Below are 57,671 nucleotides of genomic sequence, written 5' to 3'. Positions count from 1 at the left end.
TAATTTTGTTTTACAAATCTACAATTCTTCTTTTAGCCTACCTAAAATTTTAACAATAATTTTAGGCATAAGAAATTATGAGAAAGGACATAATGATCTAATTTAAAGTCAACAACACACTTAAATGTTCTACATTCAGGTGAAAACAACTAAAAACGTAGTGTTTTCATTTACCAAGCGTAAAGGTGTTATTTAATGCGTATTATTTTAAAAAGAAGGTGTCGGTATAACTACCTTTTTCAAAAGTTATACACTATAAATTGTAGCAATATGATTCATTATAAATTAAAAGAACAAGTAGACCCAAGAGATGTAACAGCTCCAAAAACTTTTTTACCTGTAAAACAAAAACAGGAAACCTTAACATTGCGCGACTTTGCTAGGAGAATTAGTAGAGAAAGTACCGTAAGTAGTATGGATGCCATGGCTGTTTTAGAGGGTTTATTACAAATTATTCCCGATGAAATTTCCAATGGTAAAATTATTAAGTTAGGAGATTTTGGAACTTTTAGAAGCACCATTTCTAGTGAACCTGCTGTAAGTAAAGAAGCCTTTCACGTTTCTAAAATTAAAGGTTTAAATGTACGATTTAGACCTGCAAAAGAGTTTAGCAAACAAATTTCTACTATTGATTTTCAAATGGTCTCTTAAATAATCCTGTTTTTAAATCCTATAAAAGGATTTTAGCAACATAGTGCTAAAAGCGATACGTCATAGTATCGCTTTTTTTATGCTCTCTTGGTAATTTCTTTATTTTAAACTACATCCTTAATGATGCAATAGTTGCGCAACTTTTAAAATTAGTTGTACACCTTTTTAAATTAGTTGCGCAACTTTTAAAATTAGTTGTGCAACTATTGAATTAAAGTGCCTCACTTTTTTATAATCGTCATCCTCGCACATTCGAAGATTTGTTTGTAATGACCCTCAGAATAACTTTTGAAGCAAAGAACAAGTAACGTACATTTTTTTACACACCCCTAACCCCTCTCAAGAGGGGAATATACCTCATGAATACCATTTTTTCAATTGCTTTTCAAAAAACCACTAGAAGTAACGGACACCAACACGCCAGTTCGAGTGCTGGAGTGCAATGGAAGTGTATCGAGAACTAGTAAGGAATTATTTTCTATACCATTTTGCCCCATTATCTTTCTTAACTTAGCCAAAAGTTACGTGTTAAACACACCCCTAACCCCTCTCAAGAGGGGAATTTAACTTATGGATACAATTTTTCCTATTCCATTTCAAAAAATCACTAGAAGTGACCACTATTTGTCATTCCGACAACGGAGGAATCGCATAAAAAGGCTCAAAATAATGGGATTTCTCTCTATCGTTCGAAATGACAAGCTGAATGCTTCTCGATAATTATTTACTTAGCTATACTTCGTAAATTCACTAGAAGTGTCTTTAAGGGTTAGTATGTAACCTACTTTCTAGCCTTTGATATTCTTCCAATAAGGCATTCCAAACCTGTTGCTGTTCAAAACGGCTTGTAACCATGACACGTGTATCTTTCTTTATAGCGGTCACTATTTCAAGATTTTCACAACAATACACCATCGCTTTGTACACTGCCTCTGCATCTTTTGGAGGAACAATCCAGCCATTTTCCCCTTCATGAATAATTTCATTACAACCATTAATATCGGTAACAATGCTTGGCAATTCCATTGCTCCAGCTTGCAAAACAACATTTGGAAACCCCTCTCTATAGCTTGGAAAAACCAATACATCGGCAATGGCAAAATAAGGCCGTACATCATCTTGATAGCCTACTGTAATAATTTTTGAATTGTCAGAAATTTCGTACAGCGTTTTTTGTGATAAAGGATCCAATTCCGTTTCAAAAGGACCTACCAAAAGTAGTTTCGCTTGAGGTTGTTGCCCATTGGCTGTTAGTTTTTTAAAAGCACCTATCAATTCATTAATTCCTTTATCTCCAACTAACCTACCCACAAAAATAAACACGAAATCATCCTTATGGATTCCTAATTCCTTTTTTAAATCTTCATTTTGGTTGGATGAACATAGTTGTGGGTTAAAATAGGAGGTGTCAATACCGTTTACATTGCCATTTGCCAAAACTTTTAATGGTTTTTGTGTAATTCTATAGTGTATCAAATCATTTTTCACACCTAAACCTTCCGGATAAATATGCGTGGCGCATTTGCACAATAATCTATCCATAGCAATTAATACTAATTGCATCCACCCTTTTTTACTAGGAAATATAAGTCCGGTAAAGGTATGTATCCGAATAGGAACTTTTGCAAAATAGGCAGCTACCATACTTAATAGCCCCGCTTTCGGCGTGATGGAATGTACAATGATTGGTTTCTCTTTTTTAAAACATTGGTACAGTTTCCATAAAGATATTACATCTTTAATAGGTGAAATAGAACGTTGCATTTCAATTGGAACTACTTGTATTTGTTCACGTTCTTTCACTTTTTGCAATAATTCATCTGCACCAGAAACCGCAATTACTTGGTAACAATCATTTAAAAAATGAAGTTGTCCCTTTAATAAAACATCTAAAGACAAGGAAACAGTTGCTGTTCTAATTAATTTTTTTTTCATTTAATTCAATTGATTGATACAATGCAATATGCTTTTCAACCATATTATTTATATCATATAATAATGCTCTCGATTGACAAGCCACAGCAACTTTACTATATAGTATTTCATTAGTTATCAAAGCTGTTATCTTTTCAGCTAATGCAATTTCATCTCCCTGCGGAAACAATAAACCAGCGCCATCAACAACTTCCTTTAAGCCTGGGACATTAGATGCTATAAATGGTTTTCCTGAAGCCATCCCTTCAATACTAGCTAAAGATAAGCCTTCATATTTAGATGAAAGCACTACAACATCTGAGCTTTTAAGCAATTGTGGCACATCTGTACGGATTCCTAAAAAAAAGATCCTATTTTCTAAATTCAACTTTCTAACCAAATTCTCGCATTCTTTTCTCAAAATTCCTTCCCCTACTAAAATTAATTTTACATATTCTGGTAAATGCTTCATGGCTTTAATTAAAGTGGGTTGGTCTTTTGGTTCTTGAAAACTGGATACCTGAATTACAACTTTGTGCTCCAGTTTAAAGGTTGGAATTATTTCATTTTTATTCAAGATAGTACTTTCTTTAAAAACACTAACATTCACTCCATTTTTAATAATACTAAATTTTTCTTTAGGTAAATTTGAATGCTTTTGTATAATCTTGAAAACCTCTTCTGTAATACAAATAATTCGTTTGTAAAATTTATAAATATATTTATCAATCCATTTTATCATAGAGCTTTCCAACCTCCTATTATTAGTGCTATGCTCTGTAAAAATTAATGGCACTTTTGAAAACGAAATTAGTTTCGCAAATACTACGAAATATTGCGCAGGAAATAAATGAACATGTATTATATCATATTTTTTTAAGAAAGGGATTAGCTTCAAAATTATAAAAGGATTGTAAACAGAACCTTTTCCTAAGCTATAAATATTGCAACACTCTTGTTTTTTTAATGCTATTAAAAAAGGAGTATCCGCGCCATTTAATAGTAAAATATCCATTGTCATCCTTTTTTTTGCGTATAAAGGAATACCTTCTAGTAATAACTTTTCTGCACCACCCGTATTTAAACTATTAATCACTTGCAGAATTTTCATTTTTTTATTTTAAAAAGTATATATACATGAAATAGTAACCCCATAGGTAAACATATAAAAGTCAACCATTTCCGAGGGTTGTTTTTAAAAAATTGATAGTCGCCAATAAATAAAGTTGAAGATATTAAATGTAGTACTTTTAATACACTAATTTTAAAATTTTTAATATACTTTAATTCAATAATTCTTGAATATCTAAAGCCGTTCGGATTTTTTTTATACTGTTTAAAAATATTACGAGAAGAACCATCAGGTAAATATTCAACCACACATAATGGTTTATTTAAGCAGGCCAATTGATACTGTTGATCAATCATTAAATACAAAATTCCCAAGGGAACAAAACGTTCCTCTCCAAATAGTGGATATTTAGGATACTCTTTTACAATCTCAGTTCTTAAAACCAACTTTTTATCACCACTAATCTTATATTTATAATACAAATCATATAGTGTACTAGAAGCTAATTTATCCGGAATCTCAGCACCAACAATTTTACCATCTTTAAAAATATCAACCCCAACAATCCCTGCCATGTTTTCTTTATTAGATACCTCACTCCATTTATCTAAAATTAATTGAATAGCATTATCTGGCATATAATCATCTGAATCTATACATACATTTAATTCCGTTTCAATTAATTGATATGCAGTATTATGGGCACCATGCATTCCTTGATTATCTTGATACACATATTTTATTTCAATTTCAGCTGTTATAACCCAAGATTGAACCAGCTCTTTGGTTGTATCCGTTGAACCATCATCAATAACTAGCCAACAAAAATCTTTTGATGATTGCCTTAATAAACTTTCATACAATTGATGCAGGCAATAGGCTCTGTTAAAAGTTGGCGTAAATACTGTGATTTTCTTAAGCATTTTCTAATTTAAAACTTTTGAAATAAACATTTTAAGTTTTCTAACATATCTTTCTTTAGTGACTTTTATTTGTATGATTTCAAACATTCTTTTCACATTTTTTTGAATTAATGCTTCGGCAAAATCATCACCATTAATACCGTTTTTTTTATAAAATGCTATTATTTCTTTATAATTATTATGCTCCATCAATTTTTCAATTTCTCCATATGATTGTTCTTTTGAAAAAGGCTTGTATATAAGTAACATTTCAATATAGGTTCTCAAATAATTCTTTAGTTCAATTTTAATATACTTATCTAACTCTGGCAATTTATATTTTAAAATCATTTCTTGTTTTAGAACATACATCTTAAGTGCTTCCTCTATAATTTCAGAATTAAATTTAGATGTCATTCCTCCAAATCTATAATTATAAACTACTTCCTTTGTGAAATAAATATTTTTTGCTTCAGGAAATACCTGAATATTATAATTCAAATCTTCTCCTAATTTTAAACATCTAATTGGAATTACATCTATATTATCAATAAAACTTTTTTTATATAAACGCCCCCACATCGATACCGGAAAAATATTTATGCCAAAAAAATTTTTATAATAATATTTTATAAAATCTTCTTGAATAATTAAATTATCCGATAACATAAAACCACTGCGGTTTTTAAGTTTAAGTAGACCAAATTTATCCATTACCCTCATACTATTTCCACTTACAATTTCTGCATTGGATTTAGTGGCTGCATTATATAATATTTCTAAAGCATTTTTTTTTAACCAATCATCTGAATCCAAATGTGTAACATATTCTCCTAAAGCCTTTTTTAAACCAGTTTTCCGAGCCATTTCAAGGCCTTCATTTGCCTTATCAATAATGAAAATCCTTTTATCTTTTTTTGAAAATTCTTCACAAATAGAAAGGCTATTATCGGTGGAACCATCGTTCACGACAATAATCTCAATTTCCTTAATTGTTTGATTAATTACTGAATTCAAACACTTTCTTAAATATTTTCCGGTATTATATACCGGTATTATTACAGAAATCTTGATGTTATTTTTCATAATTTCCCCCTATTCATTTATTAATATTTTTTTTCTTATTAAAACTACCTTTTCACCATTTTTATAAATTTTCCAATCAGCTACATTAATTGACTTATAAAGAGAATCCGAACAACCATCCTTAAATCTATCGTGAAGTTCTACAATTATTATATTAGTTTTCTCTAACCATTCAATAGAACCTTTTGAAAAAACTTCTATTTCGGCACCTTCAATATCAAGTTTTAATATATCTATATATTTAAATTTTGATTCTTTCAAAATTGAATCTATAGTAATTGCTTTTATATCGAAATCATCCGTTTCTAAAACTTCATGAACTTGAAAACTCCATTTTCCTTTGTTAATATTTTTAATTTTAAGAAACGATTTCTGATACCAAATACCTGCTTTAATTAGATTAATATTTTTTCTTCTAATTGTATTTAGTTTTAAAACCTCAAAATTTGAAGTTTCAGGCTCTATAGCAATGATAGTCGAATTGGGATAATATAATGAAAAATATAATGACGAAATCCCAGTATAGGCGCCAGCATCAATAATAAGTTTAGGATTAACTTTTATAGGCAATTTAAATTCCTTTAACACAAATACGCTAGAAAAAACGCTAAAATCACTTGTGTTTTTTCTAATTTTAAAATCTCCAAACCTAAATTTATATAACTGGATAGAAATGAAAGTTACAACTCTTAAACATAAATTTATAAATATTTGAGGCAAAATAATTTTAATAACCTTTTTCATAACTAAATAATTAAAAACATAAAATATGTAAATCCAAAATAAGCCAATACTAAATAAGCCAATACTTTTTGTTGTTGTTTAAAAAATTGTTGTTTAAAAAAAGGATAAAATATAATTATTGCCATTAAAAACCATGATAAATAGGCAAAACGGTTAGAAAAACTAGCACGTATTACCAAAATCCAAAAAGCATTGGCTGTTACATAAATATTAAATAATTGAATATATATTTTATCTTTAAATTTCAGCTTTATTATAAAATAATACCCTGCATATATAGCAGCAGCACTATATACTAAAAAATCCCAACGAAAACCTAAAGATGAAAACTGATCATCAAACTCACTCATTGTTAAGTAACTGACTCTTTGGTCACTAATACCAAGTGACAAGAAAATATTTTCAATAAAACTACCAAAAGCTAGAGATAAGGGAATTGCAAGTAACCAGCCTAATAAATAATACTTTGGGTTTTTATAAAAAAGCGTCAACACAAATGCTGCCAATGGAATTAACATACTTCCATGTATAAAATAAGAAATTGCTAACAAGCTAAATTGTATGTATCTCTTTTTATAATAGGTTAATGCTAAAACAAATAATGAAGTAGCTATCCCATTACGAATGCCATTTATACCATAAGCCCAAAATGAAAAGGAAGCCACAAACATTAAAAATAAAAAATAACTATCTTTTCCTAACCACTTTTTACAAGCTAAGTATAATGGTAAAATATATAAAGTAGCGCATAGTAAAAAAAATAATTTGGCACTCATTATACTACTACAAAACTTCATAAAAACATTCCACACAAAATCTCTTGATTTAAATATTTCACCTCCTTTGGCATAATGTTCAAATTCATAATTATACATTCCCATATCTCCAAAATACCTACCACTTACAGGACGTAACCCCAAATAAAAGGTAACTAATATGAGTAATAGTATTGACGCATATTCTTTTTTATTTGGATTTTGAATAACATACCCTTTTGTAAATAGCTGCAATGCAGCTAAAACAATCACCACCAACATTGTATTATAAAATACGGGTGTGTAATATGGTAAGGGAATCCAATCAAACATGATGTATTATTTAATATTTAAAAATAGTTTTTTCCACTGTTGCATTATTACTTTAGCTTCAAATTTTGAAGCTTTTTTTATGGCTTCTTTGCTCATTAAATCTCTTAAATCCTTATTTGATATTAAAAAAGCTAATTTATTTGCAAAAATATCAATATCATTGTGATCAACAAGAATACCATCTTCACTATCTGTAATTATAGTACTTGGCCCGTGAGGACAATCATACGAAACAATTGGCAAACCTTGCGACATTGCTTCCAAAAGCACCATCGGAAAACATTCCGTTGCAGAGGTCATGGCATAACAAGAAGATTTTTGAAATTCTTCTTCTAAACAATTGGTTGCTCCCATTAAATAAATATTAGGCACCTTTAATTCCTTTATTAAACCTTCCAATTTTAACGAAAGTTCGGCATCACCATCACCAAAAATTTTAACACGCCAATCTGGAAAATTAGTTGCAATTAAACTCCAAGCTTTTATTAAATGATCAAATTGTTTTACTGGTGCTATTCTACCCGCAGCAATAATTGTTTTTTCTTTAACAACTGTTGATTTTAATTTATTATTATAACTAATAAAATTAGGTATTACTTCAATGTTTTTAAAAGGATAATATTGTTTTTCACAATCATTTAAAACAACTTTAATATGGTATTTATCCAACAATAAAAACATTTGGTATTTTAGCTTATCCATTAAATTCACTGGAGTTTTTAATACATACCCCGAAGAGTGAAACTCTTTAACTTTTGCTATTTCCTTAGCTATAAAAGGTAAAAAAAACTGCTCTGGTGTATAATTTACAGAAATAATAATAGCTGGTTTTTCTTGTTGAATTAATTTTCTTAAAGCTCTATAGTGAGATATACTTTTGAGTAAATTTTTAGGATGAAAATAACTGAGCTTCCGAAAATAATTAATCCCTAAATCTAGGTGCCTTACTTTTTTAGACAGTTTATAAACAAATGCATTCTCTTTATGCTCTGAAGTGCATAAAATTACTTCATAACCAAAATTATCTGTTAGATAATTCATTTTTTCTGTGGTTATTTTTTCTATACCGCCATGTAAATATAGTTGATCCGTTACATACATTATTTTCATTGCACAACCGATTTAAATAATTCATCCCACTGCTTTAGAATCTTTTCTGGCAAATAACGCTGAACGTTTTGTTTGGCTTTTTGGCCTAGTTCTTTGCGCAATGCTTCATTTTCTATTAAAAGTAATAGTTTTGAAGCCAACGCTTCACTATTTTGTTGTGCTGCTAAATAGCCGTCAACACCATTTTTAATAATATCCGAAGGGCCATAATTACAATTAAAAGACACGCACGGAACACCACATGCCATAGCCTCTATTAGCACCATGCCAAACCCCTCATAACGAGAACTCATTACATAAATAGCTGCTTCTAAATATTTTTGTTCAATTTCTTTTACAGGTAATTTAAACGAAACTGATTTCTCTATTTCCAGTTCAATTGCAAGTGGTTCCAAATTCTCTTTAGGATTAAAAGTTCCGTAAACTTCTAATTTCCAATCTGGATGCTTTTGGGCTACAATTTTCCAAGCAGGTAACAATAAGTCGTATCCTTTTTGATAGCCTTGTTTCCCTACTGCAATTACTTTTTTATTTTCTAAAGAGCTTGATCTTGTAGGAAAGAAAGATAAAGGATTTGAAATTACTTGTAAATTTGATAGTTTTTTCCACTCTAATAAATTGCCCTTGGTTAACACCACAAATTTTTGAAATTTGTTTCCTAAGGTATTCATCAAAAACCATTTTATTTTAGTTGAAATACGTTTTACAAAACCATCTGAAGCATGTTGTTCTATTAATTTAGACACGTGTCGTTCATAAATAATGGGAATCTTTTCACCTAAAATTAGTGGTGTAAAAAAAGCCTTTAATCCATCATCGCAAACAGCAATCACATCAGGGTTGACTTCTGAAACCACATTTTGAATACCTTTTATATATAAAATAGCGTATTGCAAAGGATTTCCAATTACACGAATACTCTTCATTTTAATTTTATCTGAAAAGGTATAAAATGGATTCAAATGTGCATCATTTAATGACAGAATTGTTACCTGATAACCATATTCATCTGCTAAATAAGAAGCTTTAATAGAGAGCACGCGCTCTAAACCTCCTGCCCCATTAATACCATTTGTGATGTAGAGTAGTTTCATTGTTGCAATTTATATATTCTTAATATTTTACAAATACCTTTTCAATTATAAATTAATATTCCTACTATAAATATAAAATGGAATATTGCGAAACAAAAATACCTTTAATTTATATTTACCAACAACAAATAATTTAAAATGATACTATTAAAGTGATATAATAATTTCTTCCAATTTATTTAATGATTCTTCTTTGTCGAAATTTTTTCTTTTTAAAAGATTCTCTTTTATACTTTCTGTAAAATCTTCATCTAAAATGTAACGTTCAATATTTCTCACAATATCATCACTTTCCATCTCTGATATTAATCCTGTCATGTTATTAACAATAATATCATACGCCGTTGGGAAATTTGTTGAAACTACCAACTTCCTCAATAATAAAGCTTCAATAACGGTCAAACCCCAGCCTTCAAAAATGCTGGTTTGAACATATATATCACAAGCTTTCATATAAGGAAAAGGATTAGTTGTTTTACCTAAAAGCGTAAAGTGGTTAGAAATCTTATTTTTTCTAATTAATTTTTCTAAATTGCCTCTCTCTTCCCCTTCACCAACTACATACCAATGAATTTCATATCCTTTATTAATCAATTTTCTACAACTTTCAATAGCCAAATGCAACCCTTTTTGTTTTGATAATCTACAAGTTGTAACAATATTTATTTTATTTTTATCAAACTTAATTGGAAGGTTTTCAGATGATTTTTGCTCTAAAATTTTTTCATCAGCAAAAAGTTTAATAGTTTCTATATCAACAGTTTTATTAATTTTATTTAACTCTTCTTCAAAACCCTGTTTAACTTTATTTGAAATTGCAATAACTTTATCATATTTTGTGTAAAATGGAAAATCAAATTGAATTTTATATTTTACTTTCTGATAATCAATATTAATCCAAGCTAACTTCTTTTTTGATTTTATAAATTTAGAAGTGTAGTATGTAGAAAAACCTTGATTATAAGCATGTGCAATATCATAATCTTTTTCAAACACTTTTAATTTTGAATCGATTAGTTTCCAAAGAATTTGTGCTGAATGTGATTTTTTAAAATTAAAAATCCTTTGGCATTTGTACTTAATTCTATTAATTATATTGATTTTTGGAAAATCAATTATTATAACATTTACTTCTTTAGGAAGATAATTAATAAAAAAATTTTCCTCTGTAAATAATATTAAGTCTACTTCATATTTAGAATAATCCAGATTAATTAAAAAAGTTACCAAACTAGTTTCAGCTCCTCCTAAATTCAATGACTCAATTATATAAACTACTTTTTTCATTTATTTTTTAATTTTAAAGATTCTAATAAGAATGCCTTTGAATGAATAATATTGTCTAACACATGAGAATTAATTACACCATAATTAATTCTCTCCATTTCTTTAAACTCTGAAAAACAGGATATCAGAGAATTTTGAATATTTAATAAATATAACAAATCACGCATTCTTGTATTTATACTTTCCATTCTGTTTACAACAACAAATTGTTTTTCAAAAATTAATGAAAATGCAGCTGCATGAAACGAATTAGTAATAACAAATTGTGCACAATACATTAAACTTATAAATTGTTCAGGCCCTTCTAAATAGTAACTTTCATCTGCATAGTTTATATTTTTATTGACCGTATAAATTTTAAAGCCTTTTTCTTTTTTTAAATCTAAGGCAATCTGCTTTATCAAAGGATTGGAATCAAAATCATACACAAAAATGAATTTTTTATCAATGCTTTTTACAAATGTTTCTTTCCAATAATTGGCACTTAATAAAAAAACAGGGTCTAAAACTTGTACTACATTTTCAATTCCTAAATTATTTAATATAGTAACTCCTGAAGTTTCACGTACAGAGATATGGTCAATTCGACTTATTTTTGCTTTTACAAAGGGTTTTAAATCTTCTTTAATTTCATCAATTGCAAAACTTGCTGCATATGATATTTTAAGTTTAGTATCTGGCACAAAATCTAAATAAAAAGCAGGGTCTTTTCCATTTTCAAAAAAAGAATTCCAAATTTGGTCACTTCCACAAATAAATGCATCTGCTTCTGGAGGGTTTTCTTTTAATTCATCATTATTTGCATATCTTATCTTCCCTGTAGGAATGTATTTTGTTGCGAATAAATCAAATGCCTTTTTCCGTTTTAAATCTTTTAACCTCCCTATTAATTTTGCTAAAATATATAGTTGTTTCAAAAAAGGCTTCTCAAACCTAGGATTTGAGACTGCTTTTAAATTAAAATGTTGAGATAAATACATAGGCTTATAATGGATTGCTTCTACTGTATGTCCTAAACTTTCTAGGTAGATTAATAAGGCAAACTCCTGTAAACTTGCGCCGTAATTATAAACTTCGTGGCAGGTTATGGTTTTAATTTTCATTTTGTCAGAATCAAAGATTTTTCAAATTTATTTAAAACTACAAAATAAACTACCAAAGAATAAGCTAGTGAATAAATGAAGATTTGTAAAAATAAGTCGAACCAATTTAAAATAGGAAAATAAATGATTATAAAATAAGATATAATACCCAAAACACTTGTAATTAGAAAAATTTTGCCCAAAGTATTTATAAAAAACTGTCTAATCTTTAAACCAAATATTTTTTTATAATAAAATATCATAATTAAACTATTAAATCCCATAGCAAGAACCAGTGGCAAAATAACACCAAAAACTCCATAAATTTTACTAAAATAAAAACCTATAAAAACACCCAGAGCAACGGTAGTTAAACTCAAAACAGATTTAAATCTATTTTTCTTTTTAGCTTCTAATATTGAATTTCCGAATGCTTGTATAAGTGGCAACGACATAACAATCATAATACAAAGTGCAATATACCAGGAATTTATATAAGATTCACCTAACCATAAATTGATAAAATCTTTACCAAAAAGTATAAATCCATTTAAAATGAAAAAGAGTAAAAAAGAATTGAGACGCCCAATTTTAATCATTTCATTAGTATATTCAGTCCCTGAGCGTTTTTGTACACTCATTTGAGTGGCTTTTGGTACTAGCAAGCCATTTATAGCGCCTGCGAATGCCCCATAATATCCACCTAACATTATTCCAACCGCATAAATTGCAACTGTAACAGTGTCAGTATTCATACCCAGCACTACTTGACCAGCATTCCATTGCATTTTATAAACTAATGCATATATAAATATCCAAACAGAATATGAAAAAATTTCTTTTACTAATGGCAATTGAAATTCATACAATTTAAACGTTACTTTAAGTTTCTTAAACACATAGTATCCATTAAAGACAATCACCAATACATTCATAATAGTATCTAACACTACCAAACCAATAGCATCACCTCCATAAAGTAACAAACCTACAACTAATACCGATCTTACAATATACCTAATAATATTAATAGTTCTTGGAAATACAAAATGCTCGTAGCCAGAACAAATTGCGGTAAATGCGCCACCAGGTAATGTAATTACCAAGTTAAAAATTAGAATAATAAACATCACCTTTGCTTTGGCAATCTCATCTAAGGTTAAAGAATTAGAAAATAAGACATCTAAATTGAAATAAAGTATAATTCCAATTATTGCTATTACAACTGAAATTACAACATATATGAGCATGGTAATTGCCAAAAAATTCTCTTCTCCCTTTTTATCTTTTTCTGCTCTGTATTTGGCTACAAACCTTATAATAGTATTGTTTAAACCAAAATCTAACACACTAATATATCCTACAAAAGCACCTATTAAAGTGTATAAGCCATATTCAGCATCACCTATACTTCTAATAATAAAAGGCGTTAAAACTAACCCTATTATATTGGTTAAAAAGATAGTGAAGTAGGAAAGTAATGCTCCTTTTTTTAATTGACTCACCTTGGTTGTTTTTTCTTTTATTTAATTTGAATTTGGTTCCGTTTTTTTACTAGTTTCCCATCCAATTGGGGTTTCATTAAACCTGTAACTTCTCGATACAATTTCACTCTATTTCATTTCGTGAAACCACTCGAAGTGACGTATTTCTCCTCTGGTTGAGTTCCTCAACGCAACGGAGCTGTATTAAGATTTAATTACAATTACTTATCGATACAATTTCACTTTATTTCATTTCGTGAAACCACTCGAAGTGACGTATTTCTCCTCTGGTTGAGTTCCTCAGCGCAACGGAGCTGTACTAAGATTTAATTACAATTACTTATCAATACAATTTTACTCTATTTCATTTCTTAAAACCACTTAAAGTGACGAACTAACATCAGTTCTAGTACCGTATGCAACGTTGGTGTATCAAGCATTAGTACTGAACGCTTCTCACTACAATTTTATTTCGCCTCGCTTTATAAAATCACTTGAAGTGACGAGGCATCGTTTTAATAAATGCTTACCTATTTATTAAACGGATGTTTTGCCAATGGTTTTAATACAAATGGATGGTATTCTCCAACGGCGCCTATTGGTGATGCGTGACGTACATTGTGCACAATTTCAATAGCCTGACGTGGTGCTTCTAATCCGTAACCGTTTCCTTTTAAAATTTCCTGATAGCTAACTGTATGTAAATCTGTAAAACCTTCGCTAAATTCTAACTCTTCTCCTTCAATGGTAATAGAACGATACGTACGTTGTCCTTTTGCTTTTATTTCTTCTGGTAATACATCGTAATTTATTGATAAAAACCAACGCACTCTTGCTTTTTCAAATTCTAAATATCCTGCAGATCGATCGTGGGTATTTACGTGTACAATATTTTGGGTTACATCGCCAAAAATCCACGATAACATATCAAAAAAGTGCACGCCTATATTGCTTGCAATTCCTCCTGATTTTGATTCATCTCCTTTCCAAGAAGTATAATACCAATGTCCACGTGATGTTAAATACGTTAAATCTATATCGTATACTTTGTCTTTTGGTCCGTTGGCAATTTTTTCTTTTAAAGCTATAATTGCAGGATGTACACGTAATTGTAAAATGTTGTATATTTTTTTACCAGTTTCTTTTTGAATATCCGCCAAGGCATCCATATTCCAAGGGTTTAACACCAATGGCTTCTCACAAATAGCATCTGCTCCTTGTCGGAGTGCGAATCTGATATGTGCATCGTGTAAATAGTTCGGCGTACAAATACTTACATAATCTAAATGTTCCTTTTTCTCAAATTTCATTTTTGAAATATGACGATCAAATCGTTCAAATTCTGTAAAAAAATCAGCATTCGGAAAATAACTATCTATAATACCCACACTATCAAATTTATCGAGTGCCGCTACCAAATTATTATTGGTTTCTTTGATGGCTTTCATATGGCGTGGTGCGATATAACCACTTGCTCCTATTAATGCGAAGTTTTTCATGTTTTGTCTTTTTGTCTTGCGGTCGTGCGGTCTTGCGGTCGTGCAGTCTTTTTAATTATTTTTTATTTGTTTTTCTAAGGTATTGCATAAACTCACCTATACCATTCATTAATTGATTTGCTTGCAATCTCCTTTCATTCGCGATATCCTTATTTATATATTCTATATCTTCTGCTAAATAATACATGCTTTTTAATTCGCCACAAGAAGCTTTCGCTATATTTAAAAACTGATGAAATTCTTTATCTCCATTCCTGCAAAATCCTTCTGCAATATTATTCATTACAGAAACAGCACATCTTTGAATTTGATCTCGAAAACCGTAATCCCTATTCTCTTTAAAATCTAAATATACCTGTTTAGATAATACTCTAGAGGATTTCCACACTTCTAATTCTTCAAAATCTTTAATTGTAGCCATTTTTTTCTATATTTATCGTGCGGTCCTGCTGTCGTGGGATTGTGCAGTCTTGCAGTGCTTTTATTTATTTATATTTCTTAACTTATTTGTACCATTCTTTAGTTGATTTATTTACTTTGTGTTCTTCAACAAGAGCGAACCGAGACAAAACGACTGCAAGACCGCAAGGCAATAAATGCGAAGCGAGACTTCAAGACGCTTACAACTTCCCATCTACTTTTCCTTTCAACACACCTTTTACATCATAAATAACACCGTTTTTCTTTAAATACTTTTCTAAATCTATCTGTAAGAATTCTTTGTGCGCCACTGTTAATACAATTCCATCAAACTTATTTTGAGGCATATTTTTAACGGTTGCTACGTTGTATTCTAGCTTTACTTCTTCTGGATTTGCCCAAGGATCAAAAATAACTACTTCACTTCCAAAGTCTTGTAGGTTTTTTATAACATCAATTACCTTTGTATTTCTAACATCGGGACAATTTTCTTTAAAGGTAATGCCTAATACCAATACTTTAGATTTCTTAATTTCGATATTACTTTTCACCATTAATTTTATGACTTCAGAAGCGACAAATAAGCCCATGCTGTCATTTACTCTTCTTCCTGCTAAAATAATTTCAGGATGATAGCCCACTTCTTGTGCTTTTTGCGCCAAATAATATGGGTCTACACCAATACAATGTCCGCCAACCAAGCCTGGTTTAAAAGGTAAAAAGTTCCATTTTGTTCCTGCAGCTTCTAACACTGCTTGAGTATCAATATTTAGAATATTAAATATTTTGGCTAATTCATTTACAAAAGCAATATTAATATCTCGTTGCGAATTTTCTATTACTTTGGCAGCTTCGGCCACTTTTATAGTAGGTGCTAAATGTGTACCTGCTATAATTACAGATGCATATAATTGGTTTACTTTCTCACCAATTTCAGGTGTAGAACCTGAAGTCACTTTTAATATTTTTTCAACGGTATGTTCTTTATCTCCCGGATTAATGCGTTCTGGTGAATAGCCTACAAAAAAATCTTTGTTGAATTGTAATCCTGAAACTTCTTCTAAAATTGGCACACAAATTTCTTCTGTTGCACCAGGATATACGGTAGATTCATAAATGACTATAGCTCCCTTTTTTAAGACCTTCCCAACAGTTTCACTGGCTTTAACTAAAGGTGTTAAATCTGGCTTGTTATTTTTATCTACCGGTGTTGGAACGGTAACTACATAATACTTACAAGCTTTAATATCCGAAATTTCAGAAGAGCAAAATAAGCCATTTTCCCCTGTTGATTTGTTTACTAGTACTTTCTGAAGTAACTCTTTTTCTATTTCTAAAGTATCATCAATTCCTTGCTTCAGTTCTTCAATCCTTTTGATGTTTATATCAAATCCAACAACTGGATATTTTGTAGCAAACAATCTGGCTAATGGCAAACCAACATACCCTAAACCTATTATTGCTATTTTATTGTTTTCTTTCATGTATCCTTTTTTACGTATTCTTTGGTAATCAACTTTTTTGAAGCAGTTACTGAAACAAGTTCAGGATGTCGTTTCAAATGGGCTCCGTGCGAGCTACTTTCAACTTCTCACTCTTCACTCTTCACTCCTTATACTTTTCTAAATACCATTTAACAGTTTTCTCAATTCCAGAATCAAAATTCTCATTGGCTTTCCAACCTAATTCATTTTCAATTTTACTAGCATCAATAGCATATCTAAAATCGTGACCAGCACGATCTGCTACAAACGAAATTTGATTTTTATAACTTCCCGTTTTTAACGGATGTATTTCATCTAATAGTTCACAAATTTTAGCGGCAATGTAATTATTGTTTTGTTCATTTTTTCCTCCAATATTATACACTTCACCATTTTCTCCTTTATGAAAAGCAGTATCAATTCCGCTACAATGATCGGCTACATATAACCAATCTCTCACGTTGCTTCCATCGCCATAAATAGGAATATTTTCACCTGCCAATGCTTTTCTAATGACTGTAGGTATTAACTTCTCATCGTGTTGCTTTGGACCATAATTATTGGAGCAATTGGTAATTACGGTATTCATTCCGTAGGTATGATGGTAACTTCGCACAATAAAATCGCTACTTGCTTTAGATGCGCTGTATGGTGAATTTGGTGCATACGGAGTTTGCTCGGTAAACAAGCCTGTTTTTCCTAAAGTGCCATACACTTCATCTGTTGACACGTGTAAAAACCGACTTTCTTCAAAACCATTTTTAACAACAAAAGGTTTTTCCATCCAATATTTATAGGCTACATCTACTAAAGTAAACGTTCCTTTTACATTAGTTTCAATAAAAACTCCTGGATCTGAAATTGAATTATCTACGTGAGATTCCGCCGCTAAATGAATAACATTATTAATATAATAGTGCTGAAAAATACGCTCTACCAAGCTTCTATCGCAAATATTACCATTTACAAACGTAAAATTTTTGGCTTTTTTAACCTCATTTAAATTATGTAAATCTCCTGCGTAGGTTAATAAATCTAACACCACAAATTTATAGGTTGGATACTTTTTTAGTAACATTTCTACTAAATTTGAGCCAATAAAACCTGCGCCTCCTGTAATTAAAATTGATTTCATAAATAATTCTTTTACGTTAGTTGTTTTAAACATTCTTTTAACGATTCTTGCCAAGTAGGAATCTTTATTTGAAACGTATTTTTAATTTTTTCAGTATTTAATAAACTGAAATTTGGCCGATACGCTTTTGAATTAAATTCTTTTGATGTTGTTGGTAAAACGGTACAATTACTGTTTGTTTGCTGCACTATTTCTTGAGCAAATTGAAACCAACTACACGATCCTTGATTTGAATACTGGTAAATTTCAACATTTTTATGCTCAATTTTAGGTAAAACAGTCAAGAGTACTACTGCTAAATCTTTTGCATTTGTGGGTGAACCAATTTGATCATTAACCACCTTTATTTCACTTTGCTCTTTACTTAATTTTAAGATGGTTTTTACAAAATTATGTCCTGAAACTGCATACAACCAAGAGGTTCTGATAATTATTGTATTTTTAGGGTTCACTGCTATCAACGCTTTTTCTCCCAATGCTTTAGACTTCCCATATTGATTTTGGGGATTTGTGGTAGCCGTTTCTTTATAGGGTATTTCAGAAATACCATCAAACACATAATCGGTTGATATATGTATTAATTTTAAAGCGTGTTTTTTGGTAATTTCAGCTAGGTTTTTAACGGCTTCAAAATTTATTTTGTTAGCTACTTCAACCTCCTCTTCAGCTTTATCTACATTGGTATATGCTGCACAATTTATAATAGCTTTAATCTTATTTTTTATAATGAAATTTTCAACAGCATTAAAATTGGTAATATCTAACGCATCTTTATCTGTTAAAAACAATTTAAAATGAGGAAACTGACTATTTATAGCCGACAATTCTGTTCCAAGTTGCCCTTTTGAGCCTGTTACTAAAATATTACTCATTTATAATAGTGGCTTTTTCAAATACATCTGCCTTTGCAAAAATAGGTTGTTTGGTGTCTTTTTCAGAAATAATGAGTTCATTTTCAGGAAAATTCCAATTAATATTTAATTGTTTATCGTTGTAAATAATTCCGCGTTCACTTTCCTTATTGTAATAATTATCAACTTTATAGCTAAAAATAGCGGTATCACTCAAAACTAAATAGCCGTGTGCAAATCCCTTTGGAACTAACAATTGCCATTTATTTTCATCATTTAACTCAATAGCCACTTGTTTTCCGAAAGTTGAGGAATCCTTTCTAATATCAACAACAATATCTAACACACTTCCCTGAATTACGCGTACTAATTTTGTTTGAGCAAATGGTGGTAATTGGTAATGTAATCCTCGTAAAACTCCTTTGGTTGATTTTGCTTCGTTATCTTGAATAAAATGTAATGGATATCCTAAGGCCTTTTCAAGTGCTTCTTTTTTAAATGATTCAAAAAAATAACCTCTTTCATCATTTATAATTGTTGGTTTACAAATAACAACATCAGGTATTTCTGTTTTTATAAATTCCATAGATTTTACAAGTTTAAAGGCTAAAGTTTATAGGATATAGTGATTTACTCATTTTTTTGATGTTTTGACCTTTCTATTTTACCAATTTCATTAAATACTTCCCGTAATCATTGCCTTTATATTCTGCTGCAATAGCAAGTAATTGCTCTTTTGAAATATAGCCTTTTTCAAACGCAATTTCTTCAATACAAGCTATTTTTAAACCTTGCCTTTTTTCTATAGTTTGAATAAAATTAGATGCTTCTAATAGAGAATCTTGCGTGCCTGTATCTAGCCAAGCATACCCTCTACCCATTTTATTCAATTTTAAATTTTTACTACTCAAATACGTTTGATTTACCGTAGTTATTTCTAACTCACCGCGTGCACTTGGTTTAATATTTTTAGCAATTTCAACAACATTATTCGGATAAAAATACAGCCCCACTACCGCATAACTACTTTTGGGCGCTACCGGTTTTTCTTCAATAGAAATTACATTGCCTTTGGCATCAAATTCAGCAACACCATAACGTTCCGGATCTTGCACATAATATCCAAAAATGGCCGCTTTTTGTTCGTCTGCAACCGTTTTTAACGCATCTTCTAATAAATTTTCTATACCAGCACCATAAAAAATATTATCCCCTAATATTAAACAAACATCATCATTTCCAATAAATGCTTCACCTAAAATAAATGCTTGGGCTAAACCATCTGGTGAAGGTTGTTCTATATAAGAAAACTGCATTCCAACAGAAGATCCATCTCCAAATAATTTTTTAAAATTTGGTAAATCTTGTGGCGTTGAAATTATTAAAACCTCTGTGATTCCGGCTAACATTAAAATAGATAAAGGATAGTAAACCATTGGTTTATCGTAAATAGACAACAATTGTTTTGAGGTTCCTTTAGTGATTGGATACAATCTAGTTCCTGAGCCTCCAGCTAAAATAATTCCTTTCATATCTAATTCAATATTATATTGTGCGAAATTAACCAATTCTAACTGAATATCCTTGCAATCAATCAGCAATTTAACCATGCCAATTATTACTTACACTAATTATAATAAGCCATTTGTTTTATATATTTTATGACAGCTCTCTTATTTTTTTAAACTGTTATGATTACATTTTATTACTTTTACAAAAAGATGCCTTTATGAAATTAATAAATAACACTAATATTTATACTGCACAACAAAACATTTTAGTGGCTGTAGACTGTATTATTTTTGGCTTTGATTCTAAAAAACTAAAATTATTACTGTTTAAAAGAAAAGTTGAACCATCCAAAGGTTTATGGTCTTTAATTGGTGCGTTTATAAAAAATGACCAATCTATTGATGATGGCGCAAAACAGATTTTATTTGAATCAACTGGTTTACAAGATATTTATTTAGAGCAACTAAAAACTTATGGTGACGTATATAGAGACATTGCTGGAAGAGTAATTTCTGTTGTTTATTATAGTTTAATTAGTGTAGATAAATTTGAATTAGAAAGTGTTGAGAAATACGATGCACATTGGTTTGATTTAGATGATGTACCCGAATTAATTTTTGACCATGGTCAAATGGTATCTGATGCCATTAAACAATTAAGAACAAATGCAAAACACCAACCTATAGGTTTTAATTTATTACCAGCATATTTTACTATTCCCGAATTACAAATTTTATACGAAAGTATTTACCAACGGGAATTGGACGCTAGAAACTTCCGGAAAAAAATATTATCGTTAGATATTTTAACCAAAACCAATAAAAAAGACAAATCGGGTTCTAAAAAAGGAGCTTTTTTGTATGCATTTAATAAAGAAAAATTTGATGAACTTATTGCGGAAGGACTTAATTTTGAAATTTAACAATCTCAACTCCTAAACGTTTAATTTATCTTTAAACACTAAAACCACTTTAATAAAAGGGAATTTTTGTTCCTAAGTTTATAGACAATGACTATTTTCCCATGGTATTTTATACAGTTTTTTGACGCTTAAATCTAGCATACATCACCATTTTCTTTTTAGTATTAATAAAGTAAACGCCCGAGAGCAAAATAAAAGCAGCAATAACAGACTGCACTGTTATGGGTTCATTTAAAAAATACCAACCTAATAGCATGGCTATGATTGGATTTACATAGTTAGATGTTGCTACTTTTTCAGGTGAAACCGTTTTTAGCAAATAATTAAAAGAGGTAAAAGCAACTATACTTCCAAAAATAATTAAACCTGCCATGGATAATTGCACCTTTAAGCTCCAGTCTATTGGATTTGACCAAGATTCACCAAATGCAAGGCTTCCAATTAACAACATACTTCCACCCGTTAGCATCTGATACCCCGTGTTTACGAAAAAATTGGAGGGTAAATCCGCTTTGGTAACAAATAAGCTACCATAACCCCAACTTAACATACATACAAAAATCATCACCATTCCCATAGTCATTCCTTCTTTGGTGATCATTCCCTTTTGACTAACCAATAAAAAGATGCCAATAATCCCAAGAAAAACTCCAATAATGGACATTGCCTGAATTTTTTTACCTTCTAAAAAACGCATCATTAATAATACAATTAAAGGTTGCGCAGAAACTTGTAACGCAGCAAAACTACTGTCTACATATTTTAACGCCCAAACAACAACACCGTTACCAAAAGTTAGAAACAGAAAACCTGCAATAGTGGTGTTTTTTAATTGAACTTTTGTAATACTTAATTTAAGTCCTATTATTTTAGCAATGATAAAAATAAGCACGCTCGCCATTAAAAAACGCATACCAGCTAACATAAATGGCGGTAATTCTGTTACGGCAATTTTATTTAGCAAATAGGTAGATCCCCAAATTACATAAATTGAAAAAAAAGCAACAACAATTAAAATAGGGTTTTTAGAATTCTTCATTTGTTTAAAATAAGAAAGTTCAATATTAAGAAAACTAAATGATTACTTTAAAATACTAAACTGACTTTTTGATAATTAAAAAAAAATACTATTTTTAGCATAATAATAAAAAATATAAAAATACATGAAAAATTTAAAAACCCTTGGCTTACTAATTTGTTTAACCACATTTTTAATAAGTTGTGAAAAAGATGCTACAGAAGTTCTAGATAATGCTGCACTTCAGGAAACCGAAGCAACCCAGCCTCAAAATTCTAAAATTTCTTTTTTAGATCTGCTTAAAAACAATACACTTACAACTAAATCTGCTAAAAAATTACAAAACTTACAATCACGCATTGAAGAAGAAGAACTTGAAGCTGTTGCCGAATTTTATTTAAATGATGCCGAAAGCTTTAATTGTAGCGGCTCATTAACTACAGAAGATTTTAATAATATTGACATTGAAAGAGATATTATTGAAGTGTACAACATTAATGGGGTTCTTGATGAAAACACTTCATATGGTAATGAAGAAATGATGTATATTGAACCTGGCGATATTGTAAGTGGCATACAATTTTCAACACAAGATGAATATAACTGGATTTTTGCCAATTCTTATACAAGCGGCTTAGAAAATTTGAATATTGATAACACTTTTTTCAACATTTCTGCTGCTCCATTAGAAATTACTTTTGAAAGCTACAATATAAATGCAATTACCGCTGACCTAATTTTATTAGCTTATTCAAGCACAATGGTATATGCCGTTGATAGCGAAGATAACTATTTGGGGCATATTATAATCGACCCAACGTATAATGAATTTGAAGAGGAGGAAATGATTGAATTTACAAAAGAACTTTTATACATAAAATCTCCTGTGCCTATTAAAAAACTATACATGTATACTAATGATTATTATATGCATTATGCACCAAACTTTATAGGACTTGACGCTATTTCTTTTGGACAATGTATTTCAGATGCTGATAATGATGGCGTTTTGGATAATGAAGATCCATATCCAAATTCAAATTTAAGTGAAACACTTTTTATTGATGAAATAAATACATCAATACTAAATAAATTTACTAAAACAAACGGAGTAACAATGGCTGATGAAATGGATAACCTTATAAATTTACTAAACGCACAATATACAGGAGATAACTACAACCAACTTCACAAAAAGTTTGTATCTGAAGTTGCAAAATTAAGTTACTACTGGTATAAAAGCAGATTAATTACAAGTAGAGAGCGTTCAAAAATTTCTAGCTTTGCTTGGAGTACAAGTGTTCCTTATTTTCAAGAAATAGGATAATTAAAATACCCAAATCGTAAAAAAGCACTTCAATATTGAAGTGCTTTTTTTATTTACACAATTCACAAACAGCACTTTACCTTCATTTTACGATTTAAAAAGTCGCCTACTTTAAATTTCCGTAAATTTAAATAAGTCATTCAGTATTTTCAATTCTACATACGTAAAACCCCTAATTAATGTTAAAATTTGTTTTACTACTGTAATGTCTTTATACATCTTATTAGTAAAAAATAGTTCAATACAATTTCAATTAATCACTAAATAAACTATTATGAAACGTCTTATCTTTTTTTACGTGCTACTACTAGCGGTTATTCTTATAGGCTGCCAAAAAGAATCAGCTATTATCCCTGAATCTAAAGAAATCCAGGATTTACAAATGCAATCGAACACACCAATTACCACGTTAATTGCTGAAGGAGTTGATTTAAAAACTCATTTTAATAAACTAAATACAATTAAAACTTTTGAAAGTAGAGCAACCATTCAAGAACCAGATGATATGACTGTAATTCATTTTTATTATGATGCCGATGATTTTGATTGTAATTTTCCAACAGAAGATTTTGAAGATTTTAATTATATAAATCAATCATTCCCAAGTTATCTAGATGAATTTTCGAATAACAATATTATTTCTCCTGGAGATATTTTGTCAGGCATTTCATTTGAGACACCAAACAATTTAGAAAATGGTTTATTTATTTGTAACTGGGATGGTATGCCAAATGTATTAATGAGTAATAATTGGAATACTGATTTAGTAATTAGATTTACTACAAATACGGTTTCTGATGTAAGTATGAATTTATATAATCTAATAAATACTGACGTTTTAGTACTTGTATATAATTTCAACGATGAACAAATAGGCTCAACCAATGTTTATACTCCAGAATACACTGCACAATATTTAGCAATTAGCTCTGTACAACCAATCAAAAAAATAGTGATTACTTCGGAGAACCCTTATGGCTATGAGGGAGTTGATTTTATTGGCTTTGGTTCGTGTAGTGATGCCGATGGTGATGGTTGTCCTAATGAAGAAGATCCGTATCCAAATTCCATAATGACTGAAAACATCATTATTGATGGAATTGACACAGGAGTTGAAAATACCTTTGAAAACTGCGGTACTATGGCCGATGAAATTCAAACCATCATCAATCAAATAAACAGTCAATATACAGGAGATAATTACTACACTTTACATAAAAAACTATCTACCGAAGTTAGTAAGCTAACCTATTACTGGGTAAAAGACCGTAAAATTACCAGAATTGAAAGAAGTAAAATAGGTTCTGCAATATGGAGTGCTAACATTCCACTTTTTACAAATACATATTAAAATAACTTATCATGAAAAATTTAAAATTCATTTTCATTATTATAGCCTTATTCTTTGTTAGTTGTGAAACCGAAACAGAAGTTGTTTTTCCGCAAAATACCTTGAATAATCAACAGGCTACAAGTAATAAAAATATACAACCTCTTTTTAATAGAGTTGACAATGAAGTACTTGTTGATGAAGTATTAGCAGGTAGTTTATCAGAATGGACTGTGAATAATACGGGAGGGAACCCTTATTTTACCTATGTTGAAATAGCGTCTCCTTTAGATGGCAGCACTGCAATTAAAACAAGTGTTGTTGGAGTTACAATTTCTATGTGTCCAAGTCAGAACATTCAAAAAGTGTACAACATAAGTGGAAACACAAATGAAACAAAACTAAAAGCCTATTTAGAATTTACATCAACTATGGATTATTATAATTTTCCATATATTGTAGTTTATATTTATGATGAATTTAATAATGAAGTAGGGATGCACGTGTTCTACGGCCAAGGTGTGATTAGTGGGTTATATGAGTATTATGTAAATGATGCGCCCGAAAGTTACACAGAACTTGATACTGCTAAAGGCGATGCCATATTAGATCTTTCTACCATGGGAGAGGATATCGCGTTTTCTTCTATAAGGATTGTTTTGGCTAATTATGCTTGTGTGGGAGAAAATTCAATTGTATTTGATCACTTAAGAGTAATTAATCAAACTGTGATGGAAGATTATGATGGTGACTTAATTGCTGATTATATAGATAATTGCCCAGAAACTGCAAATGGTGATCAGGCTGATTTTGATAATGATGGTCTGGGAGATGCTTGTGATAAAGATGTTGATAATGATGGCTGTTTAAACGATGAAGATCCGTATCCACGTTCTATAATGACCGATACTATTTTAATTGAAGGAATTGACACGGGTGTTGAAAATGTATTTGAAAACTGCGGAACAATGGCTGATGAAATTCAAGATATTATTAACCTAATAAACAGTCAATATACAGGAAATAATTACTATAACTTACATAAAAAATTATCAACTGAAGTTAGTAAGTTAACCTATTACTGGGTAAAAGATCGTAAAATTACCAGAGTTGAAAGAAGTAAAATAGGTTCAGCAATTTGGAGTGCCAACATTCCTTATTTTGTTAATTATTAATTTTTGCTCACAATAAACAAAAAAAGCATCTCTAAGGAGATGCTTTTTTTTAAGAATTTCACCAAGAACAATGGCTTTAGCAAATCATCAATTTCTAATTTCATTTTAACATTAAAAAAATCACAAATATGTAATTACAAAGCAACATTAAAATTTGTTGTTTTTGCATTTTCAACATGCTTAAAAATTAATTACATAAAAACATCTTCCAATAAACTAATTGATAATCAGTAAATTTAATTTCTTACAATTTAAATTTAATTGTATATTTAAGTTATAATTCACAAATTAATTTAATGCTTATTTGTTTTGAACAATTACAATTTTGTAATCAATAGCAATGTTTTTACTATTTAGTTTAGGAAAAATAATATACCATCAATTAAATAAAAGTAACATTTTACAAAATATATATTTATGGAGAGATTTTTTAACTTATTAACCCCAATTATTTATTGGTGTATTGCTATTATTTGGGGAGTTATATTTGTCTTTTACATTAATAAAATTAATAATTTAAAATCCTTTAAATTATTGAAATTACTATTGGTTATTTTGGCGTTAGACGCCTTTAGATCTTTTTTTGAAAGTGTTTATTTCGGTGCTTGGTTTACATCGCTCTCAGGCTACATTCCAATTGGTGTCTACAACTATTTGTCACAACCTCAAATGGTTATATTTCCAAAGTTTTTAAACTTAATAACTGCCTTGATCATTTTAATATTACTAATTAAAAAGTGGCTACCCTTAGAAATAGATGAAAATAATAAAATTGCACAAATTGTTAAAAAACAAACTTCCGAAATTAAGGAAGCCTATAATGAACTTAAAAAAACAGAAATAGTTCTAAAAGAAAAATCAAAAACTTTAACCAACACACTTAATTTAAATGCTTCTTTACTTGAAAATGCCGGTAAAGGTATTTACGGTATAGATCTGCAAGGAAATACTACTTTTATAAATCAAAAAGGAGCAGATTTACTCGGATATACAAAAGATGAGTTAATTGGAAAAGAAATGCATAGCACTCACCATCATCACAAAGTAGACGGAACAGTGTATCATTCTTCAGAATGTTTTATCCTCTCTACTATTAAAGATTCCGTGAGTCACAATATAACAGATGAAGTATTTTGGAAAAAGGATGGATCTCCATTCCAGGTAGAATACACATCAACACCCATTTTACAGGAAGGAAAAACTGTTGGGGCCGTAGTTGTTTTTGATGACATTACCGAACGAAAAAAGATATTGAGAGAATTAGAATCTTTAAACACAAATTTAGAAGCACTTGTAAATGAACGAACTAAAACATTAAAAGAAAAAAACGAAAAACTAAATAGTTTAAACAAATTATTTGTGGGTCGTGAATTACGAATGGCTGAATTGAAAGAAGAAATAGAAAAATTAAAAGAAAAAAAATAATAATACTATGAACTATAAATTACAAGATTTTATTGATTCTGAGCGGATTAATGTATTATTAGATTTATTTCATAAAACAACTGGATTTCTTACAGCAATCCTAGATCTTGAAGGGAATGTGCTTTCAAAATCTGGCTGGCGGGAAATCTGTACCGATTTTCACCGAGTGAACTCCAAAACATGCGAAAAATGTTTTGTAAGTGATACCATGCTATCTAAACAAATGGCTGAAGGTGAAAAGTATCATGCCTACGAATGTTTGAACGGCTTGGTAGATGTGGCAGTTCCCATCATCATTGACGGAGAACATTTAGGAAACCTTTTTACAGGTCAATTTCTTTTTAAAGAACCCAACTTAGATTTTTTTAGAAATCAGGCTAAACAATATGGATACAATGAGGAAACGTATATGAATGCCCTCAAAAAAGTACCTATCGTATCTAAAGATGATGCAAAAACCGCCATGGATTTTTTATTGAATATGACGTTGCTATTTTGCGATATTACTAAACAAAAAATGGTGAGAAAACAATCTGAGCAAGCTTTATTGAAAGAAAAACAATATCTTGAAGCCGTTTTCAACAGTCTTTCAGAAGGGATCGTTTCATGTGATGAACATGGGATTTTAAACCGATTTAATAATGCAACCATGGAGTTTCACGGATTGCCAAAAGAACCAATTCCTGCAAATGAATGGGCAAACCATTATAATTTGTATCATCCTGATGGAATAACTCCCATGCAAAAAGAAGACATCCCATTATTTAAAGCATTAAAAGATGGGATTATAAAAGACACTGAAATAACCATTATTCCAAAAAATGGAGAAGCTAAAACATTTATCACTAATGGGCAAAGAGTTATTGACAGTGAAGGAAATTCACTTGGTGCAGTGGTTGCAATGCATGACATTACCCAACATAAAGAAGCAGAGAAAGAACTTAAAAACTACCAAGAACACTTAGAAGAAATTATAAAAGAAAGAACATCAGAATTAGAAGAAAAAAATAAAAAATTAGATAAACTAAATAAAGTTTTTGTAGGCCGTGAATTAAGAATGGCAGAATTGAAAAATAATAAATAAACTAAAGAAGGCTAATAAATTTAAGCTAATATTCTTAAAAAATGTAATCCTACTTTATTCATATAAAATATGAAAAAAAAATATACGTTAGTTCCCGTTTTATTTGTTTTAATAATTGGTATTGTTATTTCAGTTTCAATTCATCTTAAAACTAAAGGGGACTTTATAAACGCAAAAAACAGCCTATTAACCAATATCATAACAACTAAAAAAAATACTATAAATCAAGAATTAAAAAAAACTTTTCAATCTATAGAAGTTCTTAAGTATTTTTTTGAGATGAATAGTGTTATTTCAAGAGAAGAATTTAAAAATTACACCTCACCAATTCTAACAATTAATTCTGGAATTAAAGCTATTTCGTGGGTTCCTAAAATTGAAGATAATAGACGATTTGAATTTGAATCAAAAGGTCGTGATGAACATATAATTAAAGACTTTTTTATTAAAGAGCTCAATACTGAAAATAAATTTACCAAAGCAAAAAAAAGAAACTTTTACTTTTCGGTAAACTTCATAGAGCCTATACAAGGCAATAAAAATGCAATAGGCTATGATATTTTTTCAAATATTGATCGACAATCAACCATAATAAAGGCCGTTGAAACTAGAACATTTCAATTAACCCCTGTAATAAATTTGGTGCAAGACTCTACTGAAAATAGTGTTTTAGGTATTTTGCCAGTATATGATTATACGAAACCCACTAAAGATTCAATAAGTTTTACTAATGTAAAAGGATTAATATCTGTTGTATGTAAAATAAATAATTTAATAAATACGGCATTTTATAAAACATCTGAAGAAGATATTGATTTATATATTTATGATATTACAAATGGTTTAAATGAAAATATTTACAAAAACGGAGATAGCATCGATGAAATTCATACTCAAAAAAGGATTATTGAAATTGGAGGAAGAATATGGGAATTACACTTTACTCCAAAACCAGTTTTCTATAAATTTAAGGGAGCTTATAATTCATTATTAACAGGCTTACTAATTACACTAATATTGGCGTTATTACTTATCTTTTTACAAATCAAAGGCGAAAAAAGTAAAGAAATATTATTTCGTTTCCAAAAAGAACAAAAAAACAGAAAAAAGGCAGAACAATCATTACAAGAATCTGAAGAAAAATTTAAAATATTATATCACGAATCTCCAGATATGCTTGTTTCCATATCTCCAACTGACGCTCTAATTTTACAATGCAATGAAACACTTCTTCAAAAAACTGGCTATTTAAGAGAAGAGATTATTGGAACTTCAATATTCAAAATGTACCACAAAAGTTGTATAGACGAAGTAAAAAAAGCATTCCAACAATTTATGGAAACTGGTGAAGTTTTAAGTAAGGAATTACTTCTTAAAACAAAAAATGGAAGTAAAATTGAGGTATTACTTAATGTAAAATCTGTAAAAGATAAAACAGGAAAAATCCTATTTTCAATATCATCTTGGAGAGATATTTCCAGTTGGAAAAAAACACAAGAAAAAGTTAGAAAAAGTGAAGAAAGATATAGTAGATTATTAACAAATTTAGAAGCAGGAATTGTTGTGCATGCGCCAGATACTTCTATTATTTTGAGTAACAAAAAGGCTTCAGAATTATTGGGTTTAACAGTAGATCAATTGAAAGGTAAAACAGCCATTGATCCTTACTGGAAATTTATTGACCAAAATAGCATTCCAATAGCACCCGAAGATTATCCCGTAAATAGAATTTTAAACAGCCGGAAGCCTTTTCAAGATCTCATTTTAGGAGTTATTAAATCAGAATTAAACAATATTGTTTGGTTAACTGTTAGCGGATTTCTTGAAATTAATGATACTAATGAAATTGATGAAATAGTGATCAATTTTACTGAAATTACACAACAAAAAACAGCCAATGAAGAAGTTGCAAAATTAAATGCAGCGTTAGAAGATCGTGTTGCTGAAAGAACCCTTCAATTAGAACTCAGCGAAGGCGCTTTGTTAAATTTGGTGGATGATTTAAATATGCAAACCTCCGCATTGGATACTGTTAATAAAAAATTAGCCAGTATCAACGCTGAAATGGAAACATTTACCTATTCTGTATCGCATGATTTAAAAGCGCCATTAAGAGGAATTGATGGATACAGTAAACTTTTAATAGATTTGTATAAAAATGATTTGAATGAAGAAGCGCAAGGATTTTTAAAAAATATTCGAACTGGAACTTTACAAATGAATCTCTTAATTGAAGATTTACTATCCTATTCGCGCATAGAACGACAAGAATTTCAAATTAAAAATGTACCACTTAAACCTTTAATAAATGATCTTTTAACACTCTTATCAGGTGAAATAAAAAAATCTAATATTCAAATTAAAACTTCTTTCTCAAATAATTTTATGCTCTTAGCAGATAGTAACGGCTTAAAATTAGCACTTCGTAATTTATTAGATAATGCTATTAAATTTTCTAGCAAAAGCAAAAACCCTAAAATTGAGATTGGAAGTAGCGAAAATTCAACACATTGGCTTATATTTGTACGAGACAACGGTGTTGGTTTTGATATGAAGTACCATGACAGAATCTTTAAAATATTCCAACGATTACATTTACCCGAAGAATATGAAGGAACCGGAATTGGTTTGGCAATGGTAGAAAAAGCCATGCATAGAATGAATGGCAGCATTTGGGCGGAAAGTGAATTGAATATAGGAACTTGTTTTTATTTAGAATTTAAAAAATAAAATTTTTCAGCATGAATTATCAATTAAAGAACAATCCAATTTTATTAGTAGAAGATAACCCTCTTGATGTTGATTTAACCATACGCGCTTTTAAAAGCAGTAACCTTATAAATCCTATTGAAGTTGCTCGTGATGGAGAAGAAGCTTTAAAATATATTAAAAAATGGGATGATGGCGCCGCAATTCCAGTTGTAATTTTGCTTGATTTAAAATTACCCAAAGTAGATGGATTAGATGTTTTAAAAACTTTAAAAGAACATACCATTTATAAAACAATTCCTATTGTTGTTTTAACCTCTTCATCAGAAAATTCAGACATAAAAGCAGCCTATAAACTAGGGGTAAATTCATACATTGTAAAACCAGTAAATTTTGATAATTTTTTAAAAGTAGCAGGACAAATTGAATTGTACTGGAACGTTTTAAATAAATTGCCGTAATAACTTTAAAAAATGAAAAAAATATTACTGCTGGAGGATAATTCTTTCGATGCTGATTTGGTAAGCAGAGAACTTAAAAAAAAGTGGCCTAATGTTGAACTAGTGCTGGCTAGTAAATTATCTGAGGCTAGAGATTTATTTACTGATGATACCATATTTGATATTGCCATTTTTGATTTAAAATTACCTGATGGTAATGGAATGGAATTGTTAACCGAATTACGTAACAAAAATTTTCAAACCCCTATAATTGTGTATACTAGTATAGGATCTGAAGAAGCAGTTATAACCGCTATAAAATCAGGCGCTAACAATTACATTTCAAAAAAGTTTGATTATGAAAAATCACTTCCTGAGCAAATAGAATTCACACTTAAGCAATCGCTTAAATATAAGAAATCGCTAAATGTTTTATATATAGAACATCATAAAGCTGATATAGAATTAACCAACCACTATCTACAAAAGCACGCTCCACATATTCACATCACCAATGTTTCTGATGGAGATATTGCTTTAAGTCTTTTGCCAAAAAACAGCAATTTACCCTGTGAGTATGATTTAATTTTATTGGATTATAAATTACCGGGTTTAAATGCTTTAGAAATTATAAAAATTATTCGTGAGGAAAGAAAATTATTTATCCCCATAATAATTGTAACAGGGCAAGGAGATGAAGCTATTGCGGCCGAAGCACTTAAAATTGGCGTAGATGATTATGTAGTTAAAAAAGAACAATATTTATTGCGTTTGCCTTCTATTATAATGAATTCATATCAACATAGAGAAATTGAACGTCAACAACACGCATTAAAACAAAGCGAACTAAAATTCCGTTTACTAGCCGATTATTCATCTGAATGGGAATTTTGGGTAGATCAGCAAAAAGAATATATTTATAATTCTCCAGTTTGTGAACAAACTTCCGGATATACGCATCAAGATTTTGTAAAAAATAAAGATTTATTAGTAGATATTACACTACCCGAATATAGAGATTTAGTTTCCGAACATTTTTCTAAAAATTTAACAGACATACACGAACCTATTGAGTTTAAAATAAAAGCATTAGACGGCTCTATTAAATGGATTAGTCATTTTTGCAGACCTGTGTATGATGATGATAAAAATTATTTAGGACAACGCGGTGTTAACAGAGATATAACAGTATTTAAGCAACAAGTTAAATTATTACTTAAATTAAATAAAGCCATTAGTAACTCTAGTGATATTATTTTTATGACAGATGCTGAAGGCATTATAAACTATATAAATCCCGTTTTCACAGAAAAATATGGCTATAATTCCGATGAAATAATTGGAAAAACAACTCCAAGAATTCTAAAAAGTGGAAATCACCCAGAAGTAATTTATAACCATTTTTGGGATAATTTGAAACAAAAGAAAAGCGTTGTTGATTTCCAATTCATCAACAAATGTAAAGATGGCAAACTCATTGAAATTGAAGCATCTGCCAATCCAATTATTGATGAACGCGGGGAAATTTCAGGATATATTGGAATTCAACGTGATATTACCCAACGGAAACTTGCCAATAAAGCATTACTTGAAAGTGAAGAAAAACATAGTTTGTATGTGAGTCATGCCCCTCAGGGAATTTTCATTGCAAATTTAGATGGTAAATATATTGATGTTAATCCGGAAGCTTGCAAAATGACTGGCTATTCAAAAGAAGAATTGCTAAGCATGTCACTACCCAACTTAATAGCTCCTGAAGTATTAGAAAAAGTAATGCTGGAATTTAACCAGTTATTGGAAAAAAAAGAAATACACCATGAAGTTTTGTTGCGAAAAAAAAACGGCGATGATTTTTATGCTAATATAGAATCACTCGTGCTGCCTGGAAATAGAATAATGGCATATTGCACTGATATTACAGAAAAAAAACGCAATGAGCTTATTCAAAAAATAATTTTAAATATATCAAATGCTTCACAAGCGGTGAAGGATTTACCATCATTACTTAAATTTATACAAAAAGAATTAGGCCGTTTAGTAGATACAAAAAATTTCTTTGTAGCATTATATAATGAAGAAAATGACACTATTCATTTGCCTTACTATGAAGATGAGAAGGATGATGTTTCCTATTTTCCTGCTAAAAAAACTGTTACAGGGTATTTAATTAAACAAGGTAAACCATTACTATTAACCAATGCAGACTTAATAAAATTAGAAACCGATGAATTGGTAAAACTTGTTGGGGATATTTCAGAAGCTTGGCTTGGTGTTCCACTTAAAATAAAAGGAAAAGTAACAGGTGCTTTGGTAATACAGACTTATTCAAAAACTAATGTTTACTCAGAGAAAGACAAAGAAATGTTAGAAATTATTTCTAATCAAATTAGTATCTCTGTAGAGCGCAAACAATATGAAGATGAGTTGATAAAAGCCTTAGAACAAGCAAAGGAGTCAGATCGTTTAAAATCAGCCTTTTTAGCCAATATGAGTCATGAAATCAGAACACCTATGAATGGTATTCTAGGATTTTCAGATTTATTAAAAACCCCAGATTTAAGTTCTGAAAAACAACAAAAATACATCAATCTTATAGAAAAAAGCGGAAAACGCATGTTATCAACCATCAATGACATTATGGATATCTCCAAAATTGAAGCAGGTTTAATGATTGTCTCTAAATCAACCTTTAATTTAAAAGAAAAATTAGAAGAACTTTTTAGTTTTTTTGAAACTGAAACTTCTAAAAAAGGATTAGAATTAACAATACAAAATAACTTAATTGAAGACGAATCTTTCATGCTTTCAGATGAACAAAAAGTAATTTCAATTATGACTAACCTTATTAAAAACGCTGTGAAATTTACACCAAGCGGAAATATTGAAATAGGTTGTTCTAAAAAAGAAAATTTCTTTGAGTTTTATGTAAAAGATACCGGAATTGGAATCCCTGCAAATAGACAAGCATTTGTTTTTGATCGTTTTGTGCAGGCAGATATAGAAGATAAAGCAGTGTTTGAAGGTTCTGGTTTAGGATTAGCCATTTCTAAAACTTATGTAAAAATGTTAGGTGGTGAAATTTGGCTAACCTCATCAGAAGGTTTAGGAACAACCTTTTTCATGAAGTTACCTGTCAAAATTTAATATTGAAATAACAAGATTATTTAATGAAACTAAAAATATTAATTATTGAAGATGATGAAGTTTCTCAAATATTTTTAACAGAAATTGTTGAAAGTATTTCAAGAGAAATTTTGATTACTTCAAGAGGTTTAAAAGGAATAGAGTATTGCAAAAATCATTCAGATATTGATCTTATTTTAATGGACATTAAATTACCTGATTTAGATGGCTACGAAGCTACCAAGCAAATAAGAAGTACCAATAAAAACGTAATTATTATTGCACAAACAGCCAATGCAATGAATGCCGATAGAAAAAAAGCGATAAACGCTGGTTGTAATGATTATGTTTCCAAACCTATTTCAAAGGGTGAATTGTTAAAAAAAATAAATCAATACTTCCCTATTAAAATACTTACGTAAATACTTTTTGTTTTATATAAAATAGGCACTTCCTCTAATTCATGAAAATAAATCTAGTTTAAATACTATAATTTTTATAAAATTTCACATTAAATAAGTCCAGAAACTACAAAAAAAAAATAGAAAATTGAAGAAAGACTAAACAAAAAAAGGCTTCTCAATGAGAAGCCTTTTGCGGTCTGGACGGGACTCGAACCCGCGACCCCCTGCGTGACAGGCAGGTATTCTAACCAGCTGAACTACCAAACCGTTGCTGTTAGCGGTTGCAAATATAAGCGTGTTTTTGATTTCTGCAAAACTTTTTTTAATTTTTTTACAAAAATTTTTTCCTGCTTATTAAATATGATATTAGCACTTGGTTAAACCCTTTATGAATATCCACTGGCACGTACTCAATTTTATATTGCATACACTTCAATTTCAAATCATTAAAATATTTTTTAACCTCTTTGGTGTAAATTTCCCTTACTGAATTTGCGTATAAATTAATTTGTTCATTAGTTTCTACATCCACAAATTTTTTGGGAGAATTTTCAAAATTAAAGTCAAATTCTAATTTTCCATCATACGTATGGAACAAAACAACCTCATGTTTGTTGTATTTTAAATGCCTTAATGCCTCAAATAAATCTTTTTCATTGCTTGAAACTTGAAACATATCTGTAAAAAGAAAAATTAAAGACCTTTTATGTATTTTTTCAGAAATTTCGTGTAAAGCTTTATAGGTGTTTGTAGTTGCTTTTGAATTATTTTTTAATAAATCTTCAAGCCTTGCCAAGATCATTCTTCTATGACGATCACTTCCTTTAGCCGGTGCATAATAATCAATTTCTTCAGAATAAATACTTATTCCAACTGCATCTCGTTGCCTTTTTAAAATCTCTAATAAAGCTGCACTTGCTAATGCTGAAAAATTAATTTTGGATAAATTTTCTATAGTTGGATTTTTAATGATAGGGTAATTCATAGATGCTGAATTATCTATAATTAAATGGCATCTTAAATTAGTTTCTTCTTCATATTTTTTTACAAAGAGCTTTTTTGTTTTTGCAAATAATTTCCAATCAATATCTTTAGTACTTTCTCCTTTGTTATATAATCTATGCTCTGCAAACTCCACAGAAAAACCGTGAAACGGACTTTTATGCATTCCTGTTATAAATCCTTCAACAACCTGATTTGCTAACAATTCAAGATTGTTGAGTTCTGAAATATGTTTTACTGATAGATTATCCATAATTTTAAAAAACTAAGATAGTATATAAAAAGAAAAGGCTCAACAAATTGTTGAGCCTTTCTTAGTATTTATTGCGAATTTTATAAATGAGCATCAATTTTTTGAGCGTATGTAGCTTTAGGAGCAACACCAACTTGCTTTTCAACAACTTCACCATTTTTAAAAACTAATACTGTAGGAATATTTCTAACTCCGTATTTGGCTGCAAATTCTTGATTTGAATCTACATCAACTTTTGTAATTGTAGCTTTCCCTTCATATTCTGAAGTTAATTCATCCATAATTGGAGCAACCATTCTACAAGGTCCACACCAAGCCGCCCAAAAATCAACCATTACTGGTTTGTCCGATTGTAATACTACTTCGTTAAAAGTTGCATCTGTTACTTCTAATGCCATGTTTTATTTTTTTAATTAATAATTTCTAATTCTTATGCAAAAGTACACAAATATTTCACCAAAACAATTTAACATTTATTACTTTTCTTTATAGAGCCATTTGTAAAAGTAATATTAAAATATTTCTTTAGCAATTGCTTTAATATTATCAGATTTCCCCATGGAATAAAAATGAACAACAGGTACACCACTTTTAATCAGCTCTTTAGATTGCTGAATTGCCCACTCTATACCAACTTGTCGAATCTGCTTGCTATCCTTACATTTATCAACGGCAGTTATTAAATCTTCCGGTAAATCTAATCTAAAAACCTGCGGAAGTACTTGCAAATGCCTTTGAACTGCAATTGGTTTAATACCCGGAATAATTGGAACCTTAATTCCCATTTTTCTAGCCTTTTCAACAAATTCAAAATACTTTTTATTATCAAAAAACATTTGGGTTACTACATAATCAGCTCCTGCATCAACTTTTTCCTTTAATCTTTTTAAATCCGTATCCATATTGGGCGCTTCTAAATGTTTCTCTGGATACCCAGCAACACCAATACAAAAATCCGATTTATTAGCTGTTTCAATTATATTATGTAAGTATTTCCCTTCATTCAACTCCTTAATTTGTTGCACCAATTCAAAGGCATAACTATTTCCGCCAACTGTAGGTTTAAAATAAGGTTCGTGTTTCATAGCGTCACCACGCAAAGCCATAATATTATCTAATCCTAAATAATGACAATCAACCAACACATACTCAGTTTCTTCTTTGGTAAAACCTCCACATAATACATGCGGAATTGCGTCCACATCATATTTATATTTCAACGCTGCACAAATTCCCACCGTTCCCGGACGCATTCTCGTCATTTTTTGTTCCAACAATCCATTTTCCTTTTTAATGTAAACATACTCCTCTCTAGAAGTTGTAACATCAATAAAAGGCGGATTAAATTCCATTAACGGATCAACATTGCTATATAAATCTTCAATATTTTGGCCCTTTTGTGGTGGAACTATTTCAAAGGAAAACAATGTTTTTCCGTGAGCGTTTTTTATATGATCTGTTACTTTCATTTTTATTTTTTTGAACGTTCCCTTGCAGGTCGCGCTTTCCGTTTAATCTTTTTTTCGTTACACTTCAAAAAGGATATCACTGCAATCGCTAACGCATTTATACTTTTTAACAATCTGAATACTCAATAGTCACTTTTAATAGCTAACTATCAGCCAAATTAGGATTTAACCATTTTTTAGCTTCATCCAAATTCATGTTTTTTCTAACAGCAAAATCTTTCACTTGATCTTCTCTTATTTTACCCAAACCAAAATATTTAGCTTGTTCATTAGCAAAATAATAACCCGATACAGATGCAGCTGGCCACATAGCCAAACTATCTGTCAGCTCAACACCAATAGTCTCTTTTACACTTAACAAATCCCAAATAGTCCATTTTTCAGTATGATCCGGACAAGCAGGATAACCTGGTGCTGGCCTTATTCCTTTATAGTTTTCTTTTATCAATTCTTCGTTCGATAATTTTTCAGCATTTGCATAACCCCAATATTCAGTTCTTACTTTTTTGTGTAAATATTCAGCAAAAGCTTCCGCTAATCTATCCGCCAAGGCTTTAATCATAATCGAATTATAATCGTCGTGATCTTTTTCAAACGCTGCAGCCAATTCTGCTGTTCCAAAACCTGTGGACACGCAAAAAGCACCAACATAATCTTGAATTCCTTTTTCTTTTGGAGCAATAAAATCTGCTAATGCACTAGATGGAATTCCTTCTTTCTTTTTTAATTGCTGACGTAAGGTTACAAACTTTACATTTACGCTATCACGACTTTCAGAATTGTAAACCTCAATATCATCTTCTACTGAGTTCGCAGGGAAAATACCAAAAACTGCTTTCGCAGTCAATAAATCTTCATCCAATACTTTTGCCAACATTATTTTAGCATCTCTAAATAAATTTGATGCCGCTTCACCAACAACCTCATCGGTTAAAATAGCTGGAAATTTACCCGCTAATTCCCACGTTCTAAAAAATGGTGTCCAATCTATATAATCTACTAATTTGCTCAAATCTACATCTTCAAAAACCTGTGTTCCTATAAAATTAGGTGTTGCTATATTAGCAGAATTCCAATCAATTTTAAACTTATTTTTACGAGCCTCATCTAACGTTAAAAACTCCTTTTTACTAGATCTATTTGCAAAGCCCTCTCTTACTTTTACATAATCAGCTTTTATATCACTAATATATTTTTGATTCTTTCTTTTGTCTAATAAATCTCCTACAACCGTAACTGCTCTAGAAGCATCATGCACATGCACCACTGCATTTTTATATTGAGGATCTATTTTTACAGCCGTATGTGCTTTTGATGTTGTTGCACCACCAATCAATAACGGAACTTCAAAATTTTGACGCTCCATTTCTTTTGCTAAATACACCATTTCGTCTAAACTTGGCGTAATTAAACCACTCAAACCAATAACATCAACATTTTGATCTTTTGCTGCTTGAATAATTTTTTCAGGAGCTACCATTACTCCTAAATCTACAATATCATAATTATTGCAACCCAAAACTACACCCACAATATTTTTACCAATATCATGCACATCACCTTTTACTGTTGCTAGTAAAATCTTACCGTTTGATTCACTTAGACCACCTTTATCTAGTTCAATAAATGGTAATAAATAAGCTACGGCACGTTTCATAACTCGCGCAGATTTTACAACCTGCGGTAAAAACATCTTCCCAGAACCAAACAAATCACCTACTACATTCATTCCAATCATTAAGTTTTTTTCAATAACTTCAATTGGTTTATCTGCTTGTAATCTTGCTTCCTCAACATCTTCAACAATAAATTCATCTAATCCTTTAACTAAAGAATGTGTAATCCTATCTTGTAATGGTTTTTCACGCCAAGACAAATCTACTTTACGCTCTTTAGTAGTGCTGATAACACTTTCTGCAAAATCTAACAAACGCTCCGTTGCATCTTCTCTTCTATCTAAAATAACATCTTCAACACGCTCTAATAAATCTTTTGGAATCTCATCATACACCTCTAACATTGTTGGATTTACAATTCCAATATTCATTCCTGCTTTTATAGCATGGTATAGAAATACCGAATGCATAGCTTCACGAACAGCATCATTTCCACGAAAAGAAAATGACACATTACTTACACCTCCACTTACACTTGCATTTGGTAAGTTTTCACGTACCCAACGCGTAGCTTCAATAAAATCAATGGCATTTCTTTTATGCTCATCCATTCCTGTTGCAACAGGAAATATATTTAAATCAAAAATAATATCTTCCGAAGGAAAGTGGACAATGTTGACCAATATGTTATAGGAACGTTGTGCGATCTCTATTCTTCTCTTGTAATTATCTGCTTGTCCAACCTCATCAAAAGCCATTACAATAACGGCTGCACCATACATTTTTATTTTTTTTGCATGTTCAATAAATTGCGCTTCTCCTTCTTTTAAACTGATAGAATTTACCACACATTTACCTTGTGCAACTTGCAAACCAGCTTCAATAATTTCCCATTTAGAGCTATCAATCATAATAGGAACACGAGCAATATCAGGTTCCGCAGCAATTAAGTTCATAAAACGAACCATTGCTTCTTTTCCGTCCAACAAACCATCATCCATATTAATGTCTATAATTTGTGCTCCACCATCAACTTGATCTCTTGCTATCGCTAGCGCTTCATCAAATTTTTCATCTTTTATTAATCGTAAAAACTTACGAGAACCCGCAACATTTGTGCGCTCACCAACATTAATAAAATTACTTTCTGGAGTAATTATTAAGGGTTCAAGCCCTGAAAGTTTTAAATATTTTTTTTCTGTTTTCATTTTATCTTAATGTGATTCTGAAACAAGTTCAGAATGACGTATAAATTCAATTTGTACTAATTAACTTTAGCAACCATTCTAGGTTTATATTCTTTCACCATATCAGCAATTGCTTTAATATGTGCCGGAGTTGTTCCACAACAACCACCAATAATGTTGATTAAGCTTTTATCTAAATATTCTTTTATTTGACCTGCCATCATCTCTGGACTTTCATCATATTCACCAAAAGCATTTGGCAGTCCAGCATTTGGATGTGCCGAAATTTTTAAATCTGATTTTTGAGCCAACACCTCTAAATGAGGTGTTAATTGTTTTGCTCCTAAAGCACAATTAAAACCAACTGTTAATAATGGAATATGAGAAACAGAAATTAAAAATGCTTCCGCAGTTTGCCCAGATAAAGTTCTTCCACTTGCATCGGTAATTGTACCGCTTAACATAATTGGAATATCAATATTTCGTTCACTTTTTATTTCTTCAATAGCAAATAAAGCTGCTTTTGCATTTAAAGTATCAAAAACGGTTTCAACCAACAATACATCTACTCCACCATCAATTAACGCTTCAGCTTGTTGCTTATAGGCTTTTCTTAAATCTTCAAAAGTTACTGCTCTAAATCCCGGATCGTTTACATCTGGTGACATACTTGCCGTACGATTTGTTGGCCCAATTGAACCCGCCACAAAACGCGGTTTATCAGGATTTTTAGCTGTAAATTCATCAGCAACTTCTTTGGCTATTTTTGCCGATTGAAAGTTTAACTCATATACAAAGTCTTCCATTTCATAATCAGCCATTGCAACGGTTGTACTACTAAATGTATTTGTTTCAATAATATCAGCTCCAGCCTCTAAATATTTTGCGTGAATTTCTTTAATTGCTTTTGGCTGAGTGATTGAAAGCATATCATTATTTCCTTTAACAGAAATATGAAAATCTTTAAATTTTTCACCTCTATAATCTTCTTCAGTAAATTTGTACTGTTGGATCATAGTTCCCATTGCGCCATCAAGCACTAGAATTTTATTTTTTAATACGTTTCGAATGTCTTCCATTTTATAAATTTTACACAAACATGTTGGAAGTTATTAAGAAGGTGTGCTTTAAAAACACAAGTGTTATCTGTCCAGAATATGGTAGAACGTAGCACCTTCTTTAGTTTTAAAGGGTTGCTAAGGCTTCAACAGGTCTATTCCCTCTGCCTTTCTTAATAACTAATTAGAATGTTTATGAACTTTGTGCAAATAAACGGCATATTCTTATGAATTACAAACTGTAGCTTATAATTATGATATTCTATAATAACTTTTCAGTTAATTTATTCATTTCCGCCACTTTATTTGAAAAATCTCCTTTTATGGTTTTTCTAAATTTATTTAAGTTTTTAGCTAAATCATCAATATCATTTGGAATTACTTCTTCAAAAAATTGACGTAAGCGTTTTGCTAAGGTTGGCGATTTTCCGTTAGTAGAAATTGCTATTTTAATATTTCCTTTAGTTACAATTCCACCCATATAAAAATCGCAATAGGGAGGATTGTCAGCAACATTTATTAAAATGTTTCGATCCTTACAATCTTTATAAACTTGAATATTTACATCAATTTTATCAGTAGTTGCAATCACCATATGTTTACCCATTAAAAAGGAATCATTATAACTATCCTCAACCAAATGAACTTTATGGCTTTTAGCTAAGGCAACAAGTTCTGGTAAAAACGTTAAAGAAACAACCGTAACATGTGCATTTGGACTAGATTTTAACAAAAAAGTTAATTTTTCCAAACCAACATTGCCACCTCCAATTATTAATACTTGCAATTGAGTAACTTTTAAAAAAATTGGATATAATTCGTTTTGTTCCATCTTTTAGAATAGATTATATGATGAATTATTAATAGCTATCTGCTCATAAAACGAACGTAATTTGGCACTTTCAGAAACTACTTCTCCAATTATAATAATTGCAGGTGAACCTAATTTTTGCTGCTCTACAACTTCTAAAATTGAATCTATGGTGCCAACTCCAATTTTCTCACTGGCTGTTGTTCCATTTTGAATAATTGCAGTTGGAACGTTGCTTTTATTATATTTTTTAAAAACCGAAACAATTTCATTTAACTTACTCATTCCCATTAAAATAACAACCGTTGCTGTTGATTGGGCTGCTAAATGAACGTCCATTGATAATTTTCTTTCAGTTGTTGTGCCTGTAATTACCCAAAAACTCTCAGAAACACCTCTTTTTGTTAATGGAATTCCTTGACTTGCAGGAACTGCCATTGATGATGAAATCCCTGAAACAACTTCAGTTTCAATTCCAAAAGATTCAATATAATCTATCTCCTCAGCTCCTCGTCCAAAAATAAATGGATCGCCACCTTTTAACCGGACAGCATTCCCAAATTCAAAAGCATTTTTAACAATTAACTCATTTATTTCATCTTGAGTAAAACTGTGCATTCCTTTACGTTTTCCAACAAATATTTTTTTGGCGTTTTTCGGAACATATTCTAGTAATTTTCTGTTTATCAGCGCATCATACAACACAACATTTGCATTTTTCAACGCTTTCACACCTTTTATAGTTATTAAATCTGGGTCACCAGGTCCTGCTCCAACTAAAGTTACTTTTGGTTTTATATTAAGCTTCATCAGATCCGTTTTTAATTCTGTATTCATTCGCTTTTGCATAAAATAATTGTGCATCGGCCACATATTTTTCTGCAAATTGTTTTGTTGGTCCATTTTTTTGAATCTGATATACAAACTCTGAAAACGTTGTTGGCAACCCTATTTTTTCAGAAAAAACAGTTTCAAATAGTGAAATAATATTTGCTTGAGTATTGGTACTTTCACCTTCAGTTAACAACAATGCTTTTGCTGTATTTACCATACTTGTATAGGCGTAGTAAATACTATCTGAATATTGATCTAACTTTAAAGCCTCTGTGGCATTTTCAATTTTTTCTTCGCTTTCAAATAATAATGTAGCTACTAAATCTATTACAACACCTGCACATTCTCCAACTCCAACTGCCATTTCGTATTGTTCTTCTGAACCCCAATCTATAAAATCGCTTCGTACCAAATTAGAAGTATCTGCTAATGGTTTTAAAATATTATAAAAATATCTTTCACCATGCCTGTCGTAATAATTTAAGAAAGATTCTCCCGTTTTAACATTACTTTCATAATCTTTTAAAATAGTTCGTAATGCTTCTGGACCTCTTTTACTCGGAATTTTTATTACTTTATTAGAAACTCTTCCTTCTCCATTTCCTAACACACCACCACCTAATAACACTTGTAAGGCTGGAGCAACTAATTTACCAGATTTAACAGTCATTCCTTGAAAACCTATGTGCGCCATTGAATGTTGCCCACAAGAATTCATACAACCACTAATTTTTATGGTAATTTCCTTATTATTTGCGTAGTGCGGAAATTCAGATTTTAATACCCTTTCTAATTCAGCGGTAACTCCCGTGCTACTTGCAATTCCTAAATTACAGGTATCGGTTCCTGGGCACGAAGTAATATCCAAAGTGCTGTTGTAACCAATTTCAGCAAAGCCTAATTTCTTTAATTCAACATAAAAGAAAGGTAATAATTCTTCTCTTACATGGCGAATTAATATATTTTGACGAAGCGATAAACGCATGTCGTTTCCAGCATATTTTTTTACTAAATCGGCTAACAAACGTGCTTTATCTGTGTAAAAATCTCCTAAATGAACCTTAACACCAATAGCATATAATCCTTCTTGTTTTTGCGCAATTACATTAGAAGTTTTCCAAAACTCATAGTCATTTGCATCTTCAATTTTTACAGATGGAATTTCTACAGATGGAATTTCTATAGCTGTATCAAATTTTGAAGTATCAATTTTATATGCTGTAACTGATAATGCTTTTTGTTCTTGCTCAACCAATTTCACAAAGGCATCAAAACCAATTTCTTTTACTAAAAATTTTAATCGTGCTCTGGCTCTTTTCGCCCGTTCTCCATGTCTATCAAAAACACGTAAAACTGCTTCCGTAATTGGAATAATTTTATCTGCTGAAATAAATTCAAATAAGGTATCAGCCAAACGCGCTTGCGATCCTAAACCACCACCCAACATTACTTTAAAACCAATTTCACCATTTTTTATTTTTGCTATAAAACCTAAATCGTGCATAAAACTTAAGGCAGTATCTTCATCAGTTCCAGAAAATGAAATTTTGAATTTACGCCCCATTTCCTGACAAATAGGATTACGTAAGAAGAATTCGAACACCGCATGTGCATACGGAGATACATCAAAAGGTTCATTAATATCAATCCCAGCAGTTTCAGAGGCGGTAACGTTTCTTACCGTGTTTCCACAAGCCTCACGTAAGGTAATATCATCTTTCTCCAACTCTGCCCAAAGTTCAGGTGTTCTATCTAAACTTACGTGGTGAATTTGAATATCTTGACGTGTGGTAATGTGTAATCTTCCTCTAGAATATTCATCGGAAACATTTGAAATTCTGTGTAATTGTTCACTGGTAATTCTACCATAAGGCAATTTAATTCGAATCATTTGTACGCCGAACTGACGTTGTCCGTATACTCCACGCGCTAAACGTAAACTTCTAAAACGTTCCTCGTCAATTTTGCCTTCGTAATAAAGTGCAATCTTTTTTTCTAGGTCAATAATATCCTTTTCGACGATCGGATTTTCGATCTCGGTTCTGAAACTTTGCATTGTTTTTGATTTTTTTAGTTAGTATAAAAATCTCCTGCCTCAATCTTTTGATTGAAGTAAAATAATATGTATGTTTTTGGTTTTTAGAACATTACTTATTCTATAAATCCTGCGCCCGCTGTGTTATTAGTTTGTGGATCTATTAAAATAAACGCTCCATTTGTTCTATGTTCTTTAAATGAATCGAAAAATATTGGTTTATTTAATTGAAATGAAACAGATGCAATATCGTTCATTCCTAAACTTGTAATATCCGATTTAATTCCAGAAAAATCTGTTTCAATTTTATGATTTATGGTGCTTACTTTTGCTAAAACTTTATTAACACCATGTTGCAACACATATTTTGAACCAGCAGTTAAATTTTTAACATCCATCCAAGAAATTGTAGCCGTAAATTGCTTTTGAACTTTTGGCAATTCATCCACTTTTACAATCATATCTCCTCTACTAACATTTACATTATCTTCTAATGTTATTGTACAAGAAGATCTTCTTGCTGCCGTTTCAAACCTTTTATCGTAAAAATAAATTTCCTTTACTCTACTCTTCGTTTCAGAAGGTAACACAATAACCTCATCTCCAACTTTAATTTCACCACCATAAACTTTACCAGCATATCCTCTAAAATCGTGATATTCTTCAGTTTTCGGTCTAATTACATACTGAACAGGAAAACGAACTCTTCCTCTGTTATAAATATCTATAGTATCTAATTTTTCTAAATGCTCTAATAAAGTTTGCCCTTTAAACCATTGCATTGCGTTTGATTTTGTCACAACATTATCGCCTTTTAAAGCACTAACAGGAATAAAAGTTATGTTTTGATCTTCATAATCACTTTTATCAACTAATTTTTGAAAATCGGCTTTAATTTCATTGTATCTATCTTCAGAAAAATCAACCAAATCCATTTTATTTATGGCAACAATTACATCTTTAATTCTCAACAAATTATTAATGAAAAAGTGACGATATGTTTGCTCTATTACACCGTGACGCGCATCAATTAATATAATTGCAGCTTGTGAAGTTGAAGCACCAGTTACCATGTTTCTTGTATATTCTACGTGGCCTGGAGTATCTGCTATTATATAACTTTTTGTTGCTGTTGAAAAATAAATATGGGCAACATCAATAGTAATTCCTTGTTCACGCTCTGCAACTAATCCATCTGTAGCTAAAGAAAAATCTAAATAATCGTATCCTTTTTGTTTACTACTACGTTCAATTGCTTCTAATTTATCTGATGTTAATGATTTTGTATCATACAATAATCTTCCAATTAAGGTACTTTTCCCATCATCTACGCTTCCTGCTGTTGCTATTTTTAAAACTTCCATTCTTTTGTTTAGCTTTTTGCCATTCGCTTTGGGCTATTGGCTTAATTTTATATTTTATAATGTGCTAAGGGCTAAAAACCAATAGCTAAAGGCAAAATTTTATTACTAAAATTTTAGAAATATCCTTGTTGTTTACGTTTTTCCATGGCCGCTTCTGAGCGTTTATCATCAATTCTTGCTCCTCTTTCAGAAATGCTAGAATCTCTAATTTCGGCAACTACTTGGCTAATTGTAGTTGCATAAGAATCTACGGCCGCCGTACAACTCATATCTCCAACCGTTCTAAAACGCACCCAACGCTCTTCAACCTCCTCATCTTCATCCCTATACACATGTTCTGATGCAGTCCAAATTAACCCATCTCGTAAAAAAGTTTCACGTTTATGTGCAAAATAAATTGAAGGAATTTCTAGGTTTTCACGTTCAATATAGGTCCAAACATCTAACTCGGTCCAGTTTGAAATTGGGAAAACACGTACATTTTGACCTAATTCTATTTGACCATTTAACATATCGAACAATTCCGGGCGTTGATTTTTTTCATCCCATTGACCAAAATCATCACGAACAGAAAAAATACGTTCTTTTGCTCTTGCTTTCTCTTCATCTCTTCGCGCTCCACCAATACAAGCATCAAATTTAAATTCTTCAATAGCATCTAACAAAGTAGTAGTTTGCAACATATTTCTACTTGAATATCTTCCAGATTCTTCTTTTACTTTACCTTGGTCTATTGAATCTTGAACGTTTCTAACAATTAATTCAACACCTAATTCTTCAACCAATCTGTCTCTAAACTCAATAGTTTCAGGAAAATTATGTCCTGTATCTATATGCATTAAAGGAAAAGGAATTTTTGCTGGAAAGAATGCTTTTTGTGCCAATCTTACCAAGGTAATTGAATCTTTTCCTCCAGAAAATAACAATACTGGTTTTTCAAACTGCGCTGCAACTTCTCTAAAAATATAAATTGCTTCGTTTTCAAGTGCGTTAATATGTAACTTCTCTGTCATTATCTTTATTTTATGAATGCAATCCGCATTCTCTGTTTTCTAATACTTTTGTTGGGTCGAAATATTTAAACTCGTTTGGTAAACTGTGCTCTTTTAAATACACATCTAATTGTGCATCAGTCCAATGATAAAAAGGACTTACCTTTAAAATACCATCTTTACTTACCGAAACAACATCAATGCTATTTCTAAAAGCTGTTTGTCCACTTCTTAAATTAGTAAACCAAACTTCTGGTTTATGCTCCGCCATTGCTCTATTAAAAGGTTCTAACTTTACTTGCTCTGTAAAAACTTTATGTAAAGGATCTTCTATTTGAGGCATTCCAATAGTAGCATCTCTGTGCGCAGCCGTTTGCTGAGGAACATATAAATGAACATTTAATTTTAATGTATCAATTAATTCATTTGCATGTTTATAGGTTTGTGGCGTGTTATAACCCGTATCGCACCATATAACTTTTAAATTTGGATCTACCTGTGTAATTGCGTGCAAAATTGCAACTTCATAAGGTCTGAAATTAGTAGTTACTAAAGCGTTTTTTGTAATACTTAAAGCCCATACAATTATTTCAGCTGGCGACTTATCTTTTAAATCTTTATTGATTTTTGCTATATCTAAATTTTTCATTTTTTTCCCCATTTTACAAGATTCCAAATTCTTTCATGGAAAAAGTATAATACCATTTTTGTGATAACTTCTACCATACCTATTGATAATGCCATTTTAATTTCACCTGTAATAAAGAATGATATTACAATTGTATCAATAGTACCAACCATGCGCCAACTTATAGCTTTTACAATACTACGCGCAGCGTTTTCTGAGCTTTTAACTTTTTCGAAACTCTTCTCAGTTTCTTGCTCATTTGAGGTTAAAATTTGATCTAAAATCATTATTATAAATTATAAATATTTTGACTGTGCAAACATACGGTTTTTTTTATTAGTCTACCAAATTGATAGACTTTTAGATTGTTAAAAATTAAAGAATTAACATATTCTTAAAAATTAATAGTATTTTTTAACTATTTAATGCTTGATCTAAGTCTTGAATTATATCATTCACATGCTCTAACCCAACAGAAACACGGACTAAGCCAGGAAAAATACCTGCAGATAATTGTTCTTCAGCTGTTAATTTACTGTGCGTTGTAGATGCCGGATGCGTAACTATTGTTCTGGTATCTCCCAAATTTGCAGATAATGAGCACATTTTTATAGCATTCAAAAATTTTCTCCCAGCTTCAATTCCTCCTTTAATATCTATTGCAATAATATTTCCTCCTAATTTCATTTGCTTTTTGGCAATTTCATATTGAGGATGCGATTTTAAAAATGGATATTTTACAGTAGTTACTTTTGTATGATTTTCTAAAAATTCAGCAATTTTTAACGCATTTTCGCAGTGTTTATCCACTCTAACCGCCAAAGTTTCCAAACTTTTACTCAAAATCCAAGCATTAAATGGCGACATTGCTGGACCTGTATTTCTTGAAAATAAATAAATTTCACGAACTAAATCTGAACTTCCAACTACAACTCCACCTAAAACTCTTCCTTGCCCGTCCATTAATTTAGTAGCCGAATGCACCACTACATCTGCTCCAAATTTTATGGGTTGCTGAATATATGGTGTTGCAAAACAATTATCTATTATTAATAATAAATTGTGCTTTTTGGCAATTTTACCCAACAACTCCAAATCAATAATATCAACACCTGGATTTGTAGGTGATTCCGCATATAAAATTTTTGAATTTGGCTGAATAAATTGTTCAATTTCCTCTGGTTTATTAATATCAAAATAAGAAGTTTCAATTCCCCATTTTGGAAAATATTTTGTAAACAATGTATGCGTTGAACCAAAAACAGAGCGCGCTGATACAATGTGATCTCCACTACTTAACAAAGCTGCAAAGGTTGAATAAATGGCTGCCATTCCTGTTGCAAAAGCATAACCATCTTCTGCGCCTTCCATTTTAATTACTTTTTCTACAAACTCTGTAGTATTTGGATTGCTAAAACGAGAATAAATATTTCTATCTATTTCTTCTGAAAAAGAAGCTCTCATATCTTCTGCATCATCAAAAACAAAACTAGATGTAATGTACATTGGCGTTGTATGTTCTTGAAATTGTGATCGTTCTAATTGTGATCTAATTGCTTCCGTTTCAAAATGTTTATCGTTCATTATTTTTAGTATTTCGCTTATTTGTAAAATGTATTGAATTTAATTTTTTTCAGCCAACCTTAAAATATCTCCAAAAACGCCACGCGCTGTAACCGCTGCTCCTGCTCCTGCTCCCTGAATTACAATTGGTTTTTCGCCGTAAGATTCTGTAAATACTTCAAAAATTGCATCGGCTCCTTGTATTTGTCCCAAGGCGCTATTTGCAGGAACTGAAATTAATTTTACTTCTAAAACTCCTTTATCTTCTTGTAAATTACCCGATAAATCACCAATATATCTTAATACATGGTTTTCTTGCTGTTCTTCTTTTATTGTTTGGTAATGCGCATTCATTTCGTCTAACTTCCCTAAAAATTCTTTTGCAGAACCTTTACGTAAATTTTCCGGAATTAAATTTTCAATAACCACATCATTAAATTCATTCTGTAAATCTAACTCACGCGCTAAAATTAATAATTTACGTCCAACATCATTTCCGCATAAATCTTCTCTTGGATCTGGTTCTGTATATCCGTTTTTAATAGCTTCACCCAAAACTTCACTAAATGGCCTGTTTTGAACTGAGAAATTGTTAAATAAATAACTTAATGAACCAGAAAAAACACCTCTAATTCTTGTAATATTTTCACCAGAATCATGCAATAATTTAATAGTATCAATTAACGGCAAACCTGCACCAACATTGGTTTCGTATAAATAGGATTTTTTATAATTACTTAATTTGGCGCGTAATTCTTTATAAAAAGAATAGCTTAATGTGTTAGCTATTTTATTTGAAGAAATTAAATCGAAACCATTTTCAACCAGATTTATATAATTTTCTACAAATGCGCTATTTGCCGTATTATCAATAGCAATTAAGTTTTCTAAATGATTTTTCTCAGCGAAATCAATAATATTTTGAACATCATTATCAACTGCACTTTTTTCTAAATCAGTAGCCCAATTTTCAGTAACGCCATTTTTATTCAACAATACTTTTGAAGAATTGGCAACTGCAAAAATATTTAAGTTGATATTTTTTCTATTGATGATGTTTTCTTTACTTTTTAAAATTTGATTAATCAGCGTTCCTCCAACCAATCCTTTTCCAAAAATGGCAATATTAATGTTTTTAGAAACACCAAAAATTTCACCGTGAATTACATTTACCGCTTTGTTTAAATCCGATTTTTTTACCACCAAACACACATTTTCTCCAGTAACCGTATTGTTAATTAAAATTGGCGTGATATGGTTTTTAATTAAAGCGCTGTATGGCTGATTAAAAGAGTACAAACTTTGACCGATGATTGAAATTACCGAAACTTTTTCAGTCACATAAATCTGACTTACATCTTTACTTTGAAACTCACTACTAAACTCGTTTTCTAAAACCGTTTTTGCTTTGTAGCCATTTTTAGCGTCTACAACAAAACCAATTCCACGTTCCGATGAACCTTGAGAAATAATACTAATACTGATATTTTCTCTTCCTAAAGCACTAAAAATCCTTCCATCAACACCCACTTTACCCAACAAACCTCTACCAATTAAATTTACCAAGGCAACATCCTCTTGAACTGACAAGGATTTAATTCCACCTTGTTCAGATTCTGAACCTATTAAAGTACCAGGGTTTTCAGGATCAAAGGTGTTTAAAATTCTTAAAGGAATATTTTTTTCAATTAAAGGAATAATAGTTTTTGCATGTAAAATATTTGCACCAAAATTGGCCATTTCATTGGCTTCCTGATACGAAAGTTTTTCTATCTTTTTTGAATTTTCAACCAAGTCTGGATTTGCAGTATAAATTCCACTTACGTGTGTATAATTTTGAAATTCTTCAGCATTTAAAAAATTGGCAATTAATGAAGCTGTATAATTACTTCCATTTCTACCCAAAGTAGTTGTTTCTCCATTTAAATTTGAAGCAATAAAACCAGTAATTATTTGAGTTACATCGCCATTATTCTTTCTGTAATGTTCAATTACATTTTCTTCTGAAACACTTTCAAAAGGCAATGCTTTTCCAAACTGATTATTTGTTTTTATTAAAGTTCTAGAATCTACAAAATTGGCTTTCACATGTAGTTTATTCAACAAATGTGTGATGGTTTTTGCTGATAAAATTTCACCTTGCGCCAACACCTGATCTTTTACCTTTGGGGTGTAATCTCCTAGTAAATTTACACCTCTAAAAATTTCATCTAACAACTTAAATTCAGCAGCTAAATCCACTGAATTATCCATTTCTAATTGATAGTTTTTTAGTTTGTCAAACTCATCAGCATATGGCAAATTATTTTTTGCTTTTTCTAAAATAGACTCTAAAGAATCTGTAGTATTTCCTCTTGCTGAAACAACCACAGTAATTTTCTCTCCATTTTTAATTTTATTAGCAATAATTTGTAATGTACTATCTATTCCAATTCCGTTTGCTAAGGATTTCCCTCCAAATTTTACTACTTTCATTTTATTTTTTTTAGAACTTTGATTAAATATTGGCTCTATAATTTTACCTAATTGTTGATATTCCATTAAAAAAGCATCGTGCCCGTGTACCGAATTTATTTCGTTATAGGTAACTTTTGGGTTTGTTAATGCTAAATGTTTGTGTGTTTCTCTATTTTCTTCCGCAGTAAAAAACAAATCAGAATCTACTCCAATTATATGAATACTTGCTTTTATTGAATCTAAAATTGTTGCTTCTCTTCCCTTAGTTACATCAATTGTTCTTAATAATTGATTCATTAATTTATAGGCTGAAAGCTGAAAACGTTCTTGTAATTTTTTACCGTGATGCAACAACCAACTTTCTACATTAAAAATCTCTAACTCTTCATTTTTTGATCGCTGAAAACGTTCTTTAAATGATTCTGGTGTTCTGTAACACAACATTGCGTGCATACGCGCATCGTGCACTGGGTTACAAGAATTTGATAAAAACTGTTCCTGAATTTGGCAATTTGCAATTAACCAATCGGTAGATTTCCAATCGGTTGCAATGGTTATTAAATTTTTTGTTATTACTGGATTTAATACAGCCATTTCCCAAGCAATTCCACCGCCTAATGAACCTCCAATAAGGGCAAAAAGTTCCTTCAATTTTAATTCTTGCAAACCAATTAAAAAGATGTTTGCAATATCACGTGTTACAAAATCTTTATAATTTTCTATTACAAAACCGTCAAAACCATTCCCTGGAATATTGAAAGATAAAATGGTGTATTTATTGGTGTCAATTACTTTATTTTCACCAACCAAATCGCTCCACCAGCCATTTTCTCCAGCAACATCGCTATTACCAGTTAATGCGTGATTTACCAAAACTACTGGTGCAGTATATAAATCTTGACCAAATAATTGATACGAAAGATTTATATCCTGACCTACAGTTCCCTTTTCAGGAATAAAATTGGTGATTTTAATATGTTTCAATTGACTCATTAAATTATATTATAATTGATTTAAAATCATAAAAAATGACTTTGTGTTACTTAAAAAATAATGTTATGAGAAAATACAGCAATTACTAGAAGTAATTCTTTTGAGTTATCTATCCATATTGGGTAGAATTTAGCACCTTCTTTAAAAATAAAGGGTTGCTAAGGCTTCAATGGGTCTATTCCCTCTGCCTTTCTTGATAACAATAGTCAATAAGTTTATGAACTAAGCGACAAATTAACGCATTAATTTTTTCTCATACAAAACATTTCAGTAAAAACTAAATCTTTTTAAAGGCTGCTGCTAAATCTTGCTTTAAATCTTCAATAGCTTCCAATCCAACAGATAACCTAATTAAATCTTGAGTTACTCCAGCTCCTGCTTGTTGTTCAACAGTTAATTGTTGATGCGTTGTACTTGCCGGGTGAATTATTAATGATTTTGTGTCACCAATATTGGCTAATAATGAAAATAGTTGCGTTGCATCCGTTACTTTTTTAGCTGCTTCAAAACCGCCTTTTACACCAAAAGTAACCAATCCACTCTGTCCTTTTGGTAAATATTTTTTAGCCAATGTATGGTATTTACTACTTTCTAAACCAGGATAATTTACCCAAGCAACTTCGTCTCTACTTTCTAACCATTTTGCCAATTCCAGCGCATTTGCGCTGTGTTGTTTTATACGAACTGGCAAAGTTTCTAATCCTTGAATAATTTGAAATGCATTAAACGGACTTAAAGCACCACCAAAATCACGCAATCCTTCTAAAATTAATTTAAAGGTAAATGCTGCCGCTCCTAAAGCTTCGCTATAAACTAATCCGTGATAGCCGGCTGAAGATTCTGTAAATTCTGGAAATTTCCCATTAGTCCAATCAAAAGTTCCTGCATCAATAATTGCGCCTCCTAAGGAGTTTCCTTGTCCGCCAATATATTTTGTTAAAGAATGAATTACCAAATTTGCTCCATGTTTAATTGGGTTTAACAACGCTGGACTTGCAACTGTATTATCTACAATAAACGGAACTCCAGCAGCTTTAGATTGTTCAGCAATTGCTTCTAAATCTAACACATCTAATTTTGGATTCCCTAAAGATTCCACAAAAAAGGCTCTTGTATTTTCTTGAACCGCTTCTTTAAAATTTTCTGGATTTGAAGCATCTACAAAAGTTGTAGTAATTCCTAATCTTGGTAACGTAACATTTAATAATGTAAAAGTTCCGCCATACAAACTACTGGAAGCGACAATATGATCTCCAGCTTTTAATAAGGTTAATAAACCTGTAGATATCGCTGAAGTTCCCGAAGCAAAAACCACTGCTCCAACTCCACCTTCAATTGCCGCTAAACGTTGTTGTAAAATATCGTTTGTTGGATTGTTTAATCGTGTATAAATAAATCCTAATTCTTTTAATGAAAATAAATTGGCTGCATGTTCTGTATCATTAAAAACATACGAAGATGTTTGATAAATTGGAACCGCTCTTGTTCCTCCTGTTTTAGTTGTATCGTGTCCTGCGTGTAACGCTTGTGTTGAAATTTTTTGAGTACTCATTTTTTATGTTTTAATATTTTAATTCTATGTTTATTTAAATAAAAAAGTCCCTTTGGTTTTAGGTATTACCAAAGGGACTTTTATCTATATAGATTTTATTTTTCCATTTATTTTAGGTAATACCATTTCATTGTGCTACGCATTATTTGCATAAACATTGTTGTTGGCATACACATATTTTTTTGAAAATTTAAATTCATTTTATTACTTTTTTGATATAAAAAAACCTCTGAGTTATCAGAGGTTTCTATTTGTTATTTATTATTACATTTTAAACAATAGCATCCTCTGTGTAATTTTTACACATCATATAACGCATTTTGTTAAACATAATTTTCATTTTTCTTTATTTTGATGCGACAAATGTAAACACATTTTTTTAATATACAACAAAAAAATAATTATTTTAATTCTGAAGTACCAAAGCTAACTGAAAAATCTACACACCAAATATTCACAATTTTATACTTTGCTAAATCTATATTTTCAGGAATTGTATACGTAAAATCTCCTGAAATCCCTTTTAAATCTCCCAAGTTTACAAATTCTGTTGAATTTACATCCGTAGATAAATACACTAATAATTTTGGCCCGTTATCTGTTTTAAAATTTGTAAAAGTTAGTACTGTTTTATCAGAATTAACAGATGCTTTTCCAGAAGTTGGATGCGCTCCATTTACAAAATCTCCCATTACAAAAGTACTTCCATTCATTGTATTATCGTCTTCTATTTCCATTTGCTCCACAATAGTTACCATTTCATCGTTTCCAGAACAATTACTAAATATTAAAGCAAAAAGTGCTAATACGGCTATTTTTTTCATCATAAGTTTAAGTTTTATACATTATAGTCTTAAAAAGTTCAAAATCATTACAAATAAATCATCAAAAAATAATTTAACAGTTAATTGGTAATTAATTTTTAAATTTTCATAACTTTGCAAACGAAATATTCAAGAGGAAAAATTTGAACTGATTGCAACCTCGTTAAAAAATGCTAAAGCAGTAATTATTTACTCTCTTTAGCGACCAGCGCAATCAACAAAATTTTCTTCAAACAATTTAAAATTAAATAATTATGTCATATTTATTTACATCCGAATCAGTTTCTGAAGGACATCCAGATAAAGTTGCTGATCAAATTTCGGATTCATTAGTAGATAACTTTTTAGCTTTTGACGAAAACTCAAAAGTAGCTTGTGAAACATTGGTAACTACAGGCCAAGTTGTATTAGCAGGAGAAGTAAAATCTAACACGTACTTAGATGTTCAAAAAATAGCACGTGATGTTATCAATCAAATTGGTTATACTAAAAGTGAGTATATGTTTGATGGAAATTCTTGTGGAGTTTTTTCTGCAATTCACGAACAATCACAAGATATTAATCAAGGTGTTGATAGAGCAACCAAAGAAGAGCAAGGTGCTGGTGATCAAGGAATGATGTTTGGTTATGCAACCAACGAAACCGAAAATTATATGCCTTTAGCATTGCACTTAAGCCATTTAATTTTACACGAGTTAGCTGCATTAAGACGTGAAAATAAAGAAATTACTTATTTACGTCCAGATTCTAAAAGTCAGGTTACTATTGAATATACTGATGATAATGTTCCTTTTAGAATTAAAGATATTGTAGTTTCTACACAACATGATGACTTTGGACCAACAGACGAAGCCATGCTAGCCAAAATTAAAAGTGATGTTATTTCAATTTTAATTCCTAGAGTTTTAAAACAATTACCAGCTAGTATTAAAGCGTTGTTTAATGATAATATTACGTATCACGTAAACCCAACTGGGAAATTTGTAATTGGTGGACCTCACGGAGATACCGGTTTAACAGGTAGAAAAATTATTGTTGATACGTACGGTGGAAAAGGAGCTCACGGAGGTGGAGCATTTTCAGGTAAAGATCCAAGTAAAGTAGATAGAAGCGCTGCATATGCTACACGTCATATTGCTAAAAATTTAGTTGCTGCAGGTATTGCTGATGAGATTTTAATTCAGGTTTCTTATGCAATTGGTGTTGTAAAACCAATGGGTATTTATGTAAATACGTACGGAACTTCAAAGGTTCATAAAGGTGATGGAGAAATTGCAGAAATAGTAGAACAACTATTTGATATGAGACCAGCCGCTATTGAGGCACGTTTAAAACTACGCCAGCCAATGTATTTAGAAACAGCGGCTTACGGACATATGGGACGTGACAATAGAACTGTTACAAAAAAGTTTACAAATGTTGATGGAACTGAAAAAATAATAGACGTTGAGTTATTTACTTGGGAAAAACTAGATTATGTTGATAAAGTAAAAACTGCTTTTGGCCTTTAATTATTATATTATTTAATACAATAAAAAATCTTCATTTCTTTAGGTTCACCTAAATTTTTGAAGATTTTTTATTTTTGAGTCGTCCTAAAATAGGTTGACGATTATTAAAAAAAATAATGAAAACCTGTGAAGATATCTTCACAGGTTTTT

47 protein-coding genes, 1 tRNA gene and 2 riboswitches are annotated in these 57,671 nt (G+C 30.6%); of the genes, 12 read left to right on the top strand and 36 right to left on the bottom strand.

Translation table 11 applies throughout. The features are described from left to right. Positions 1-270 precede the first annotated feature (270 nt). The gene (locus JEY78_RS09210; RefSeq protein ID WP_291849942.1) at positions 271-651 is read left to right on the top strand and encodes an HU family DNA-binding protein; all 381 of its coding nucleotides are present in this window, start codon (positions 271-273) and stop codon (positions 649-651) included. A 762-nt stretch (positions 652-1,413) separates the two neighbouring features. Here JEY78_RS09210 and JEY78_RS09205 read toward each other — a convergent pair. From JEY78_RS09205 to rfbA, 18 genes are all read right to left on the bottom strand, one after another. Then, entirely contained in the window at positions 1,414-2,586 is a 1,173-nt protein-coding gene (locus tag JEY78_RS09205; RefSeq protein WP_291849940.1) for a glycosyltransferase family 4 protein, read from the bottom strand. Next, positions 2,567-3,676, bottom strand: a complete 1,110-nt coding sequence (locus JEY78_RS09200) for a glycosyltransferase (RefSeq protein ID WP_291849938.1) — start codon at positions 3,674-3,676, stop codon at positions 2,567-2,569. Before JEY78_RS09200 ends, JEY78_RS09205 begins: the two co-directional genes overlap by 20 nt. Continuing rightward, entirely contained in the window at positions 3,673-4,560 is an 888-nt protein-coding gene (locus JEY78_RS09195; RefSeq protein WP_291849937.1) for a glycosyltransferase family 2 protein, read from the bottom strand. The genes JEY78_RS09200 and JEY78_RS09195 overlap by 4 nt, the downstream gene beginning before the upstream one ends. Positions 4,561-4,563: 3 nt before the next feature. After that, on the bottom strand, positions 4,564-5,625 hold the full coding sequence (locus JEY78_RS09190; protein WP_291849935.1) for a glycosyltransferase family 2 protein: 1,062 nt from the start codon (positions 5,623-5,625) through the stop codon (positions 4,564-4,566). Positions 5,626-5,634: 9 nt separating this feature from the next. Continuing rightward, positions 5,635-6,369: an FkbM family methyltransferase gene (locus JEY78_RS09185; RefSeq protein ID WP_291849932.1), complete on the bottom strand. Its 735-nt coding sequence runs from the start codon at positions 6,367-6,369 to the stop codon at positions 5,635-5,637. A gap of 2 nt (positions 6,370-6,371) precedes the next feature. Continuing rightward, entirely contained in the window at positions 6,372-7,457 is a 1,086-nt protein-coding gene (locus JEY78_RS09180) for an EpsG family protein (protein WP_291849930.1), read from the bottom strand. Between the two features lie 6 nt (positions 7,458-7,463). Next, positions 7,464-8,567, bottom strand: coding sequence for a glycosyltransferase family 4 protein (locus tag JEY78_RS09175; protein WP_291849927.1), 1,104 nt, complete (start codon positions 8,565-8,567; stop codon positions 7,464-7,466). Continuing rightward, complete coding sequence (locus JEY78_RS09170) at positions 8,564-9,661, bottom strand: glycosyltransferase family 4 protein (RefSeq protein WP_291849924.1); 1,098 nt, start codon at positions 9,659-9,661, stop codon at positions 8,564-8,566. The genes JEY78_RS09175 and JEY78_RS09170 overlap by 4 nt, the downstream gene beginning before the upstream one ends. 147 nt (positions 9,662-9,808) lie before the next feature. Beyond that, positions 9,809-10,948, bottom strand: coding sequence for a glycosyltransferase (locus JEY78_RS09165; protein ID WP_291849921.1), 1,140 nt, complete (start codon positions 10,946-10,948; stop codon positions 9,809-9,811). Continuing rightward, entirely contained in the window at positions 10,945-12,051 is a 1,107-nt protein-coding gene (locus JEY78_RS09160; protein ID WP_291849918.1) for a polysaccharide pyruvyl transferase family protein, read from the bottom strand. The genes JEY78_RS09165 and JEY78_RS09160 overlap by 4 nt, the downstream gene beginning before the upstream one ends. Further along, on the bottom strand, positions 12,048-13,535 hold the full coding sequence (locus tag JEY78_RS09155; protein ID WP_291849916.1) for an oligosaccharide flippase family protein: 1,488 nt from the start codon (positions 13,533-13,535) through the stop codon (positions 12,048-12,050). Before JEY78_RS09155 ends, JEY78_RS09160 begins: the two co-directional genes overlap by 4 nt. Positions 13,536-14,044: 509 nt before the next feature. Then, on the bottom strand, positions 14,045-15,013 hold the full coding sequence (locus JEY78_RS09150) for a Gfo/Idh/MocA family oxidoreductase (RefSeq protein ID WP_291849913.1): 969 nt from the start codon (positions 15,011-15,013) through the stop codon (positions 14,045-14,047). Between the two features lie 55 nt (positions 15,014-15,068). Continuing rightward, positions 15,069-15,434: a four helix bundle protein gene (locus JEY78_RS09145; RefSeq protein WP_291849912.1), complete on the bottom strand. Its 366-nt coding sequence runs from the start codon at positions 15,432-15,434 to the stop codon at positions 15,069-15,071. Positions 15,435-15,633: 199 nt separating this feature from the next. Then, positions 15,634-16,917, bottom strand: a complete 1,284-nt coding sequence (locus tag JEY78_RS09140; RefSeq protein WP_291849909.1) for a nucleotide sugar dehydrogenase — start codon at positions 16,915-16,917, stop codon at positions 15,634-15,636. A 121-nt stretch (positions 16,918-17,038) separates the two neighbouring features. Next, complete coding sequence (gene rfbB / locus JEY78_RS09135; protein ID WP_291849906.1) at positions 17,039-18,052, bottom strand: dTDP-glucose 4,6-dehydratase; 1,014 nt, start codon at positions 18,050-18,052, stop codon at positions 17,039-17,041. An 11-nt stretch (positions 18,053-18,063) separates the two neighbouring features. Continuing rightward, positions 18,064-18,924 (bottom strand): dTDP-4-dehydrorhamnose reductase, encoded by an 861-nt coding sequence (gene rfbD / locus JEY78_RS09130; RefSeq protein WP_291849902.1) that lies wholly within the window; start codon positions 18,922-18,924, stop codon positions 18,064-18,066. Further along, a complete protein-coding gene (rfbC, locus tag JEY78_RS09125) occupies positions 18,917-19,489 on the bottom strand; it encodes a dTDP-4-dehydrorhamnose 3,5-epimerase (RefSeq protein ID WP_291849900.1) in 573 nt (190 codons plus the stop codon). Before rfbC ends, rfbD begins: the two co-directional genes overlap by 8 nt. A 73-nt stretch (positions 19,490-19,562) precedes the next feature. Continuing rightward, positions 19,563-20,435 carry a glucose-1-phosphate thymidylyltransferase RfbA gene (gene rfbA / locus JEY78_RS09120; protein ID WP_291850220.1) on the bottom strand — a complete coding sequence of 291 codons (873 nt, stop codon included), beginning with the start codon at positions 20,433-20,435 and terminating at the stop codon, positions 19,563-19,565. Between the two features lie 197 nt (positions 20,436-20,632). Between rfbA and JEY78_RS09115 the strand changes: the two genes are divergently transcribed. After that, a complete protein-coding gene (locus JEY78_RS09115; RefSeq protein WP_291849897.1) occupies positions 20,633-21,337 on the top strand; it encodes an NUDIX domain-containing protein in 705 nt (234 codons plus the stop codon). A 109-nt stretch (positions 21,338-21,446) separates the two neighbouring features. Here the strand turns inward: JEY78_RS09115 and JEY78_RS09110 are convergent, their stop codons facing one another. Further along, complete coding sequence (locus tag JEY78_RS09110; protein ID WP_291849893.1) at positions 21,447-22,376, bottom strand: EamA family transporter; 930 nt, start codon at positions 22,374-22,376, stop codon at positions 21,447-21,449. A gap of 124 nt (positions 22,377-22,500) precedes the next feature. Between JEY78_RS09110 and JEY78_RS09105 the strand changes: the two genes are divergently transcribed. From JEY78_RS09105 to JEY78_RS09065, 9 genes are all read left to right on the top strand, one after another. Continuing rightward, the gene (locus tag JEY78_RS09105; RefSeq protein ID WP_291849890.1) at positions 22,501-23,682 is read left to right on the top strand and encodes a hypothetical protein; all 1,182 of its coding nucleotides are present in this window, start codon (positions 22,501-22,503) and stop codon (positions 23,680-23,682) included. Positions 23,683-23,956: 274 nt separating this feature from the next. Then, positions 23,957-25,033, top strand: a complete 1,077-nt coding sequence (locus tag JEY78_RS09100) for a hypothetical protein (protein ID WP_291849887.1) — start codon at positions 23,957-23,959, stop codon at positions 25,031-25,033. Positions 25,034-25,044: 11 nt separating this feature from the next. Continuing rightward, entirely contained in the window at positions 25,045-26,187 is a 1,143-nt protein-coding gene (locus JEY78_RS09095) for a thrombospondin type 3 repeat-containing protein (RefSeq protein ID WP_291849883.1), read from the top strand. Between the two features lie 417 nt (positions 26,188-26,604). After that, the gene (locus JEY78_RS09090; RefSeq protein ID WP_291849880.1) at positions 26,605-27,612 is read left to right on the top strand and encodes a PAS domain S-box protein; all 1,008 of its coding nucleotides are present in this window, start codon (positions 26,605-26,607) and stop codon (positions 27,610-27,612) included. A gap of 7 nt (positions 27,613-27,619) precedes the next feature. Beyond that, positions 27,620-28,696, top strand: coding sequence for a PocR ligand-binding domain-containing protein (locus JEY78_RS09085; protein ID WP_291849876.1), 1,077 nt, complete (start codon positions 27,620-27,622; stop codon positions 28,694-28,696). 69 nt (positions 28,697-28,765) lie between these two features. Continuing rightward, positions 28,766-31,426 (top strand): CHASE domain-containing protein, encoded by a 2,661-nt coding sequence (locus tag JEY78_RS09080; protein ID WP_291849874.1) that lies wholly within the window; start codon positions 28,766-28,768, stop codon positions 31,424-31,426. Between the two features lie 11 nt (positions 31,427-31,437). Continuing rightward, on the top strand, positions 31,438-31,866 hold the full coding sequence (locus JEY78_RS09075; RefSeq protein WP_291849870.1) for a response regulator: 429 nt from the start codon (positions 31,438-31,440) through the stop codon (positions 31,864-31,866). Between the two features lie 12 nt (positions 31,867-31,878). Further along, a complete protein-coding gene (locus JEY78_RS09070) occupies positions 31,879-34,989 on the top strand; it encodes a PAS domain S-box protein (RefSeq protein ID WP_291849867.1) in 3,111 nt (1,036 codons plus the stop codon). Positions 34,990-35,012: 23 nt separating this feature from the next. Next, the gene (locus tag JEY78_RS09065) at positions 35,013-35,390 is read left to right on the top strand and encodes a response regulator (RefSeq protein ID WP_291849864.1); all 378 of its coding nucleotides are present in this window, start codon (positions 35,013-35,015) and stop codon (positions 35,388-35,390) included. A gap of 175 nt (positions 35,391-35,565) precedes the next feature. Here the strand turns inward: JEY78_RS09065 and JEY78_RS09060 are convergent. From JEY78_RS09060 to JEY78_RS08980, 17 genes are all read right to left on the bottom strand, one after another. Next, a tRNA-Asp gene (locus JEY78_RS09060) sits at positions 35,566-35,639 on the bottom strand. 64 nt (positions 35,640-35,703) lie between these two features. After that, complete coding sequence (locus JEY78_RS09055) at positions 35,704-36,627, bottom strand: DUF58 domain-containing protein (RefSeq protein WP_291849861.1); 924 nt, start codon at positions 36,625-36,627, stop codon at positions 35,704-35,706. Positions 36,628-36,707: 80 nt separating this feature from the next. Continuing rightward, a complete protein-coding gene (gene trxA / locus JEY78_RS09050; protein WP_291849858.1) occupies positions 36,708-37,025 on the bottom strand; it encodes a thioredoxin in 318 nt (105 codons plus the stop codon). 114 nt (positions 37,026-37,139) lie between these two features. Next, complete coding sequence (gene metF / locus JEY78_RS09045; RefSeq protein ID WP_291849855.1) at positions 37,140-38,096, bottom strand: methylenetetrahydrofolate reductase [NAD(P)H]; 957 nt, start codon at positions 38,094-38,096, stop codon at positions 37,140-37,142. Positions 38,097-38,238: 142 nt separating this feature from the next. Then, entirely contained in the window at positions 38,239-40,920 is a 2,682-nt protein-coding gene (gene metH, locus JEY78_RS09040) for a methionine synthase (protein ID WP_291849851.1), read from the bottom strand. Positions 40,921-40,976: 56 nt separating this feature from the next. Further along, entirely contained in the window at positions 40,977-41,978 is a 1,002-nt protein-coding gene (locus JEY78_RS09035; RefSeq protein WP_291849848.1) for a homocysteine S-methyltransferase family protein, read from the bottom strand. Positions 41,979-42,038: 60 nt separating this feature from the next. Beyond that, positions 42,039-42,140: riboswitch (SAM riboswitch) on the bottom strand. 79 nt (positions 42,141-42,219) lie between these two features. Next, the gene (locus JEY78_RS09030; protein WP_291849844.1) at positions 42,220-42,789 is read right to left on the bottom strand and encodes a bifunctional precorrin-2 dehydrogenase/sirohydrochlorin ferrochelatase; all 570 of its coding nucleotides are present in this window, start codon (positions 42,787-42,789) and stop codon (positions 42,220-42,222) included. Positions 42,790-42,792: 3 nt separating this feature from the next. Next, positions 42,793-43,578, bottom strand: coding sequence for a uroporphyrinogen-III C-methyltransferase (gene cobA, locus JEY78_RS09025; RefSeq protein WP_291849841.1), 786 nt, complete (start codon positions 43,576-43,578; stop codon positions 42,793-42,795). Next, the gene (locus JEY78_RS09020) at positions 43,568-45,658 is read right to left on the bottom strand and encodes a HEPN domain-containing protein (RefSeq protein WP_291849839.1); all 2,091 of its coding nucleotides are present in this window, start codon (positions 45,656-45,658) and stop codon (positions 43,568-43,570) included. The genes cobA and JEY78_RS09020 overlap by 11 nt, the downstream gene beginning before the upstream one ends. 95 nt (positions 45,659-45,753) lie before the next feature. Then, positions 45,754-47,001: a GTP-binding protein gene (locus tag JEY78_RS09015; protein WP_291849836.1), complete on the bottom strand. Its 1,248-nt coding sequence runs from the start codon at positions 46,999-47,001 to the stop codon at positions 45,754-45,756. 113 nt (positions 47,002-47,114) lie between these two features. Next, a complete protein-coding gene (gene cysD / locus JEY78_RS09010; protein WP_291849834.1) occupies positions 47,115-48,014 on the bottom strand; it encodes a sulfate adenylyltransferase subunit CysD in 900 nt (299 codons plus the stop codon). Between the two features lie 10 nt (positions 48,015-48,024). Further along, positions 48,025-48,642, bottom strand: a complete 618-nt coding sequence (locus JEY78_RS09005) for a phosphoadenosine phosphosulfate reductase family protein (RefSeq protein ID WP_291849831.1) — start codon at positions 48,640-48,642, stop codon at positions 48,025-48,027. Continuing rightward, positions 48,639-48,908, bottom strand: a complete 270-nt coding sequence (locus tag JEY78_RS09000) for a DUF2061 domain-containing protein (RefSeq protein WP_291849828.1) — start codon at positions 48,906-48,908, stop codon at positions 48,639-48,641. Before JEY78_RS09000 ends, JEY78_RS09005 begins: the two co-directional genes overlap by 4 nt. A gap of 127 nt (positions 48,909-49,035) precedes the next feature. Continuing rightward, positions 49,036-50,205 carry an aminotransferase class I/II-fold pyridoxal phosphate-dependent enzyme gene (locus JEY78_RS08995; protein WP_291849825.1) on the bottom strand — a complete coding sequence of 390 codons (1,170 nt, stop codon included), beginning with the start codon at positions 50,203-50,205 and terminating at the stop codon, positions 49,036-49,038. Positions 50,206-50,244: 39 nt separating this feature from the next. Beyond that, the gene (thrA, locus tag JEY78_RS08990; RefSeq protein ID WP_291849822.1) at positions 50,245-53,634 is read right to left on the bottom strand and encodes a bifunctional aspartate kinase/homoserine dehydrogenase I; all 3,390 of its coding nucleotides are present in this window, start codon (positions 53,632-53,634) and stop codon (positions 50,245-50,247) included. Between the two features lie 102 nt (positions 53,635-53,736). Then, positions 53,737-53,837: riboswitch (SAM riboswitch) on the bottom strand. A 74-nt stretch (positions 53,838-53,911) separates the two neighbouring features. After that, the gene (locus JEY78_RS08985; protein ID WP_291849819.1) at positions 53,912-55,186 is read right to left on the bottom strand and encodes an O-acetylhomoserine aminocarboxypropyltransferase/cysteine synthase family protein; all 1,275 of its coding nucleotides are present in this window, start codon (positions 55,184-55,186) and stop codon (positions 53,912-53,914) included. A gap of 401 nt (positions 55,187-55,587) precedes the next feature. Beyond that, positions 55,588-56,013, bottom strand: coding sequence for a DM13 domain-containing protein (locus tag JEY78_RS08980; protein ID WP_291849817.1), 426 nt, complete (start codon positions 56,011-56,013; stop codon positions 55,588-55,590). A 251-nt stretch (positions 56,014-56,264) separates the two neighbouring features. On the opposite strand from JEY78_RS08980, the gene metK reads away from it, so the two are divergent. Beyond that, the gene (metK, locus tag JEY78_RS08975; RefSeq protein ID WP_291849814.1) at positions 56,265-57,521 is read left to right on the top strand and encodes a methionine adenosyltransferase; all 1,257 of its coding nucleotides are present in this window, start codon (positions 56,265-56,267) and stop codon (positions 57,519-57,521) included. The last annotated feature ends 150 nt before the right edge of the window (positions 57,522-57,671 follow it).

This window comes from Lutibacter sp., assembly GCF_016342705.1.
In the GTDB taxonomy this organism is placed as follows: Bacteria; Bacteroidota; Bacteroidia; order Flavobacteriales; family Flavobacteriaceae; genus Lutibacter.
Note: the sequence above shows the minus strand (reverse complement) of the source record. Positions and strands in the feature narration are given on the sequence as shown.

Bases quoted from the DNA above. Each gene is read 5' to 3' on its own strand.
- JEY78_RS09210 (WP_291849942.1), top strand. From the start codon at position 271: ATGATTCATTATAAATTAAAAGAACAAGTAGACCCAAGAGATGTAACA.
- JEY78_RS09205 (WP_291849940.1), bottom strand. From the start codon at position 2,586: ATGAAAAAAAAATTAATTAGAACAGCAACTGTTTCCTTGTCTTTAGAT.
- JEY78_RS09200 (WP_291849938.1), bottom strand. From the start codon at position 3,676: ATGAAAATTCTGCAAGTGATTAATAGTTTAAATACGGGTGGTGCAGAA.
- JEY78_RS09195 (WP_291849937.1), bottom strand. From the start codon at position 4,560: ATGCTTAAGAAAATCACAGTATTTACGCCAACTTTTAACAGAGCCTAT.
- JEY78_RS09190 (WP_291849935.1), bottom strand. From the start codon at position 5,625: ATGAAAAATAACATCAAGATTTCTGTAATAATACCGGTATATAATACC.
- JEY78_RS09185 (WP_291849932.1), bottom strand. From the start codon at position 6,369: ATGAAAAAGGTTATTAAAATTATTTTGCCTCAAATATTTATAAATTTA.
- JEY78_RS09180 (WP_291849930.1), bottom strand. From the start codon at position 7,457: ATGTTTGATTGGATTCCCTTACCATATTACACACCCGTATTTTATAAT.
- JEY78_RS09175 (WP_291849927.1), bottom strand. From the start codon at position 8,567: ATGAAAATAATGTATGTAACGGATCAACTATATTTACATGGCGGTATA.
- JEY78_RS09170 (WP_291849924.1), bottom strand. From the start codon at position 9,661: ATGAAACTACTCTACATCACAAATGGTATTAATGGGGCAGGAGGTTTA.
- JEY78_RS09165 (WP_291849921.1), bottom strand. From the start codon at position 10,948: ATGAAAAAAGTAGTTTATATAATTGAGTCATTGAATTTAGGAGGAGCT.
- JEY78_RS09160 (WP_291849918.1), bottom strand. From the start codon at position 12,051: ATGAAAATTAAAACCATAACCTGCCACGAAGTTTATAATTACGGCGCA.
- JEY78_RS09150 (WP_291849913.1), bottom strand. From the start codon at position 15,013: ATGAAAAACTTCGCATTAATAGGAGCAAGTGGTTATATCGCACCACGC.
- JEY78_RS09145 (WP_291849912.1), bottom strand. From the start codon at position 15,434: ATGGCTACAATTAAAGATTTTGAAGAATTAGAAGTGTGGAAATCCTCT.
- JEY78_RS09140 (WP_291849909.1), bottom strand. From the start codon at position 16,917: ATGAAAGAAAACAATAAAATAGCAATAATAGGTTTAGGGTATGTTGGT.
- rfbB (WP_291849906.1), bottom strand. From the start codon at position 18,052: ATGAAATCAATTTTAATTACAGGAGGCGCAGGTTTTATTGGCTCAAAT.
- rfbD (WP_291849902.1), bottom strand. From the start codon at position 18,924: ATGAGTAATATTTTAGTAACAGGCTCAAAAGGGCAACTTGGAACAGAA.
- rfbC (WP_291849900.1), bottom strand. From the start codon at position 19,489: ATGGAATTTATAAAAACAGAAATACCTGATGTTGTTATTTGTAAACCA.
- rfbA (WP_291850220.1), bottom strand. From the start codon at position 20,435: ATGAAAGGAATTATTTTAGCTGGAGGCTCAGGAACTAGATTGTATCCA.
- JEY78_RS09115 (WP_291849897.1), top strand. From the start codon at position 20,633: ATGAAATTAATAAATAACACTAATATTTATACTGCACAACAAAACATT.
- JEY78_RS09110 (WP_291849893.1), bottom strand. From the start codon at position 22,376: ATGAAGAATTCTAAAAACCCTATTTTAATTGTTGTTGCTTTTTTTTCA.
- JEY78_RS09105 (WP_291849890.1), top strand. From the start codon at position 22,501: ATGAAAAATTTAAAAACCCTTGGCTTACTAATTTGTTTAACCACATTT.
- JEY78_RS09100 (WP_291849887.1), top strand. From the start codon at position 23,957: ATGAAACGTCTTATCTTTTTTTACGTGCTACTACTAGCGGTTATTCTT.
- JEY78_RS09095 (WP_291849883.1), top strand. From the start codon at position 25,045: ATGAAAAATTTAAAATTCATTTTCATTATTATAGCCTTATTCTTTGTT.
- JEY78_RS09090 (WP_291849880.1), top strand. From the start codon at position 26,605: ATGGAGAGATTTTTTAACTTATTAACCCCAATTATTTATTGGTGTATT.
- JEY78_RS09085 (WP_291849876.1), top strand. From the start codon at position 27,620: ATGAACTATAAATTACAAGATTTTATTGATTCTGAGCGGATTAATGTA.
- JEY78_RS09080 (WP_291849874.1), top strand. From the start codon at position 28,766: ATGAAAAAAAAATATACGTTAGTTCCCGTTTTATTTGTTTTAATAATT.
- JEY78_RS09075 (WP_291849870.1), top strand. From the start codon at position 31,438: ATGAATTATCAATTAAAGAACAATCCAATTTTATTAGTAGAAGATAAC.
- JEY78_RS09070 (WP_291849867.1), top strand. From the start codon at position 31,879: ATGAAAAAAATATTACTGCTGGAGGATAATTCTTTCGATGCTGATTTG.
- JEY78_RS09065 (WP_291849864.1), top strand. From the start codon at position 35,013: ATGAAACTAAAAATATTAATTATTGAAGATGATGAAGTTTCTCAAATA.
- JEY78_RS09055 (WP_291849861.1), bottom strand. From the start codon at position 36,627: ATGGATAATCTATCAGTAAAACATATTTCAGAACTCAACAATCTTGAA.
- trxA (WP_291849858.1), bottom strand. From the start codon at position 37,025: ATGGCATTAGAAGTAACAGATGCAACTTTTAACGAAGTAGTATTACAA.
- metF (WP_291849855.1), bottom strand. From the start codon at position 38,096: ATGAAAGTAACAGATCATATAAAAAACGCTCACGGAAAAACATTGTTT.
- metH (WP_291849851.1), bottom strand. From the start codon at position 40,920: ATGAAAACAGAAAAAAAATATTTAAAACTTTCAGGGCTTGAACCCTTA.
- JEY78_RS09035 (WP_291849848.1), bottom strand. From the start codon at position 41,978: ATGGAAGACATTCGAAACGTATTAAAAAATAAAATTCTAGTGCTTGAT.
- JEY78_RS09030 (WP_291849844.1), bottom strand. From the start codon at position 42,789: ATGGAACAAAACGAATTATATCCAATTTTTTTAAAAGTTACTCAATTG.
- cobA (WP_291849841.1), bottom strand. From the start codon at position 43,578: ATGAAGCTTAATATAAAACCAAAAGTAACTTTAGTTGGAGCAGGACCT.
- JEY78_RS09020 (WP_291849839.1), bottom strand. From the start codon at position 45,658: ATGCAAAGTTTCAGAACCGAGATCGAAAATCCGATCGTCGAAAAGGAT.
- JEY78_RS09015 (WP_291849836.1), bottom strand. From the start codon at position 47,001: ATGGAAGTTTTAAAAATAGCAACAGCAGGAAGCGTAGATGATGGGAAA.
- cysD (WP_291849834.1), bottom strand. From the start codon at position 48,014: ATGACAGAGAAGTTACATATTAACGCACTTGAAAACGAAGCAATTTAT.
- JEY78_RS09005 (WP_291849831.1), bottom strand. From the start codon at position 48,642: ATGAAAAATTTAGATATAGCAAAAATCAATAAAGATTTAAAAGATAAG.
- JEY78_RS09000 (WP_291849828.1), bottom strand. From the start codon at position 48,908: ATGATTTTAGATCAAATTTTAACCTCAAATGAGCAAGAAACTGAGAAG.
- JEY78_RS08995 (WP_291849825.1), bottom strand. From the start codon at position 50,205: ATGAACGATAAACATTTTGAAACGGAAGCAATTAGATCACAATTAGAA.
- thrA (WP_291849822.1), bottom strand. From the start codon at position 53,634: ATGAGTCAATTGAAACATATTAAAATCACCAATTTTATTCCTGAAAAG.
- JEY78_RS08985 (WP_291849819.1), bottom strand. From the start codon at position 55,186: ATGAGTACTCAAAAAATTTCAACACAAGCGTTACACGCAGGACACGAT.
- JEY78_RS08980 (WP_291849817.1), bottom strand. From the start codon at position 56,013: ATGATGAAAAAAATAGCCGTATTAGCACTTTTTGCTTTAATATTTAGT.
- metK (WP_291849814.1), top strand. From the start codon at position 56,265: ATGTCATATTTATTTACATCCGAATCAGTTTCTGAAGGACATCCAGAT.